Origin of the sequence: Paraburkholderia phymatum (assembly GCF_038900715.1) — a bacterium.
Classification (GTDB): Bacteria; Pseudomonadota; Gammaproteobacteria; order Burkholderiales; family Burkholderiaceae; genus Paraburkholderia; species Paraburkholderia phymatum_A.
The window spans coordinates 1-56,773 of record NZ_JAYMRZ010000029.1 but is presented as its reverse complement, the minus strand read 5'-3'; the positions used below and the strand labels follow the sequence as shown (position 1 = coordinate 56,773).

The following is a 56,773-nucleotide window of genomic DNA, read 5'->3' as shown; positions in this document are numbered from 1 at the left end:
GCTCAACGGCGTGATTGCGCAGCGGCTGTTGCGGCAGTGCTGCCCCGATTGCGTGACGGAAGATACCGTCGATGCCGACACGCTCGCGCGCTCGGGCATCGATCCCGATTCGGCGGGCGGCTATCTGTTCCGGCGCGGCACGGGATGCGCCGCGTGCCGTGGCAGCGGCTATCGCGGACGCCGCGCCGTCGCGGAGGCGCTGCGCATGGACGACGAACTTCGCCAGCTGCTGTCGGAGCGCGCGCCGCTCACGCAGATCAAGGCAGCCGCATTCCGTCAGGGCATGCAGACGCTGCGCGGCGCGGCTGTGAAGCTCGTGCAGAAAGGCGAGACGACGCTCGAGGAGATCAACCGTGTCACCATGGTCGAATGATTCGCACGGCGGCAGCGTCAACGTCGGCATCGGCACGCGCGAGATTGCCGTGAGTCCGCGCGCGTCGCGTTCGTTGCGCTGGACGCGTGTTCGCAAGACAGCGCCGGCGAGTTCACCGCGCAGCGTGCTGATGCCCGACGAACAGCGCTTCACCGAGAGCGGCGTATTCGACGCCTTGCGCGCAGCGCTCGCGCCGATATCCGATGACGGCGCGCCGCCCGCAAAGCAGGCGCCTTCGCGAAACCGTCGCGCGCACATCGTGCTCGACGATTTCTGGGGCAATCACGCGATATTGCGCGGCGACTTCCGCACGCTGCGCACGCGCGACATCGACGAGATCGCGCGCGCGCATTTCGTCGATACGTATGGCGTCGACGCGGAAGCGATCGTCGTGCGCGCCTGTGTGCAGCGCGGCGGCCGCGCGCTGTTCGCGAGCGCGTTGCCGCGCACGCTGGTCGACGGCATCCGCGAGACGGGTACGTCGGCGGGCGTCGATGTCGAGGCGCTGAAACTGTGCCTGCCGGAAATGCTCAATCGCACGCTGAACCGCATGCCTCGTGCGAACGCGATGCTCGTCTTCGCAGCCGATGCGCTGATGCAGGCCGTGCTGATCGAAGCGGGCCACTGGATCGGCTACGACGCGCAGCGTCTTTTCGATGGCGATGCAGACGATCCCGTGCGGATCGCCGCGCTCGCGGAGCAGGCGTTCGAGCATTGCGCGGAAGGGTCGAAGACGAAACGCCAGGACTGCGCGCTCGGCCTGTACGGCTTCGATGTCGATCACGCGCCGCTGCAAGCAGGCTTTGCGAGCGTGACCGCGCTTGCGTCATCCGTTGCAGACGCAGCCAATCAGACGGGCGACGAAGCAGGCAACGAAGCAGGCAACGAAGCAGGCAACGAAGCAGGCGATACGACACGCCCAAGCTTCGCGTGCCGTCTGCTGGAGTACGCGCAATGAGCGAGCCGCTTCACATCGACTTCGCTCGCAACCGGCCGCGCCTCGCGCCAGCGGGGCTCGTCGTGCTGGGCGTTGCCGTCGTGTTGCTGCTCGCGAGCGGCGTGCTGCTGTGGCGAGCGTATGACGACAACGATCGCGTCCAGGCGCGGCTCGAAGAGGCACGGCATCGGCTGTTCGCGAAGACGCATCCTGTCAGGGCGCAGCCCACGCCCGCCGCGATGCATGCGGAAAAGCAGAGCCTCGCCGTGTTGCGCGAGTTGACCGTGCCGTGGCAAGACCTTCTGTCGATCCTCGAAGACTATCCGGACCATGACGTCGCGTTGATCGGCATCGACCACAATCCCGTGCAGAGCCAGATACGCATCACGGCGGAAGCGAAAAACTTCGACGCGATGATCGCGTACCTGCGCTACCTGCAATCGAGCAAGCTGCTGCGCGAGGCCGTGCTCAACGATCACGAGATCGAAGCCAACGTTCCGGGCACGCCGGTACGGTTTCAGATCACCGCCGTATGGAGCCGGTCATGAACGAGCCGCTCATGAACGCCGATTCCGTGCGCGAGCGCCTTCTCACGTTGCGCTTCGAACTGGTGCGCCGTTTTGGCGTGCCGGGGCTCGCGGGCGTCGTGTTGATGTGCGCGGCGGCCGTCATGGCGAATGGCGCGATGCGCATGCAAGCGGGCACGCGCGATCTGTCGACTGAAGTGAGCCCCGCGCGCGCCGCGAAGAAAGCGGACGTTGCCGGCGAAGCGCGCGCATCCGCCGACGCAGCGATGCTGGAAATCTTGCCCGATCTCTTTCCGCGCTTCGCCCATAGCGCCGACGACATTGCCGCGATACTCGCGCGTGCCAGCGAAAACAAACTGACCGTCGGTTCCGCCGAATATCTCGTCGTCGCCGACTCAGGTGGACGGTATGTCCGCTATCAGATGCTGCTGCCCGTCAAGGATCAGTACGGCGCGATCCGGCGTTTTCTTGCGTCGGTGCTGAACAACCTGCCGAACGCGGCCTTGCGCGAGATACACGTCGAGCGGCCCGCCGTCGACGGCAGCGTGCTCGATGCGCGGGTCCGGTTCGAACTCGTCTACGGGGCGGCGCGGCCATGAATCCGAACCTCGTTCGCCGCAGCGTGCTCGGCCTCTGCCTGGTCGCAACGATTGCGCTCTCGGTGAAGGAGTGGCGGGCGTCGCAGGGTTCGGCGGCGATGGCGGCCGTGAATCCCGCGCGTCATGGAGCAGCGTTGCCGTCTTCGTCCGCGCGCGACGCGGCGAAAGAGCGCCGGACGAATGCGCCGGGAAAAACGGCGAACGCAGCAAGCGCGGCGACGTCGTCCGCATCGCATGCAGCGGATACGCCGAGCGAAAAGCTCACGGCATTGCGCAAGCCCACGTCGCTCGAATCGCGCAACAACCCGTTCGCCGCATCGTCGTGGCTGCCGCCGCCGCCTCCCGTGGTGCAGGCGCCGCCCGAGCCTCCGCCGCCGCCGACCGCACCGCCCATGCCGTATGTGTATCTCGGCAAGCTGGATGGATCGACGCTCAAGCCGCGCGTATTCCTGAGCAGCGGCGATCAGTTGCTGATCGTGTCGCAGGGCGAAATCGTCGATGGACAGTATCGCGTCGAGTCGATTTCCGACGGCGATGTCGTGCTGACGTATTTGCCGCTGAATCAGAAGCAGGTCATCGCCATACCAGGGGAAGGAAAACAATGACAGCCGCACGCAGCCGCGATCAGAGCCGCAACGGGGACAGCGGCTCGCCGACGCGCCATCCGCCAGACCCAGCGTCCCCTGCGCGCCGTTCGCGAGGCATGCCTCATATGAAGCGGCAGGCCGCGTGCATCGCGCTGGCCGTGCTGGCGCTCGGCGGCTGCGTGACGCAGCCCGCGACGCGCCAGAACGATCCCACCAACGCGCAATTGCAGATCGATTATCTGCATGACCGCGACGGACGTGTGAATGCACTGCTCGACGACGCGGAAGCGTACCGCGCGAGCTATCAGTACGACCTCGCCGCGCAGAAGCTCGGCCAGGCGTATCAGATCGATCCGGCGAGCGAGCGCGGCCGCAAGATCGGCGCGGCGGTCGACCGCGACCGGCGCGATCTCACCGCGTTGCAGGAAGCCGACCGCATGATGCAGCGCGGCTCGTATGCGCTCGCGGAACAGCGCGTGCATCGCGTGCTCGTGCAGAACCCGACCAATCCGATGGCGCAGCAGATGCTCAAGGAGATTCAGGACAAACGCAATCAGCAGCGCGCGCTGAAGGAGGAGAAGATCGCCGCGTCGTCGATCATGCGTACGCCCGTCACGCTGCAATTCCGCGATGCCAACGTGCGCATGGTGTTCGAAGCGCTGTCGAAAACGACGGGCCTCAACGTGATTTTCGACCGTGACGTGCGCGCCGATCTGAAGACGACGATCTTCGTGACGAACGCGACGCTGCAGGACACCGTCGACATGATCCTGATGCAGAGCCAGCTCGACAAGAAACAGCTGAACGCGAATACGCTCTTCATCTATCCGGCGACACCTGCAAAGGAACTCGAATATCAAGAGCTGAAGGTGCGCACGTTCCAGCTGTCGAACGTCGACGCCAAGCAGATTCAGGGCTTGCTCAAGAGTCTGCTCAAGCTCAAGGAAGTCGTCGTCGACGAACGCGCGAACACGGTCACGATACGCGGCACGCCCGATACGATCCGCGTGGCCGAGGAGATGATCGCCGCGCAGGATATTCCCGAGCCCGAGGTGATGATGGAAGTGCAGGTGCTCGAAGTCTCGCACGATCGCATGACTGACCTCGGCATCGAATGGCCGAATACGTTCACGATGGCGACGCCGGCAACGGCCAACACATGGGGCGAGCTGCATCACTTGCCCATCAACGCACTGAACGTGAGCGGGCTGTCCGCGACGGCCAACTTCAAGCTCAGCGATACCGACGCGAACCTGCTAGCCAGTCCGCGCATCCGCGCGCGCAACAAGGAAAAGGCGCGCATCCTGATCGGCGACAAGGTGCCCGTGATTTCGAGTTCGAGCACGCCGAGCACGAGCGGGCCGTCCTATACGCAGATGGTCCAGTACCTCGATGTCGGCATCAAGCTCGAAGTCGAGCCGCAGGTCTATCGTGACGGCGATGTCGGCATCAAGCTGAACCTCGAAGTAAGCAACATCACGAAGGTCATTCAGAGCGACAGCTCGCAGGCGGGGCTGACGACACTCGCGTATCAGATCGGCACGCGCAATGCGTCGACGAGCCTGCGTTTGCGCGACGGCGAAACGCAGATTCTCGGCGGCCTGATTTCCGATCAGGACCGCGAGACGGCCGACAAGGTGCCGGGCCTCGGCCAGTTGCCCGTGCTCGGACGGCTGTTTTCCAATCACAACGCCGATCGCGTGAAAACCGAAATCGTGCTGCAGATCACGCCGCATATCGTGCGTCCGCAGACAGCCGCCGACGCGGATACGCAGGAAGTGTGGTCGGGCACCGACGTCAACGTGCACGCGGACCAGTTGCGGCTCGATCCCGTCGTCGCGGAACTGGAGCCGCCTGCGCCGAGCCCCGTGATCCGCAAGCCGGGCAGCGTGGGTGGGGGCACGACGGGACGCGCGGCCGGCACGCCGCAAAGCAGCATTCAGAACCAGCAGCCAGCGGCGCCGTCGCCGCCCGCGAGCGCGTTTGGCCAGCCGCCCGTGCAGCCGCGGACGACGCCGCCACCGCAGCCTTACGGCGGGCGCTATTCGACTTTGCCACCGCCGCCCCCGCCGCCGCCCCCGGCGGGCGGAGCCGCGCCGCCTGCCAACGGAGCCGCACCGCCTGCCGAGCAGGGCGCGGGCGAGGCGCCGGCGGGCAGCGAGAACAACGGCGGTGCTCCATCCAACGCATACGCCGCGCCGTCGAGCGCATACACCGCGCCCGCTGTGCAAGGGGCGCCTCCGCCCCCGCCTGCCGCGCCTGCGCCGCCACCGATGCTCGTGATGCCGCCCGGCGACATGCCCAGCGACAACCCGTTGCGCTCTATTCAGAACGGCGGGTACTAGACGATGTTTCGCGCCACGCGTCCCGACCGTGTGCGCCGCGCGCATCGAGCGGGGCCGCGCGGCTTCACGCTGATCGAACTCGTGGTCACGCTCGCGCTCGTCGGCATTCTCGCGCTCGCCATCGTGCCGTTTTCTCAACTGATCGCGCAGCGCGAAAAGGAACAGCAGTTGAGCGCGGCATTGCGCGAGATCCGCACGGCGCTCGACGCCTACAAGGAAGCGAGCGACACGGGGCTGATCGAACGCGAAGCGGATGCGTCGGGCTATCCGCCTTCGCTGATCGTGCTGGTCGATGGCGTGAAGAACGTGAAAGACCCCAAAGGCGGGCTGCTGATGTTTCTGCGCCGCGTGCCGCGCGATCCTTTTTTTACGGGCGAACCGGATACGCCACCCGAAGACACCTGGAACGTGCGCGCGTTCGGCGAGCCGCCTGCGCATGCCGTTGACGCGGACCCGTCCGCGTCCAGCACGGCGGGCAAGGACGTGTTCGATGTCACGTCGAAGTCGGATCGCGTCGGCATCAACGGCATTCCCTATCGACAGTGGTGAGCGGACAGTGAGCTGACAGTGGTGAGCGCGATCATGAAAGGCAACGCCATGCGCCGGCTTTGCGCCGGTTTCACGCTGATAGAACTCGTCGTCGTGATGGCGATCATCGGCCTCTTGCTGACCATCGCGCTGCCGCGCTACATGCATAGCATCGATCGCGGCAAAGAGCAGGTGCGCGCGCAGAATCTCGCCGTGATGCGCGACGCGATCGACAAGTACTACGGCGACAACGGCGCGTATCCCGACACGCTCGACGAACTCGTGACGCGCCACTACTTGCGCGCGATTCCCGTCGACCCCGTGAACGGCGACGACAAATGGGCGGTCGTCGCTTCGCCGGACGACAACAAACCGGGCGTCTACGACATCCTGCCCGCAAGCAGCGCGCAGGGCGCGGCGTCGGATGCAGCGGGAGCGGGCCAATGAGCTTCGTCGCGACGCGCGGCCGTAACGAACGTTCGCCGGGCGCGCTCGTCGCGCGCGAACGCGGCCTCGTGATGCTGACGTTGCTGATCGCGTTGATGCTGCTTTCCGTCGCGCTGATGGGCGCGCTCGACGTATGGTCGTTTCAACGCAAACGGGAAACCGAACAGCAGTTGCTGTTCGTCGGCAACCAGTACCGTCTCGCGATACTGCGCTACTACCGCGCGGGACGCGCGCTGCCCGCATCCATCGACGATCTGCTCAACGACACGCGCTTTCCCGAGCCGCTGCATCATCTGCGCCGCGCTTACGCCGATCCCGTCAGCGGACAGAACGATTGGGTCTACCTGTACGAGGCCGGCCGGATAGCGGGCCTGCACAGCAGTTCGACGGATGCGCCGATCAAGCGCTCGCGTTTTCCCCGGCAGTTCGAAGACTTCGAAGGGCAGCAGACCTATGCGGGCTGGCAATTCTTCTATATGCCGCCGATGCCTCGCTCCAATTCCAATCTCGATACGCATCCAAGGAGGCCGAGACCCGGCTCGCTGGACGCACCATTCGATCCGATGAACGATGGCCTGACGCGTTTCACGCCGCGCAGCATGGGCACGTCGAACTGGTGATCGGTATCAAGCTCGTTGAAATACGGCTTTAAGCATTCGAATGTCCTAGAATGGACGTCCGCGTTTCATTCCTCACTCGCTTCGCGCGCTTTGTTATGTGCCCTACCGCACACTTCTCTGGCGATTTGGACGCGAAAACGCCTTCTTCCACGGAATAAGAAAAAGATCTTAAGGCGTTCTTCAGCTTCGTTAGCCGACACTTCCTTTACAGCACATTTTCTCTTTCTTATCGAGTCGATCAGTTTTCCTTTCTACTTCGGGCCGGCCGGAGAGACTTCATATGGACGCGGTGGCGAGAAAGCTCTATCACGTTTGCCGTGGCAACCGCGCGCTGCCGGACGCGGTGCTGCCGCACAGTGGATGGAATATCGACAGGATCGACGTCGGCGCGCGAACGAGGCATCGGACACGGCTTGCAGCAGGAGCGGGAGGGCTGATCGATCTCGCGTCGATGAAGTTTCCGCGTGACATGGAAGCGCTCACCGACGTGATCGCCGCGCGCGATGTCGGCTGGGTTGCGGCGTTGCGGCCCGAGCAGCTCGAAGACAAGGCGATCCGCTCGCTCGTGCGCGGCCGCTGCATGAGCTACATCACGCTACCCACGACAGCCGACGAACTCGGCCATGCGATAGGGCACGCGCGCGGCATGTGCTCGCTGGCGGAGCCGGTGGCCGCCCATCCGTGGACGGTGATGGACGGCGAGATGATCGGTGCGTCCGAGGCGATGCACCAGCTCCTTCGCACGATCCGCAAGGTCGCGATATGCAACGCGCCCGTGCTCATCCAGGGCGAGTCGGGGACGGGCAAGGAACTGACGGCACTTTCGATTCACCGCTATTCCGCGCGGCGGCGTGCGCCGTTTGTGGCGATCAATTGCGGCGCAATACCTGAGCATCTCGTCATGTCCGAACTGTTCGGCTACGAGCGTGGCGCGTTCACTGGCGCGAACGAGCGCAAGACGGGACGCATCGAGGCGGCGAGCGGCGGCACCGTTCTTCTCGACGAGATCGCCGATCTGCCGATGAAAAGCCAGGCGAGCCTGCTGCGCTTTTTGCAGGACCACAGCATCGAGCGGCTGGGCTGTACGGGCCCGATCGAGGTCGACGTGAGAGTCGTCTGCGCGACGCATGTGGACCTGAAGCAGGCGACGTTGGAAGGCCGGTTCCGCGAAGATCTCTATCATCGGCTGAGCGTGCTGCAAATCGACGAGCCGCCGCTGCGCGCGCGCGGTGCCGACGTCGAGCTATTGGCTCGGCATTTGCTCGATCAGTTGCGCGCGGATTCGTGCCGCCGGATTCGCGGCTTCTCCGACGACGCAATCCGCGCGATGCGCGCGCACGACTGGCCTGGCAATGTCCGCGAACTGCGCAATCGCGTATGGCGCGCGGTCGTACTGTTCGACAATCCGGTGATTACGGCAAGCGACCTGGGTCTTGCGCACTACGTCGGCACGCGTGCGGTATCGCTCGATCAGGTGCGTCGCCGCGCCGAACAGCACGCAGTCGAAAGGGCTCTGATGCGCCATCGCGGAAGAGTCGCGGACGCGGCGCGCGAACTCGATATTTCGCGCGTCACGCTATACCGGCTGCTCGAATCGTATGGGTTCGACATCGCGGCTTTTCTGAGCGTCATACGCGCCGATGTTTCGCTGACAACGGTGCGATAGTCGCAGTTGCGAATCACCCCGCGTGTTCCTTCCCGCTAGTTCCAGGTGTTGTTGACCTCACTCGAAATGCGCCACACGGTGCAATGCGTTCTGACGCAAACTTGCACCGCAAGACGTTCGCCGCCGCGCGCATTTTGCCGATTTCCTCAATATGTGCAATCTCGTCCCCATATAGGGGCGCTCACTTCAACGCTGCACCAAAACAGGCGCAAATGTTTGACAGGAAGTCGCAAAACGTTGAGGTTCTCGATAGCTTGCCGTAAGACCAGGTGCTAATCTTCATAGCTATGACTCACAGCTATGACTCACGCGTTTCCGATCGGCTTTGCGCGTCGTTGGCGGTCGTTCTGTGCCTGCGCGGAAGGGGGACATATGACATGTCCCGTACTACCTCGGTCCGGTAGACGCGCCGCATCGGAGGCAATCGAGCGGACGTATCTGGCTCTACATCGCCGTTTCGCTCGCTGAACGTTCCTTTTCACATGTGGCATTCGCGGCGGGCTTGCTCCCGCAAGGCGGCCGCCAGGGTTGCGCCGCTTTACGCTACCGCCACATCTTTGAACCCTGCTTCAGGACCGAGACCATGAGCTTAACGGGTGAACACACAACTTCAAGGAGCCCCCCAGGCGAAGTCGATCGCATCGAAGAACGCGGCACGGATCGCGCATCCATTCCAGCGCCGGTGCCCCTTCCTTCTGTCACGGTCGTCATGGCCAACTTCAATGGAGAGAACTGGATCGGGGAAGCCATCGAGTCGGTTCAGAGACAGAGTCTGGCGGACTGGGAACTGATCGTCGTGGACGATGCATCGACTGACGCAAGCGTGAAGGTCGTCCGCGCCGCCGCCGATCGCGATCCGCGTATCGTGCTGCTGACCTCGTCGTCCAACGCGGGGCCGTCGGCCGCGCGCAATCGCGCGCTGACGTGCGCACGAGGACGCTGGATCACCATCCTCGACAGTGATGACGTCTTCGCGGCAGGACGCCTCGAGTCGTTGCTTGCAAAGGTGGAGGCGGACGGCGAAAGGATCGCAGCGGACGACCTGCTCATCATGGATGAGAGCGGGTCGCTCACGGGACACTCGCTGCTAGGCCTCAATACCTCTACGGCTTTCGATGCGGTCGCGCTTGTCAACGCGCCGCACCTTGGCTATCTCCAGCCCATGATCAAGGCCGAGCTTTTAGGCGATCTTCGTTATGACGCGCGGGTTCGCTCTGCGGAAGACTTCGATCTTCTATTGCGCGTGCTGGTTAAGCACGATGCACATATGATTGTCTATCCAGCGATGGGGTATCACTATCGGCGACGCGATGGTTCGCTCTCCACGGACAAGTCCGCGGACCGACCCGCGCTCATGGGCATGCTCGAAGCGAATGAACGCTTTCGCGCATCGCACGCTCTGTCCGGACGGTTAGCCGCCGCGTGCGCGCAAAGGCATCGATCACTCGAAACCTCGCTTCGCTGGCTCGATGTCACCGAGGCGATTCGTCAAAGACGCTTCGCGGCAGCCCTTAGGCACACAATTGATCATCCCCGGGTTTTGGGTTGCGCGGTGCAATTCGTCAAGAAGCGCGTTTATCCTCTGATACTCAGAAGCAATCGCCGCGTTAAGACTTTAGGGCTGTGAGTACCGGGTCGAGAGTCGAACGGAACAGCATTTCTCCCGGATGATGTTCCTTTCTTGACAACACGAGAAATACTGGGCGCGCGACTTTCACGCCGGTCATAGGCATGCCATTACCGCGCAGGTCCGCGCCCTCGATGCTCGTCACGTGCTTTCGTTGAATGCGAAGACGCGCGCCGCAAACGGCCATTCCGCCTTGTGGGCAGCGATGCGATCGGCGTTGCGTAGCCGCGCGTCTGCGTCTCGCACCGACCACCTTTCAGCCGGTGTGCCGGCATTCGTGTTCTGATGAAGCCACGCGCCGCAATCGTCGCACCGGTATTGCAGGTAGCGTGTAACGGGTTGCGCCGGTGTTCCAAAAACGCCGGAGCCCGCAAGCCGCAAATTCGGATGGGGCGGTGTGCTAGATGGCCTTCCGTTCAGGAAGTGGCATGCGTAGCAGACTTCCATTTTCGTCCTCTCCCAGAAGGTGTGTCGAACTGCCTGCCGGCCCGGCGCTCGACGTTGAGCGCCGCGTCAACGGCATGGTGATGAAATCGCACGACGCCTGTCTCTCCCGCGAACCAGAAAAAGCATCCGTCCCCGAGCGCGCAGACAGGTTTGTCGTTTCCGGGCCAAAGTTTAGACAACGAGGACGTGGAAGTTAACCGCGTGACCGTGTGCGTAAGTTGTCCATTACGGACATGTTGGTTGCTACGGTTTGATAGAGAGCCGCTAGCCACAGCACGGCGCGGCTTTAGTGATTCCGGCTGAGCGTACACTGGTGCAACTGGAGCCTGTGGGTGCGCTCGTTGCTCCATTTTTCACGTACTGAATTCGAAAGGACATGTCATGGCAAAGGATGCGGTTGTCTGGGGAATCCTGGGTACGGCAAAGATCAACGACAAGGTCGTTGTGCCGATGCACAAGGCGCCACAGTGTCGTGTAAAGGGCATCGCGTCGCGAGATCCGGAGAAAGCTCGGGAAGCCGCGGCGAAATATGGCCTTGCTGTCGCATATGACAGTTACGAGGCACTGCTGGCAGACCCGGAAATCGACGCGGTGTATATTCCATTGCCCAATCACATTCACATGGAATGGACGATCAGGTCCGTCGAGGCGGGCAAGCACGTGCTGTGTGAGAAGCCGATCGGGCTGGATGTTCGACAGGCCGAGCGTCTCATCGCTGCGCGCGACAAGAGCGGCCAATACGTACAGGAAGCATTCATGGTCCGCACGCATCCGCAATGGCTGAAAGTGCGAACCCTGATCGAGGAGGGCGCCATAGGCGAATTGCGCGCAGTGACGGGAGGCTTTACCTATTACAACGCCGACCCGAAGAATATCCGCAACCGGAATGAACTCGGCGGCGGCGGTCTTCTGGATATCGGTTGCTACCCCATCACGACTTCGCGCTTCATCATCGGGCGTGAGCCAAAGCAGGTGGTCGCGCTGATGGAGCGAGATCCGATGTTCGAGGTGGACCGGCTAGGCTCTGTGTTGATGGATTTCGACGGCGTGCAGGCAAGCTTCTTTTACGCGACCCAGATCCACAATTACCAGCGCATGCAGTTTCACGGCACCACGGGCCGGATCGAGGTCGAGATTCCGTTCAACGCACCGAACGATAGACCGACGCGTCTGTTATTGAGTGAACGCTCGGACGCAGGAGTCAGTACGGAGCGCTGGCTGGAGCTGCCGGTGTGCGATCAATATGGCGTCGCAGCCGCGGTGTTCGCGGAAGCGATATTGAGCGGAGGTCCACAGGCTATTCCGCTTGAAGATGCACGCTCGAACATGCGAGTGATCGATGCCGTTTTCCGTTCGGCCCAGTCGGGCGCTTGGGTGAGCATCGAGGACAGTCAAAGCTCGCGTGAATGAGCGAAGCCTCTGGATAACCGTGCTCTCAGTTCTCCGCGTGCCACGGAGTGAGCTTGCGTTGCAGCGATCGCAATCCCAGTTCCAGTACCAAAGCAATGGCGCCGATCACCAGAATCCCGGCAATCACGACATCGGTGACGAGAAAGCGGGAAGCCGAATAGACCATGAAGCCCAGCCCGCGCGTTGCGGCGATCAGTTCGGCGGCGACGAGCGTCGACCAGCCGGCACCGAGCGCGATTCGCAAGCCCGTCAGTATCTCGGGCAACGCGCTCGGCAACACCACGTGGACGAGCAGCTTGAAGCGCGTTGCGCCGAGCGATGCGGCGGCGAGCAACCGGCTCTTTGCGACGCGGCTGGCGCCCGACGCGGTCGCGATCGTCAGCGGCGCGAAGATGGTCAGATAGATGAGCAGCACCTTCGACAGCTCGCCGATGCCAAACCAGATCACCATCAACGGCAGATACGCGAGCGGCGGAACCGGGCGATAGAACTCGATCACCGGATCGAGCGCGCCGCGCGCTATCTTGCTGGTCGCGATCGCAAGTCCGGCGGGGATGGCCGTGACCAGCGCGAGCACGAACGCCAGTGCGATACGCGACAGGCTGGCCGCCAGATGCTGCGTGAGCGTCGCGTCATCGAAGCCGTCGGTCCACAACTGGCCCAGCTTGCGGACGATTGCCTCGGGCGTCGGCAGCAGTACGGGCGGAAACCATTGGAGGTGACTCGCAAGCCACCACGCCGAGAAAAGCGCCAGCACGGTGATCAATGTTGCAGCATGTCCGCGATCGATTCGAACGATGCGGGTTCGCGCATGTGTGGACGTGAGCGCGGCCGGGTCGGCGATGTTCGACGGCGGGCCTGCGTGGGTGTTCTTGATCGATGACATGTCAGGCTTCCTGCGTCTCGCGCACGAGCTGATCGAGCAGTTGCATATGAATCGCCGTGAACTGCGGGTCCATGCGAATGGAACGGATCGACTCGCCGGCTGCATAACGCCGCGCGAAATCGAGGCGATGCCGCTGCACGACCCGCCCTGGACGAGGCGACAGGATCAGCAGTTCGGTGGCGAGCAACACGGCCTCCTCGATGCTGTGCGTGATCAGAAACACGCCCTTGCCGGTTGCTTGCCATATGTCGAGCAGCAGTGTCTGCATGTGTTCGCGCGTCAACGCATCGAGTGCGCCGAGCGGCTCGTCCATGAGCAGGAACGACGGATCGGCGGCGAGCGCGCGCGCCAGTCCCACGCGTTGACGCATGCCGCCCGAGATCTCGTTGATCCTGTGGTGCGCGAACCCGTCGAGCTTCACGAGCCGCAGCACTTCCGCAGCGCGCGCATCACGCGCTGTGCGACCGACGCCGCGCATGCGCAGCCCGAAGGCGACGTTGTCCAGCACATTCAGCCACGGCATCAATGCATCGTCCTGGAACACCACGCCGCGATTCGCGTCGGGTCCGTACACGGGCTTGCCATTGCTCGTGACGCGGCCGGACGTCGGCGCCTGGAAGCCGGCGAGCAACGACAGCAGCGTGCTCTTGCCGCATCCTGATGCGCCGAGCGCGACGACGATTTCTCCGCTGCGCACCGACACGGATGCATCCTGCAACGCGGTCAGCGGGCCGCGCGCCGTTTCATAGACAACGGTGGCGTGATGTGCGCTCAGTTCAGCCATGATTTGCGTGCTGTTTCGTTCGGTCAAAGAGTTCGGGTCTTGCGATGCCGTTACTTCGACGCAACAGCCGCTGTCACGAAGCGCGTCGTGACGGCTGCATTGTAGTCAGGCAGTATCTGGTCGATTTTCTTTTGCTCCTGGAGAAAGCGTGCTGTCGCCGCCACGGCTTTCGCGGTGCCTCCGCCAAGCAGCGTCGGCGCCGCCTGTTCGGATGCCGTCGGATAGACATTGCCCGCGAGCAGTTGCGGCACGTCCGATGCATTCGCGCCGCTGAGCTTTGAAATGGCTGTGACCTGCTTCGAGTCCGAAGTCCATGCCTTGCCGTTTGCCCGATAGTCCGAAATGGCGTTCAACGTCACGGACACAAACTTCGCGACGAAATCCGGATGTGCCTGCGCGAAGTCCCTGCGCACGGCCCAAAGATCGAACGTCGGCGCGCCCCACTTTCCGACTTCCGTCGAATCGACGAGGACGTGGCCCGATTCCTTGGCCTTGCCGAGCGCGGGGTCCCACGTGTAGGCGGCGTCGATGTCGCCACGCGTCCATGCCGCGATGATTTCAGTGGGGCCGAGATTGACGATGCGCACCTGATCGGGCTTGATGCCCCAGTGCTTCAACGCCGCGAGCAGGCTGTAATGGCTGGTCGACACAAAGGGCGTTGCAATCGTCTTGCCGATGAGATCCTGCGGCTTGTCGATATGCGCGCCATTGCGCACGACGAGTGCTTCCGAGCCTCCCGTCAACGCATTCAGCACGACCGCTTCGATTGGCACGCCACGGCTCACTGCGGCCGAGAAGGGACTCGAGCCGACATCGCCGATCTGGATATCGCCGGAAGCGAGTGCGGCTACGATGTCCGCGCCCGTATCGAAGCGCCGCCAGTTGATCGTCCAGCCCGTTGCCTTCTCATACGCTGCGCTGGCCTGGGCGAGCTTCGCAGGATCGGCGCCGTACTGGTAGGCGATATTGACGGTATCTGCGCGCGCCGCGGTGCTGTGGATGAGCAATGTTGCCAGCACTGCGTTTGCAGCGATGGCCTGGACGAAACGTTTAATGTTCATGGACGATGTCTGCTCAGTTGGAGATGGAAGCAGGTTAGCGCGTGGAGAGCCGCCTGCTAACCAATGAATCATCAGTTGCATATACGGCTTGAAGCATTGCTGTGCGTAGATGTCCAACGCGCGCAGTGGCTCTATTGCGCGTTTGCTTCTTTGCAAATGCCGCGCGGCGATTACATCCGATGTAATTGGCGCGCGGTTCAGCGTTCTCTACTCTTCGACTGTCGCGTCACCAATCCGGTGACGCTCACCGTCAAGGAGATACCATGTCTGCCTGCTATCCCGTTCATACGATCGAATCGGCGCCTGCGCAATCGAAGCCCGTGCTCCGGCAATTGCAAGAGGCTTTCGGTCTGATTCCGAACATCGCGGCCGCTATGGCCACATCGCCGGTATTGATCAACGGCTTCATCGGCGTGTTCGAGCGCGTGCATGCAAGCAGTTTGACCGAGCCGCAAATCCAGACATTGCTGCTGACGAACGCGGTCACGAACGCCAGCGAGTGGCCCGTCGCGTTTCACACCGCACTCGCATTGAAGCAAGGCATACGCTCCGCCGATGTCGATGCGATACGGCGTGGCGAATTGCCTGACGACGGCGGACTCGCCGCGCTGTCGATGCTGGCGCGCACGTTGATCGAAAAACGTGGCCGCCTTGCCGATGCGGACCAGCGGCGTTTCTTCGAAGCCGGGTTCAGCGCAGAGCAACTGCTCGAAGTGATTGCGGTGGTTGCGGCATCGACTATCACGAACTATGTCGCCAGCGTGACGAGGCCGGAACTCGAAGCACCGTTCACGGAGTTCGTCTGGCGTGCGCCCATCGCGTGAGTCCGCTATAGTCGTTCGCGTTGATCGGGGAAATCAAATGAACGTCACCAGTCGCGATCGGAAAGCGCCGCCGGGCGAACTCGGCAGCTTGTTGCGCTATTGGCGCGACGTGCGCGGCGTGAGTCAGCTCGATCTGTCGCTCGATGCAGGTATCTCGCAGCGGCAGATCAGCTTCATTGAAAGCGGGCGCAGCGTGCCGGGCCGGGAGACCTTGCTGACGCTCGCGCAAACGCTCGATGTGCCGCTGCGCGAGCGCAATGCACTGCTGCTCGCGGCGGGCTATGCACCCATGTATTCGGAGGCGCCGTGGAACGCGCAGGAGATGCACAGCGTCATCCGCGCGCTCGAACGGGTCGTTCGACAGCACGAGCCGTTTCCCGCGATCGTGATGGACCGGCACTGGAACGTCCTGATGACCAACGACGCTGCGCCACGCTTTTTCAACTCCTTCATTGACATGGCTGCGCGTGAAGGCCCGCGCAACATGCTGCATCTGATGTTCGATCCGCAGGGAATGCGCCCGTTCGTCGCCGACTGGGACACCGTTTCGCGCAGCCTGCTGCAGCGGGTGTACCGGGAATCGGTGGGTCGGGTGATCGACGACGATACCGCGCATCTGCTCGACGAACTGCTTGCGTATCCCGACGTGCCGCGCGACTGGAAGAGCTGGCACGCGCCTGCCGCCGCGCACGCGATGCCGATGATACCGCTCGGTTTCGTCAAGGACGGAGCCGTGCTTCGCTATTTTTCGATGGTCACGAGCGTCGGCGCACCGCAAAACGTTGCCGCGCAGGAATTGCGCCTCGAATGCATGTTCCCTGTCGACGATGCAACGGAAGCGCGCCATCATGCAATGCTCGCGGCGCATTCATAGAAACCGCTGAGCGGATTGCAGCGCTCCGCTCCGCTAGCTTTGCGCGCGATCGAGCCCGGTGAGATGCATCTCACGCCTGTCGACAAAGCCCAGCGTGCGATAGAGCGAAATCGCGGTCTGGTTCGATGTGAAGACGTGCAGAAAGGGCGTCTCGCCGCGCGCGGTGATGGTTGAGATCAGCAGTTTCATCAGGCCCGCAGCATGGCCACGCCCGCGAAACGCTGCGTCCACGCAGACGGCGCTGATCTCCGTGAATCCGTCGAGCCTCATGCGCTCGCCCGCCATCGCGACCAGATCGTCCTGACTGCGAACGCCAAAATAAGACCCGAGTTCGATGGTGCGCGGACCAAACGGGCCAGGCCGGGTCGCGGTGATGAGCGAGAGCATCGCGGGAACATCGGCAACGGACAGCCTCACGTGCCGCGATTCTTCGTGTCGATCGAGCGTGCCTTGCCAGATCATTTGCAGCAAGACGGCACGCCTTGTGACGGAAAAGCCGGGCGGAGGAACGATGTCGTCCGCCGTGACCAACGTAAGGGGGCCGTGCGCGTCAATGAGAGAACGCAAAGCCGCAAACGATTCCGGACTGGAGTCGGCCGTCGCAGCATAGGGCGCGACGTCGGCCTGATATCGGACCGCCCCGCTATCGCCGAGTGCAAAGCGTTTGTGCGTCGCGCCGAGCGCGTTCCATACCACATCGTCGAGAGGATGAATTCCGCTCGCGTTCCTTTTTGCTTCGGCTTCAGACATCGCTTTCTCCATCGAGGTATAGGGCAGCGCTTCCCGTCGCCTTTTCATGCGTTCGATCATCGCGACGCCGATCGCCTTGCGTTCGATGGCGTCGACGCTGCCCCCAGGTACTTACTTCTGAATCAGGCGGCCCAGCGGCGCGAGCGGACCGACAGGCGTCAATTCGAACGTCATGAAGCCGCCTTCCGTCAGCGGCAGTTCGTCCACTGTCGCCTTTGCTTCATCGATCGACTCGACGTCCATCAGAAAGAACACGCCGGGACGGTCCTGGCGAAACCAGAACTGCTCGATCTTTCCGTCGAGATAGAGCTGGAGCGTATGGGGAACTTCCTTCGCCATGAGCTGCGGCTGTTGTTCCGGAGTGGGCGGGGTCGTGATCGTTCCGACAGCAAAAACCTTCACAGTGATCTCCTTGATGTTCCGTTGCGATGTGCAACAGTGATCACTGTAGCTTCCGGGTGCGGAAAACAGTATCGTCGTAAATGACAACTTTGGGGGCATTTGCGCCACACGCGACGTGTGGCCGAAACCGAAAAAGACTCGTGCGGCAAACGCGGTCGACAGATCGTTTGCTAACCGCGATTCGCCGCAGCGAGGCTTCGCTCGTATGCGTCGGCTTCTTCCATCAGCCACGCTTCGAACGCCATCAGTTGTGGCGACCTCGACGTGACGAGCGCGCATGCCAGGTAGTAGGCGCCGGGCGTGGTCACTTGCAGGTCGAACGGCGCGATGAGCTTTCCGCTCGTCAGATCGTCTTCGATCAACGCGCGCACCGCGATCATCACGCCGAGATTGTCGATGGCCGCCTGATAGGCCAGCGCCGCATTGTCGAAGTCGACGTGGCCCGCGCCGTCCAGTTCGGTCAGTCCCGCTTCGACGAGCCAGCGCGACCAGTCCATCGGCCGGTTTCGCGACGACAGCAACGTGTGCCGCGCGAGATCCCTCGGTTCGGCGAGCGCGGGCCCGCGTTGCAACAGAGCGGGGCTGCAAACGGGCATCAGCACTTCGCGAAAGAGCCGCTGATGCCCTTGTCCCTCGGGCGGATACGGATGCGAATGCACGGACACGTCGATGTCTTCGAGCCGGAAATTCGCGGGCTCGTGCGACGTGACGATCTGGATCGCGATCTTCGGATGCCGCGCGTGAAAGCGCGTCAGACGCGGCACGAGCCAGCGCATCGCGAAGGTCGGCGGCAGCTTGAGGCGCAGCACGGAGCCGTCCGCTTCGTCACGCAATTCGCGCGTCGCGTAGTCGATCTGATCGAACGCGCTGCTCAACGCGCGGATGTAGCTCTCGCCCTTGCGCGTCAGTTCGATGCCGCGCGGCGTGCGCAGAAACAGCTTCACGCCGAGCCAGTCTTCCAGCAGCGATACGTGACGGCTCACGGCGCCTTGCGTGACGAGTAGTTCCTTCGCCGCGCCCGTGAAGCTCGAATAACGCCCCGATGCTTCGAACGCGCGCAACGCATTGAGGGGTGGCAGTTTTCGTCGCATGTTTCGCCATGAGTTTTCTTGATGGTGGCCATGATATATCTGTCGTTGTAAAGATTGGGGAAGCGCCTACCATCGTCTCACCGTGCGGCTCGTGCAAACCAGCGTCCAGCCACGCGGAGAACAAACGGAGACGAACACAGTGACACGCACCACTGGCGCACCCCGCACGCTGTTCGACAAGATCTGGCAGACGCATCGCATCTTCGAGCGCGAAGATGGCCAGAGCCTGCTCTACGTCGACAGCCATTTCATTCAGGACGGTTCCGCGCCCGCTTTCGAAATGCTGCGCCAGCGCGGCCTCAAGGTGCGCGCGCCGCAGCGCGGCTTCGCCACCGCCGATCACTACGTGCCGACGAACAGCCGCGATCTCGCCAGCATCGCGGACCCCGAAAAGCGCGCGATGGCGAATGCCCTTCGCAACGACAGCAACGAGCACGGCATCGCTTTCTACGGCCTCGACGATGCGCGTCAAGGCATCGTTCACGTCGTCGGGCCGGAACAGGGCATGAGCCGCCCAGGCATGCTGATTGTGTGCGGCGACAGTCACACGTCCACGCATGGCGCGCTGGGTGCTCTTGCGTTCGGCATCGGCGCCACGGAAGTCGCGCACGTGCTCGCAACGCAAACGCTGTGGCAGCGCAAGCCGCGCACGATGCGCATCGTGCTCGACGGCGCGCTTGCGTCCGGCGTCAGCGCAAAGGATGTGATTCTCGCGATCATCGCGCGCATCGGCGCGGGCGGCGCGACGGGGCACGTGATCGAATATGCGGGCTCGGCCATCTCCGCTCTGTCGCTGGAGGGGCGCCTGACCATCTGCAACATGTCGATCGAAGCGGGCGGGCGCGCGGGCATGGTCGCGCCCGACGACATCACCTTCGACTATCTCGCGAACAAGCCGCACGCGCCGCAAGGCGAGCAGTGGGAGCGGGACGTCGCGCGCTGGCGTGCGCTCGCGAGCGACGAAGGCGCATCGTTCGACAAAGAGGTGTCGATCGACGTGAGCACGCTGCGCCCGATGGTGACGTGGGGCAACAGCCCCGAGGACGCGCTGCCCATCGACGCGCGCGTGCCCGATCCCGCGAGCGCGCCGAACGCGGAGCGCCGCGCCGCGATGCAGCGCACGATGGATTACATGGGACTTACGCCAGGCATGCCGCTCGATGGTCTTACGATCGATCGCGCGTTCATCGGCTCGTGCACGAACGGGCGCATCGAGGATCTGAAGGCGGCGGCCGCCGTCGTGAAGGGGCGCAAGGTCGCGTCGTCGGTAGAGGCGTGGGTCGTGCCGGGCTCGGGGCTCGTCAAGCGCGAAGCCGAAGCGCTCGGCCTCGATCGCGTGTTCCGCGACGCGGGCTTTCAATGGCGCGAAGCGGGCTGCTCGATGTGCCTCGGCACGAACGGCGACATCGTTGCACCAGGGCAGCGCAGCGCTTCGACGACCAATCGCAATTTCGTCGGCAGGCAAGGGCCCGGATCGCGCACGCATCTGATGAGCCCCGCAATGGTCGCGGCCGCCGCGCTCACCGGACGACTCACGGACGTGCGCCCGTTGCTCGCGGAGGCCCGCTGATATGGAACCGTTCGTTCGTCTCGATGCCGTCGCGCTGCCCATCGCGCGCCCGAACTGCGATACCGATCAGATCCTGCCCGCGCGCTATCTGCAAAAGCCGCGCGCCGACGACTTCGGCGCTTATCTGTTCCGCGATCTGCGTTACCGCGCGGATGGCGCGGAGAACGCATCGTTCGCGTTGAATCAGCCCGCTTACCGGCCCGCGCGCATCGTGGTGGCGAAGGAGAACTTCGCGTGCGGATCGTCGCGCGAGCATGCGGTGTGGGCGCTTTACGACTACGGCGTGCGAGCCGTCATCGCGCCGAGCGTCGGCGACATCTTCGCTTCGAACGCGGCAAAAAACGGCTTGCTGATCGTGTTGCTTCCGGCAGATGTGGTCGACGGCCTGATCGACAGGATCGAAGCGGAACCGGGTCTTCACGTCACGGTCGATCTCGAAGCGCAGACCGTTTCGATGGCCAATGGCGACACGCACGCGTTCTCGATCGAGGCGTATCTGAAGCGTTGCCTGCTCGAAGGGCTCGACGAACTCGGCTTCACGCTCACGCAGATGGAACGCATCGAAGCGTTCGAGCGCGGCTACGCGTCGTGACGCGACACCATTCACTCAACCGGAAAGCAAGGGAGCGCACATGAAAGTCGCGGTACTCGCGGGAGACGGCATCGGCAAGGAAGTGACGGCACAGGCGCTCAGGATATTGCAGGCGGTCGTGCCGAAGAGCGCGGGACTCGAAGTCGAGCATGCGCCCATCGGCGGCGCGGGCGTGGAAGCGGCGGGCGATCCGTTGCCTGCGCAGACGCTGGAGGTTGCGCGCCGCTCGGACGCGATTCTCTTCGGCGCGGCGGGCGAGCCCGGCGATGAAAAGATTCCGTTCGACGTGCGTCCGGGCGCGAGCCTGCTGCGTCTGCGCAAGGCACTTGATCTCTTCGCGAACTTTCGCCCCGCGTTCCTGTTTCCCGAACTCGCGGATGCATCCAGCCTGAAGCGCGAAGTCGTCGACGGACTCGACATCGTGATCCTGCGCGAACTCACGGGCGATCTCTACTTCGGCGAACCGCGCGGCGTGACGAATGAAGGCGGCGAGCGCATCGGCATCAATACGATGCGCTACAGCGAATCCGAAGTGCGGCGCATCGCGCACGCGGCGTTTCGCGCGGCGCGGCAGCGGCAGCGCAAGGTGTGTTCGGTCGACAAGGCCAATGTGCTCGAAACGATGCGACTGTGGCGCGACGTGATGACGGAAGTCGGCCGCGACTATCCCGACGTCGAACTTACGCACATGTTCGTCGATGCCGCCGCGATGATGCTGATGCGCAATCCGCGCCAGTTCGACGTGATCGTCACGGGCAACGTGTTCGGCGACATTCTCTCGGACGCCGCCGCGATGCTCACGGGCTCCATCGGCATGCTGCCTTCGGCGTCGCTGGGCGTTGGCGCCTTCGGTCTGTACGAACCGGTGCACGGCACGGCGCCGGACATCGCGGGCAAGGACATCGCCAATCCGCTCGCGGCGATTCTCTCCGTCGAGATGATGCTGCGCCTGTCATTCGATCTCGACGACGCGGCCGATCGCGTGCGCCGCGCGGTGAGCACGGTACTGTCGCAAGGCTATCGCACGGCGGACATCTATCGACCCGGCACGCGCAAGGTGGGCACGCGCGAGATGGGCGATGCGGTTGTGGCCGCGCTCGAACGGCATTGAACACGGCATTGGGAACGGCACTGAAAATCACGATGCGCCCGGCCCGCCGCGAGCGGGCTTCATAAGAAAGAGATATCGCGGCGGCCAACGAGCTGCTGCGCGGAGACGACGATGACAGACATCTACGCGGACACAACGACCGTCAGGGTCGCGGACTCGTATGCCGGGCAAGTCGCGTCCCGGCTCGATCGCTTGCCGTTCACGCGCACGCTCTGGTGGTTCGTGTTCCTGATCTCGCTGGGCGGCGTGTTCGAGCTTTACGATCTCTTCATGACGGCGTACATCGCGCCAGGGCTCGTGAAAAGCGGGCTGTTCAGCACGAACCCGGCCGGCTTCTTCAGCGTCAACGGCGTGGGCTTCTTCGTGTTCTGCACGTTCGCGGGCATGTGGCTCGGCTGCATGGTATTCGGCTCGATCGCGGACCGGCTCGGCCGACGCTCGATGTTCACGTTCTCGCTCGTCTGGTATTCGATCGCAACCGCGTTGATGGCGTGTCAGACGAGCGCGGAGGGCGTCGATATCTGCCGCTTCATCGCGGCTATCGGCGTGGGGCTGGAGCAGGTCACCATCGACACCTTCCTCACCGAACTCGTGCCGCCGCAAGGGCGCGGCAAGGCGTTCGCGTTCTATCAGTTCATCGAGTTTCTGATCGTGCCCGTGGTCGCGCTGCTCGGCTGGCTGCTCGTGCCCGTCAGTCCGTTCGGCATCGATGGCTGGCGCTGGGTTGCGGGCATCGCGTCGGTGGGCGCGATTGCCGCGTGGTGGCTGCGTCTCGGCTTGCCGGAAAGCCCGCGCTGGCTCGCGCTGCACGGTCGCGACGAAGAAGCGGAGCGCATCATGCGCGACCTCGAAACGAAGATCGCGCGCGACGCGGGCATGACCGCGCTGCCGAAAGCGCCGCCCGCCGAAGCCGTCGTCGGCGACGGCAAGTTTTCCGAACTGTTCAAGGGACCGTATGGCAAGCGCACGCTGGTGCTTTCAGTGTTCAATCTGATGCAGACCATCGCGTTCTACGGCTTCGGCGCGTGGGTGCCGACGTTGCTCATTTCAAAGGGCATCCACGTGACGACGAGCCTGCAATACTCGTTCATCATCGCGCTCGCGAATCCCGTCGGGCCGCTGCTCGGCATCTGGATCGCGGATCGCATGGAGCGCAAGTGGCAGATCGTCAGCGCGGGCGTGGGCATCGGCATCTTCATGCTCATCTTCGCGCGGCAGACGGAGCCGGCGTGGATCATCACATTCGGCGTGCTCGTCACGCTGTTCAACAACTGGATCTCGTTCGTCTTTCACGGCTTTCAGGCCGAGCAATATCCGACGCGTATCCGTGCGCGTGCGATCGGCTTCGTGTACTCGTGGAGCCGCGTGAGCGCGGCCGTCGCCGGTTTGCTGATCGGCTTCTTCCTGCACGAGGGCGGAACGCTCGGCGTCGCGATGTTCATCGGCGCGGCGATGCTCGTGATGATCGTCGCGGTGGGCGCATTCGGGCCGCGCACGCGCAATCGACGTTTAGAGGATCTGTCGCGCTGAGCTGGCAAGACGGGCAGATTCACGACACATTCGCGATCAGCGCAACGCGCAATCGCCGATAGTCGACAGGCGCGGTGACGCATGACCGGACGATGCGTCCGCTGGCGATCCGGCCACGCGCGATCACGAGCCGTGGTGCCGCATCCGGCGCGCGCATGTCGCGCGCGTTGCCCTGCGAGCAATAGAAGCCAACGACGTCTACTGCCACGAGCCGACGTCGGCATCGTTGCCTTCGCCGCCCGGCTTGCCATCCGCGCCGTAGCTGAACACGTCGATCTCGCCGTGCACGCCCGGATTCAGGTACTGATACGTATTGCCCCACGGATCATTCGGCAGACGCTCGAGATAGCCGCCGTCCTTCCAGTTGCTCGGGATCGGGTCCGTGGTCGGCTTTTCGATCATCGCGCGCAGGCCCTGCTCCTGGGTCGGATAGCGGCCGTTGTCGAGCCGGTACAGCTTGAGCGACTGCATGACGGTGCCGATATCCTGCTTCGCAGCCACGCGGCGCGCTTCGTCCGGACGGCTCATGATCTTCGGCACGATCAGCGCGGCCAGAATGCCGAGGATCGCAATCACGACCATGATCTCGATCAGGGTGAACCCGCGTTGACGACGCGCACGCAGGTTCGCATGCATGTTCGCGATCTCGTTGCGGCGACTGGTCCACATTTGCATAGCTTGCTACCTCATTGGAAAAATTATCGGTCGACCGGACGTCATGAAATACATCGAGAATGCAGTACCTTGCACGTCCGGCCGGTCATTTTAATGTCACGCCGCTGAACGCTTTCGACACGCCGCAAAATTCACGAGAGTCCGTACAATGACACGCATGAACGCACTCCAGATCCGCCTCATTTCGCTCGCACTGTTCGCGGTGTTCTGCGCGACGCTCACTTACTGGATCGTCACGCTCACGTCGCATGCGCCGCCCGTGCCCGCGGCTGCCGTGCGCGCGCCTGTTTCGACGGAGCAGGCGGCAACGCTGTTCGGCGGCCAGCTCACGCGCACCGCGAATCAGGACATCCACCTGTCCGGCATTCTCGCGCTGGGCGAGGGCGCCGCCGCGATCGTCAGCACGGGCGGCGAGCCGCCGCATGCCGTGTCGCTCGGCGCCACGATCATGCAGGGCGCGAAGCTCGCCGAAGTGCGCGCGCGCTCGATCATCATCGATCGCAACGGCGCGCGCACCGAAGTGTTCCTGCCAGCGAATGCGCCGGGCCCGACCATTTACGTGCGCTGATTTCTTCCGTTTCAGTGACGGCGCGACGCTCCGATACAGCGCGCCGTGCGGTCGTCAACGCGACGGCGCAGCCTTCGAGGCTATGGCCGCATGACACCCGCTGTCACTGCACCAGGTTGTTCAACTCGATGATCGGCGGCGTCACGGCCGGCACGATCACCCGTATCACGCCACGCATCGACAGAACCGGCAATGGTTCGACCAGACTCATCGCCAGCGCTGCCGCCACGCGACGCACTGCCATACGATTTCTTCTCATGGACAGGCTTTCGAAACCGACTGTGTGATCCGAATGACGATCACGCACGGAGAACAACCGCTGTAGTGCTATTGATCGATGGACTGGAAACGCGCTATCCCTTGCCGTCGAGCGTGAAGTCGACCCATAGCTTTTCGGGCAGGCTCTTGCCTTCGAGTCCATGTGGCGGAGGCGGGCACGCTGCGTCGCGCACGGCTGCGAGCGCGGCATGGTCGAGCAGCCCCATGCCGCTCGATGTGACGACGCGTATGTCGGACACTGCGCCGTCGCGATAGACGAACGCGACGAGCATGCGCCCCGTTGTCCCTTCCATGCGCGCCGATTCCGGATAGCGCAGCGCCGCCTGGATCGCGGCGCGCAGCGCGGCCTCGAAACTCGCGTCGGGGCGGGCCGGAGTGGGCGCTGGCGCGGGGGCGGGTTCCGTCGGCGCGGCGCTTTGCGCGGGCTCGGTGTTCGGTGCGGGCGCAGGAGCGGGAGCAGGCGTCGGCGTGGGCGGTGGCACAGCCGGCTTTGGCTGCGGCTTCGGCTGCGTTTGCGGCGTCGCATGCGCGACGCGCGCCTGATGCGTCGCTGGGACGCGCGGCGGCTGCGCGGCCGGTTTCGGCACCGGCTTCGACGCTTCGCGGGAGGCGACGGGCGCGGAAATGGCCGCTGGCTTCGGCGCGGCTACAGCAGGCGGCGCCAACGTGATTGTCATCGGCTCGGGCCGTTTCAGTTCAGCGACGTGCGGGCGAATCAGCCACGCGCCGACGCCCGCGAGCAGCAGCGCCTCGACGGTCAGTGCGAGCGCCGCCGACGTATAAAGCGGCTTGCGCGTGTCTGAATGAGAGGCATGCAGCGCGGCGGTCGGCATCGACGACATGTCAGTCCGCCTTTGCCGGTTGCGCGGCGAGCGACACTTGCGTAACGCCGGCCGCGCGACACGCGTCCATCACGCTCATGAGCTTCTGCAACTGCACGTCCTTCGCGCCCGCGATGGTCACGACCGTATGCGCCGGATCGGGACGCTTCGCGAGCAACGCGGTCAACTCCGCCGCGCTGAGCGTGCGGCCGTCGACCGACACGCTGCCGTCAGCCGCGAGCGTCACCGTCACCTTCGGCGGCGGCAGGCTTTGCGCGCTCGCGCTCGATGGCAATTGCGTGCGCAGGCCCGCGTTCGGAATCATGTGCAGCGTGATCATGATGAAAAACACCAGCATGAAGAACATGATGTCGATCATCGGAATGATCTCGATGCGCGCCTTGCGCGCCTCAAAGTACTTCACGTCATGCTCCCTGCCGCGCAAGCGCGCTGACCACTCCGCGCCGGATTTCGGTTTCTGTTTCCCGCGCGACCTGCGCATCGGCGATGTCGCTCGTCAGTCGATTGACGAGCGCCGTCTTCAGCGTATCGAGTTGATGGACGACGATTCGCACGCGGTTATGCAGCCCGTTGAAGAACACGAGCCCGATCATCGCGACGAAGAGGCCCGACGCCGTCGCGATCAGCGCCTCGGCGACGCCGCCCGTCACCTGAGTCGGCGCATTGCCCGGATTCGAGAGCACCTGAAACGCGTCGAACATGCCGACGATCGTCCCGAACAGCCCGAGCAGCGGCGCCAGTGTGACGGCGGTATCGAGCACCCATAGAAAGCGGTCGATACGCGGAGCCTCGCGCATCACCGCTTCTTCGAGGCTCGCGGCGAGCGTGTCGCGATCGGCGCGTCCTGCGAGCCGGCTTGCCGTTGCGATTACGCTGCCCGTCGGCAGGCCGTCGTGCCGTTGGGCCCAGGCCGCGAGGGCGCTCGCGTTCAGCGCCTTGTGACGGTCGAGTTCGGCGAGCGCCGCGTGCGCGTCGCGCGCGACGCGATGCAGGAACCACAGCCGCTCGATGACGACCGTCAGCGAGACGAACAGCAGCACGGCGATCATATACAGCACGCCGCCCGAATGATGGGCGACGCGTAACAGGATGTCCGTCGACATGATCGATCCTCCTCAAAAATCCGCACGCAGCGTGACATAGGCGGCCACGGGCGCGCCGAGATACGCGCCGACCACGTTGCTGGCGATGTAGTAGCGCTGGTTGGTGACGTTGTCGATGTTCAGATCGACTCCCCAGTGACGCTCCGCGTAACCGAACTGCAGGTTCTCGATCAGCGAGGCAGGCGCCCAGTCGTAGCCGTTGGCGAAGCCGTTCGACATCCGGCTCACGTAATTGATGCCCGCACCCGCATGAAAGCCCGCCTTGCCGAAGAGACTGAAGCGGTATGTCGTCCACAGGTTCGCCATATAGGCGGGCACGCCCTGCGGGACCGTGCCGACTGCGCCGGGCGTGTCCGGACTATTGGTGACGCGCGCGTGCTGCGCGGTGAAATTCGCGTACACGTGCCAGTTCGGCGTGAGATCGGCGTCGAGCGAGGCCTCGGCGCCGCGCGTGCGTTGCGAGTCGAACGCGATCTGGTCGTCGCCGAACGGAGTCGCCACATGTTCCCGCTTCACGTCGAACAGCGCGGTGTTGAGCACGTAGCGCCCGTCGTCGAGCGACCACTTCACGCCTACCTCGTATTGCAGCGCCGATTCCGGCGGGCCGATGGAAAACGCGTCGTTCTCGGAGTTGAAATTCGCGAGGTAGCTGCGCGATACGCCGAAATACGGCGTCATCCAGGGCGTGACCTTGTACAGCACGCCGGCGTTCCAGCTGGTCGGCGCATCGTTGCGCGTGTACGTATTGCCCTGAACCAGCGTGATGCCGTCGTTGGCGGTGCGGTTCGGCTCGCCCGGGCGCGGGTTCAGGGTCAGCGACGTACCGAACCAGTCCTTGCGCACGCCCGCGCGAATCTTGAACCTGTCCGTCACGTCCACCTGATCGGTTGCGTAAAGGCTGTAGAAGTTCGCGGTCACATGATCGTTCTGGCACGAGTGAGACGGCGCGCACTGGAAGTGCAGGCTCGCGATGGAAGTTTCCAGCGGCACGGGCGCGAAGATGTCGGCGATGTCCGGAAGGTCTGCCGTCGTCTTGTCGGTGTTGAGATCCTGATGCAGGTATTCGAAGCCCGTCAGCAGCGTATGGCGGATGCTGCCCGTCGAGAATTTCCAGACCGGCTCCAGCTGATAGTCGAGCGTGTTGAGCGAGTCGTTCTCGTCGCGCAACTGGCGGCCCGTAAACGTGTTGCCCTTGATCTTCGCGTGCGTGCTGTCGCCGTTGCTGTAGAAGTCCAGCGTGTGATGCATGTACGAAAGACGATTGTTGATCGTCAGGTAGTCGCTGATGCGCCACTCGTCCGTGAGCGTGGCGCGTACATAGTTGCCGTGCGCGCTCGCGAACGGCGTCGAATACTTGGCGTCGAACGGGACGTTATGGATCGGCGCACCGTTGTGATAGATGATCCCGTATGAGTCGGGCGTCGCCATGTAGTCTTGCGCGTCGATCGAGAATTCGATCTTGTGGTCGCCGATCTTCCACTGCAGATCGGGACGGATTTCCTTGTTCCATGATGCCAGGTCGCGATAGCCGTCGGAGCGGCCGGCGGCGGCGTCCACGCGATAGTTCAGTCCGTCGATGCCGGTTGGGCCGGTGACGTAGCCACTCGCGTCGACGGTGCCGAACGAGCCCGCCTGGATGTCGCCGCCCCAGTGGAACTGCGCCGACGGCGTGTAGTGGATCAGGTTTATCGAGCCGCCCGGCGGGCCGCTGCCGAGCAGCGCCGACCCCGGTCCCTTGAGCACTTCGATGCGCTCGACGCCCAGCAGCGAATGCGTCGGGCCGTTGACCTGATCGCCGTCCGAGAAGCCGTCGTCATAGGTCTGCGCCTGAAGGCCGCGGATCATGAAGTGGTCGGTGAAGCCTTTCGAATCAGTGCCTCCATAGTTCACGCCGGACACGTTGCCTTTGCGGATCGCTTCCTGCAACGACGTGACACCTTGTTCGTCGAGAATGCCGCGCGGAATCACCTCCACGCTCATCGGCAGGTCGCCGAGCGGGGTGCCCGTCTTGCTGATGCCGGGAACCTGATACGGGTCGTTGACGTTGTGATCGGGCGCGCTCGCGGTCGTCGCCGCGTTGACGGAGACCTCGCCCAGGGTGCCTGCGGGTTGCGTCTGTTGGGCTTGCGTCTGTGGGGCTTGCGTCTGCTGAAGCTGCCCTTGTTCAGCTTGTTGAGCCTTCGCCAGATGAGCGAACGACAAGGCGGCAAATAGCGCCGATACGGCAATTGCGGTTCTGGATCGGGGGACGTTTATTGGCATCACGCTGTGCTGGTTATTGTCGTGTGCGGATAGCGAGAAGCTCGGCGGGCAGCCGTCCTTGAGGACAGCCACCCGCCGTGACTGGCTACTGCGGATCGCGCGCATCGGGCAATGGCCTACCCGATGCGCTCGAACGGAACGACGCGACTACTTGTTCAATCGTCGTCGTCGTCGGCAGCGGCGACCGTCTTCGTGCCGTCGGCTGCGGCCTTCGAGTAGATCGAGTGCGGCACGGGATACGGCTTGTCACCCATCACACCCTTCCACTGCACGTGGTTGAACAGCATCGGATCAATACGATCTTCCTTGGAGAAGTCGAAGTCCTTCGTCGCGTTCGCCCAGTACGTCACGTCATGCAGCGGATGAATGTCCTCGCCCTGCGCAAACTGGCTGCCGTTGCTGCTCGCCACGTTGCCCACGTTCGTGCCTTTCAGGATCGTCGAGGCAACGGCCGTGTACGTCCACGAGCCGTCCGACTTCGTGTCGAACAGATCGGTCATCGGCTTGGCGTACGCCGTGTTCAGGTCCATGTGCTGGGTACCGAGCAGATCTTCCATGGTACGAAGCGCGTTGACCTGGCTGTAGGCGGTGCTGACGACGGCGTGCTTCTTCACGTACGCGCCGACGACGTAAGCCGTCGAGCGGTGCGAGTCGACGTGATCGGAACCGGCTTGCGAGTCGTCCTCGACCACCACGATCACCGTGTCGTTCGCGTACGGGCTGTGCGCGACCGTCTCGACCAGCTTGCCGACTGCGAAGTCGTTATCCGCTTCCTCCTGTTCCGCCGATCCCATCTGGCCGACGTTCTGCGCAAAGCTGCCCGTGTGGTCCGAGCCCATGCGCACGAACTCGAACGACGGGAGCTGGCCGTTCGCGACGTACTGCTGAAACTCGCGGTTCCATTCGAGTTCGCGGAACGTGTCCGGATAGGCCTGATCGAAGCCGCGATAGAACTGGTCGGTCAGGTTCACGAGCGACGGCTTGAGCGGGTGAGCCTGGACGTTGTTCGCACCGGCCGGGTTGAGCAGCGGGTTGGCAATCGTGCCGATCGTGCCGACGTTGTTGACCATGCCGCCGTAGTTGCGGACCGAGCCGCCTGCCTGCAGAACCGCGTCATAGATGCTCGCCTTCTGATAACCGAACGGCGCATCCGGCACGGTCACATCGGCGATGCCCGGCAGCGCGTTGGCCGTGCCGCCCGGCAGCGACGACGTCGCGCTGGTGAAGCCACCGTTCACGGCCGCATCGCGCATCGCGGTCGTCGCGAGGCCGACGGGCACGCCGCGGTTGCTGCCTTCGGATTCATACGACATGCCACGGGTGACGCCTGCGTAGTTCTCCTGCTGCGAGACTTCCTCGGTCGGCGTGACGTGCGCGTGCTGCACCCACGACCAGCCGTCCATCGAACCGTCGCCCGGATCGGTGAAGTTGTCGATCGTGACGAAGTTGTTCGAGATGTTGTGGAAGTTCGGCGTGGTGGCCTTGCCGTACATCGTCAGCGACGGATCGCCATTGGAGCCGTTGCCGAGATCGCCGAGGATCTGGTCGAACGTGCGGTTTTCCTTCACGACGTAAATCACGTGCCTGATGTGTGAGCGCAGGAAGTTCATCGTCTCGCGATCGCTATCCGACACCTTCACCGAATAGTGATTGTTTTCGTTCACCTGGCTGGTCAGGCGATCGAGCGCATCGCCCGACGGAACGGGCGCGCTGACGAGGCTGCTCTGCTCGAGGCCGAACTGGTACTGCGCCGTCGTACCGGACGTGTAGAGCGGGTTCGGGCCGGTGTTCGACTTGCCGTTGATGATGTACATCTGCGAGCCATCGGCGCTCAGCGTGATGTCCTTCGGCGCATAGGCCGTCGGGATCAGGCCATTGACGTGATAGCCGTTGTTGCCATCGAGCGAGATCACGGCGATCGAGTTGTCGCCGTTGTTGACGGCATACAGCGTCTTGCCGTCCTTCGATACCGTCACGTTGACGGTATCGCGGCCGCTGTACTTCTTGTTGTTGCCGCTGCCCTGGTCGTTCCCGTCGCCGTTCTGGCTGGCGATGTCGATCGTCTTTTCGACCCTGTGGCTGGCGGTATCGATGACGGCGATCTGATCGGCGTTCGACACGGCGACGTAGAGCTTCGACTGATCCGGCGAGAGGGTCATGCCGTAGGCGTTGCCCTTGACCGGGATGCGCGTGACGAATTGCGGCGAAGCCGGGTTTGACAGGTTCAGCACCACGACTTCACGGTCACGCACCGACGAGATGAACGCAGTGCCGTCGGCCTTCAGCGAAACCGCCCACGGATATTCGCCGCCGGCGGCACCTTGCTGGCCCGACGTGTTGAACGGACGCAGGTCGTATTCCGACGTGAGCGTGTTCGAGGCCGTGTCGATGATGGAGATCGAATCGTTGTAGTTGTTGGCTACGACGAGCGTGCGGCCGTCGGCGGAGACTGCGAGGCCGCCGGCGTTCGGCTTCACGCCCGAACCGATACCCTTCGAGTGGTTCAGCGCGATGGCCGCGGACTGGGCCCATTGGGCCGAAGGTGCAGCCGAGGCGCGGCTGTACACGTAGACCTTATCGTCAGCGCCGCCTGTGCCGTACAGGGTCTGATTGCCGTTCCACGCGAGACCATCGAACGCGTTGGTCTGGTGAATTGCCTGCACCAGCTTCGGGGTCGCCTTGTTCGCGCCCGACACGTCGTAGATGAAGATGTACTGCGTGGAGTCAGCCCTGTCCAACGTGCCGTTGTTAGCGCCCGTGTAGACCGTGTTGTAGCCAGCGGTGATCACTGCCAGCGTGTTGCCGTCCGGGCTGAGCTGCGACTTGATGGCGCCGCTGACCACCTGACTCGGCTTGGCCGAAAGTTGCGGGTTCAGCAACTGTTGTACTGCGCCCGGAATTGCTTTCGGGGAGATGAACTGCCCGGTCGGCAGCAGTTCCATGTTGCTTTGAGGTGCTGCTACTGCATGAAGGGTGGGGACGAGTAATGATCCAGTCAGTAATCCTAATGTGATGCCAGACTGAATCAGGCTACGTTTTTTCATTTCCTATCTCCAGAAGACAATCAGAATTGAAATATTTGCTCCTGAACCGAACCTGCGAGATCTGTTCTGTTACCCCTGATCTGAAATTGGAACTGTTCATGCTGAAGTGTTTTTTCCCTCAGCCAGCGGAATTTATCGTTTGCGCGTGTCAGAGACATGAATCAAAACGCGTTGCGAAAAAGAATGCGCAATAAGTCGTTGTGTAAGCAATTTGTTATTCGAGGCTTTGGAAATTCGATTGGTAAAGGAACGCTGCACAATCGTTAGATAGCTACTAATGTGCGTGTGCTTCAGGAGAACAATGCACGTCACGCACGTGTGGCGTTGCGTACTTTTTTCTCGCGATGCGGGGCAGCTTGATGTCGTGCGGCGATTTTTTTGCCGATCGCGTTGTGCCGCCAAATGCGCGGCGATGCGCGGCATCACTGGCGAATGACTGCTGCATCGAACGGGCGAGAGGCATGCACTCGTCGATAGCTGCGAGAGGGCGAGGTCGAGCAGTGCGTGCGACGCCTTCGTCGTGAATCGAGTGCACGCGGGCGACAGCAGGCGACCGGACATGTGACGCTGTCATAAAAGGCGCAGGCCTTCTTTTATGGCCGCCGATGACATCGGCATTGCACATTAATTAGCCGCGGCATTTAATGTCGATGCGAAGCATCTTCAAATTGATTAGATTTTGAGCAAAAACGCGGGGATAAAGAAATCGAAATGGCTTTTTGTTTATTACGGTCATTGTTTTCTGTCTGTAGTCGTCGGTTGCGCCGTTCGGTGATGCGGGTCTTTCCGCTTAAGCTAGCGCAATAGCGACTGCCGAAGGCGAGATGCTCGTCCATGCGAACTCCATTGCAGCCTTCTTGCGTTCGGCGGGCCAGCTCGTTGCGTTAGTGACTCATCGCATGCGGGCCGCGAGAAGTACTCTCGTAGACCCTACCTAGGACATTCCCTATGCCGCGGCCTCGATTGCGTGAGAGCCGAAGGGCGAAAGACCGCGCGCTGATGCGTGCTTTTGCCCGCAAACCCACAGCCAGCCGGGCTGTGCGCGAACTTCATTTTCAGCCTCTCTTTTCTACAAGCACTACAGAAGCGCCTTGCATTACCAAAGGTATGGAAAAGTGCGCAGAAAATGTAGCTGGATGAGTCAATTTGGCTTGGTACGCTGCAATCCATGCATTAACCGCCGACTAGCGCGACGTCTGACGCACAAATGTTCTGCATTTTGTGCGCGGAATAGTGACTTGTTTGACTCAAGTGCCTCGCGACGTTTGCCTCCTGCCGAAACACCCACAGCTTCGAGATGAAACTGGTCAGGTGCATCCGGTGAGAGCAAGCGATGCCTTCAGGTGCAGGGTTGATGAAGGCTACAGGTCGCGCGCTTCGATTTCTTGAACTTGCCAGTTGGGATGACACAATGGCCCCAAACCTGACATTCGCGCCGGAAGGCGTACTCCATCCGGGCGCAATCCACGCGGAAGATGTTTCCCCGGTAGCGAAATCCATCGCAGTCTCCGGGACCGATATCCTCACGGTCCGGAACCTGTCGAAGATCTTCGGACCGAAGCCCGAGCGCGCCGCTGAGCTCGTCAAGCAAGGTCTCGGACGGAATGAAATTTTCGAGCAGACGGGCAACATGGTGGCCGTCAATGACGTCAGCCTGAGCGTCAAGGCCGGCGAGATCTTCGTCGTCATGGGCCTCTCGGGTTCCGGCAAGTCGACGCTGGTCCGACTGCTCAATCGCCTGATCGAACCCACTTCCGGCCAGGTCGTTCTCGAGGGCCGCGACATCGCCCCCATGTCCACGACGGAACTGCGCGAAGTCCGCCGCAAGAAGATGGCGATGGTATTCCAGTCGTTCGCGCTTCTGCCGAACCGCACGGTGCTCGACAACATCGCGTATGGACTGGAGGTCGCAGGACTGAAGAAAGCAGAGCGATACGACATTGCGCGTTCCGCCCTCACGCGAGTCGGTCTGGGCTCGTATGAAAAGCTGCTCCCCAGCGAATTGTCCGGCGGCATGCAGCAGCGTGTCGGCCTTGCACGCGCACTTGCGGTGAACCCCTCGGTGCTTTTGATGGACGAGGCGTTCTCGGCACTGGACCCGCTGATCCGCTTTGAAATGCAGAACGAACTTCTGCGGCTTCAGAAAGAAGAGCAGCGGACCATCGTCTTCATTTCACACGATATCGAAGAGGCCATCAAGATCGGCGGCCGTATCGGCATCATGAAAGATGGCTGCCTGATTCAGGTCGGTACGCCTGCCGAGCTTATTCAGTCGCCTGCCGATTCATACGTGCGGGACTTCTTCCGCAATGTCGACGTTTCGCGCTTCCTCAAGGCTTCGAGTCTCATGACGCAGGTCGACCGTGGGCTGATTTCTTGTGACATCGGCACGTCAGCGGAACGCTACCTCAATCAGCTTATCGATAGCGGCGTCGAATGCGGTTATGTGTGCGATGACGCAGGTCGGTATCAGGGCTGTGTCACGCCCGCGTCGCTGCACAAGGCGGGCACGCACCCCGTCAGGGACGCGCTGCTTCACGACGTGAATGCCGTTTCGCTGGACGCGGATTTGCACGAGCTGGCGGCGATCGCATTGAGCCAGGAACACGATGTCCCCGTCACCGATACGGCCGGACAACTCGCCGGCGTAGTGTCTTGCCGGACGATACTCAAGCAGGTTATGGAACGGAGAGCAGCATGAATTCGTCAGTCATCGGAAAGTTTGCAGAAAATGCAGTCAATTTTCTCTTTCAACATTTTCGCGGCGGCTTTGACGCTTTCTCTGCCGCACTGGGTGCGGTAGTCAAGCTGCTTGAAGATGGGCTGGCTTCCATTCCATTCATCGCCATGCTCGTCATCCTCATGGCGTTTGCGTTGTGGCGACGCGGTGTCGTGTTCTCGGCCTTCGTCGGCGTTGCTCTGCTGGCCATTCATTACATGGGCCTGTGGGCTCAAACGGTTTCCACGCTGGCGCTCGTGATCGCGGCGACTTTCTTCAGCCTGGTTATCGGCGTGCCGCTTGGCATCTGGGGCGCGCGGAACAAACGGGTAGAGGTGGTGTTGCGCTCGCTGCTCGATTTCATGCAGACGATGCCGGCATTCGTCTATCTGATTCCTGCCGTCATCCTGTTCGGGCTGGGCCGTGTTCCCGCAGTGATTGCGACCATCGTATTCGCGATGCCACCCGTCGTGCGCCTGACGACGCTGGGCATCAAGCAAGTGCGCGAGGAGTTGCTTGAAGCAGGCCGCTCGTTCGGCAGCACCGATTCGCAGCTTCTCTGGAAAATCCAGCTGCCGAACGCGCTGCCGTCGATCATGGCAGGCGTGAATCAGACGATCATGATGGCGCTTTCGATGGTCGTGGTGGCATCGATGATTGGTGCCGGTGGTCTCGGCGAATATGTGTTGAGCGGCATTCAACGCCTCGACATCGGGATTGGTTTCGAGGGCGGCCTCGGCGTTGTGTTGCTCGCCATCGTGCTTGACCGGCTGACGGAAAGCTTCGGTGTGAAGGCAAAGAAAGCCAAACCCGGCGCACGCACGGCAAAGACTGGCCCACGTGCCGCAGCACGAACCTGAATGACGAATTTGTAGAACATCGAAACGGCCGTCCATTTTTAACGAATCCGATAATCAAGTAGGAGTGCTATATGAAACGCAATTTATTCAAATCGCTCATTGCGAACCTTGCGATGTCGACGGTCGTTGCCATGAGTGTCGGCGTTGGCTCCGCTGTCGCCGCCGAACCGATCAAGATGGCCGTCACGAACTGGGCGGACGTTCTGGCCGTAGCAAATGTTGCCAAGTACGTTCTCGAGAACAATCTCAAGCAGCCGGTTCAGTTCGTGCAGGCCGATATCGGCATCCAATACCAAGGTGTGGCTCGCGGCGATCTGGACATCATGGTGGGCGGATGGCTGCCTGTGACTCACGCAGCGTATTACGCGCGATACAAGAACGATATGGATGACGTCAGCGTGATCTACACGGGCGGCAAGAACGGTTGGGCCGTGCCGGCGTACATACCCGAGTCGCAGGTTGCGTCGATTTCCGATCTGGAGAAGCCGGATGTCAAGAGCAAGCTGAACGGCACCATTCAAGGTATCGAGCCCGGCGGCGGTCTGATGCAGGCGTCCGAAAAGACAATCAAGGCATACGACCTGAACGGCTACAACCTGCAATCGTCGAGCGAAGCCGGCATGCTCGCAGGCGTTTCGCGCGCCTATCAGTCGAAGCAATGGATCGTCGCCACGGTCTGGAGCCCTCACTGGCTCTTCCAGAAGTGGCAGATGCGCTATCTGAAGGACCCGAAAGGCACGCTCGGTGGCGAGGAGCAGGTCCACGCGTTTGCATCGAAACAGTTCGCGACCAAGTTTCCTCGCGCCGACGTCTTCTTCAAGCATTTCAAGCTGACGCTCGCCGACGTCGAATCGATCGAGTACGAGGGCAATTCCACGAACGACTATGCGACAGCAGCGAAGAAATTCGTCGAGGCACACCCGGACAAGGTGAAGGCCTGGTTGCAGCAGTAAGTCGAGGATGGACTCGCCGTGAACGGATGCAGCGCATATCGTTCACGGCAGATGGTCTTGCAAGACATGCTTCAAACGATTTAATCCGGAGTGAACACGTGAACGAGAACTCACGCTTTTTTGCCGAAACCCTCCAGAGCCGTGACCCCGTTATCGCATCAGAGATTGCATTGGAGTTGCGCCGCCAGCAAACGCAAATCGAATTGATTGCGTCCGAAAACATTGTCTCGGCAGCAGTGATGGAAGCGCAGGGTACTGTGCTGACCAACAAGTACGCCGAGGGCTATCCGTCGAAGCGCTATTACGGCGGATGCGAGCACGTGGACAGAGTCGAAGCGCTCGCCATCGATCGCGTCAAAGCCCTGTTCGAAGCCGAATACGCCAACGTACAGCCTCATTCGGGCGCGCAGGCTAACGGCGCGGTGATGCTCGCGCTCGTGAAGCCGGGCGAGACGGTGATGGGCATGTCCCTCGATGCGGGCGGCCACCTGACGCATGGCGCCCGTCCCGCGCTTTCGGGCAAGTGGTTCAACGCCGTTCAATACGGCGTGCGTCCCGATACTTACCGCATCGACTACGAGCAAGTGCGTCGGCTTGCGGAAGAGCATCGTCCGAAGCTCATTATTGCGGGTTATTCAGCCTATCCGCGTGCTTTGGATTTTGCGGCGTTCCGCGATATCGCGGATAGCGTCGGCGCGATGTTGATGGTCGACATGGCGCACATCGCGGGAATTATCGCGGCGGGCAGACACGAGAACCCTGTCAGATTCGCCGATGTGGTGACGTCCACCACGCATAAGACGCTTCGCGGACCGCGCGGCGGATTCATCCTCACCAATAACGGCGACATTGCCAAGAAGATCAACTCGGCGGTATTCCCGGGGTTGCAGGGCGGTCCGCTGATGCACGTCATCGCGGGCAAAGCAGTGGCATTCGGTGAGGCACTTCGTCCGGAGTTCACCGCGTATATCGATCGCGTGCTGCGTAACGCGCAGGCACTCGGCAACGTGCTGCAATTGGGCGGCCTCAGCCTTGTGACGGGCGGGACGGATAACCACTTGCTGCTGGTCGATTTGCGCTCGAAGCGGCTTACGGGTACGCAGGCTGAAAAGGCACTGGAGCGCGCGGGTATCACCTGCAACAAGAACGGTATTCCATTCGACACGGAAAACCCGACCGTCACTTCGGGAATCCGTCTCGGCACACCTGCGGGCACGACGCGCGGCTTCGGAACCGAGCAGTTCGAGCAGGTTGGACAGATGATTCTCGAGGTCCTGTCGGCACTCGAACGAGAGCCCGGTGGCGACGAACGCGTCGAGCGCGCAGTGCGCAGCCGTGTGCGTGACCTCTGCAACCAGTTTCCGATTTATTCACATGCGGATGCCCTCGTCTAATCGATGAGGACGTGCAGCGACCTTTATTGAAGAGAGAACGACGATGAGCTTCGAGGGAGTACATACGCCTCTGGTTACGCCATTCAACGCAGATGGCGAGATTAACCATGATCTGCTCGGCAAGCACGCAGCCAATCTCGCGAGTCGAGTCGCGGGCCTGGGCATCGGCGGCACCACGGGCGAATACTATGCGTTGAGTTTCGACGAGCGTGTCCGCACGTTCAACACCGTTGCGCAAGCGGCAGGCGGCAAGACGTATATCACTGCGGGCATCAATGCGACCACGACGAGCGAAGTCATTCGCCTAGGGCAAGAGGCAAAGCGCGCCGGACTCCCTGCACTATTGCTTGCTGCTCCGTACTACGCGCAGCCGACGCAGGACGAACTGCTGAGCCACATGCTGAAAGTGGACGACAGTCTCGACATGCCGATCATGCTTTACAACTTTCCGGCCCGCACGGGGACCGAAATCGGCGATACGGTGCTGGAAAAACTACTCGAGCGGCCGAACTTCGTCGCAATGAAAGAGAGTACTGGCGACATCTCGCATCTGCATCATCTTGCGACGCACTTCCGCGACAGGCTGGTGCTGAGCTGCGGAATGGACGACCAGGCGCTCGAGTTCTTCGTGTGGGGCGCGAAGAGCTGGGTCGGCGGTGCGTCCAACTTCTTGCCGGAAGCGCACACCGCGCTTTTCGACGCATGCGTGAAGCGCAATGACTTCGAAACCGGCCGCAAGCTGATGGCGCAACTGCTGCCTGTACTCGAACTGCTGGAGCGCAGTGGCAAATTCATTCAATACGTTCGATACGGATGTGAGCTGGCGGGTATGCCCGTCGGTGTTGCACGGGCGCCGCTCGGCACGCTCACTGAAGAAGAGCGCAGCGTGTTTGCCAGGCTGGTTCAACCTATGTTGCGCAACGCGCAGTAACTTTCATGACCTCGAATCTGGAATTCGTGCGCTTTCCCGCGCCGGATGGCGTGAACGGATGGTGGGAAAGTCTGCCCCCGCCGCGCCCCGCCGATACTGTGTCGTCGGAACGGCGATTTGACTGGGTCGTTGTCGGCGGTGGCATTACGGGGCTATGCGCGGCACGACGCCTGGCCGAACTTGCGCCTGATGCATCGATTGCGCTAGTCGAGGCGGACCGTATAGGGCGCACGACAGCCGGGCGGAATTCCGGATTCTTTATCGACTTGCCGCACGACATCAGCAGTGAAAGCTACTCGCGAAGCGTGGAGGCGGACAAGGCCGATATCCGGCTGCAACGTCACGGCATCGACTATGTGCGTTCGCTGGTGAAGCAACACGGCATCGACTGCGACTGGCGGGACGACGGCAAGTTTCATGCATCGGTGAACAAGAAGGGCCACGCGGCACTGACGCATTTCGCCGAAGGACTCGCTCGTATCGACGAAGACTTTGAATGGCTCGACGAAGCCGCAATCGCGAAAGTCACTGGCACGCGTTTCTATGAGGGTGCGCTCTTCACGCCTGGGTGCAGCACGGTCCAGCCGGCGGCCCTCATGCGCGGTCTTGCTGCGGCGCTGCCTGAAAACGTGAAGGTCTTCGAGATGAGCGCAGTGAAGGGAATCGAGGACCAGGGAGCAAACAAGGTCTTGACCTTTGCCGCCGGAAAGATCGTGGCGAAGCGCGTGATTCGCTGCACGAATGCCTATGCGGCGACGTTCGGCGGACATCCGAACGGCCTGTTGCCCGTGTACACCTTTGCCTCGATGACCCGTGTGATGACGCCGGATGAAGTGCGCCGGCTGGGCGGCACGCGATCATGGGCATTGATTCCCGCCGACCCGATGGGCTCGACGATACGGCGTCTGAGTACTGACCGCATCTGCGTTCGCAATCACTTCGCGTTTCGCCCCAGTCTCGAAGTGTCGCAAGCCGATCTCGCGAAGGCCAGGAGCCTGCATCAACGCTCGTTTGACCGGCGCTTTCCGATGCTGAAAGACGTCGAGCTCGAGTACACATGGGGTGGACCTTTGTGTCTTTCAGTCAACAATGGGGCGCTTTTCGGGCGTCGAAGCGATGGTGTCTTCGAATCCGTCGGATGCAATGGTCTCGGTCTGAGCAGAGGGTCCGCATCGGGGAAGCTCATTGCCGAGTACGCGCTTGGCCATGACAGCGACCTCGTTCGTCAGCTATTGAATCAGCCGCATCCGCGCTCGCTGCCGGTTCGTCCCATTGCCGACGTCGCTGTCACTGCGGCTATCTGGATGAAGGAATTTTCGGCGGGAGCCGAGCTTTAAATCTTTGAGGACAGGACATGACGACCTATCAGGAATGGAAACAGAAAGCAGAAGCCTTGTCGCTCGACGGACGGGCGTTTATCGCCGGGCAACGATGTTCAGCCGCGTCGAACGAGACGTTCCAGACCCTGAATCCGTCGACGGGAAAGGTACTGGCCGATATCGCAAAGTGCGATACGAAAGATGTCGACCGCGCAGTCGCGGCAGCGAGAGATGCATTCGAGTCCGGCGTGTGGTCAAAGGCTGCGCCGGCTCAGCGAAAAGCAGTGCTATTGCGTCTTGCTCAATTGATCGAAGAGAACGCCGAAGAACTGGCGCTTCTCGAAGCACTCGAGGCGGGCAAGCCCATTAGCGAGTGCATGGGACTGGACATTCCCGAATCGGCAGCATGTATTCGCTGGCACGCGGAAGTCACCGACAAGCGCTACGACGCGTTGTCGCCATCGGGAGCGAGCGTCGTGAGCATGATTACCCGCGAACCGATTGGGGTCGTGGGCGCAGTGCTTCCCTGGAACTTTCCGGCGCTCATGCTTGCATGGAAAATCGGTCCGGCGCTTTCCGTCGGCAATAGTGTCATCGTGAAGCCCGCCGAGCAGACGTCGCTTTCCACACTGCGTATCGCCGATCTCGCGGCGCAAGCTGGCGTGCCCGCAGGCGTCTTGAGCGTCGTGACGGGCTTTGGCGAAAGCGCAGGCCAGGCGTTGGGCCGCCATGCCGACGTCGACCTTGTTGCATTTACGGGCTCCACGGAAACGGGAAAGCGATTCCTTCGCTATTCCGCCGACACGAACCTGAAGCGGGTCGTGCTGGAATGCGGCGGAAAGAACCCGCAAGTCGTGCTGCCGGACGTCGCGAATCTCGACGCTGTCGCCGAGCAGGCGGTCGCCGCGGCGTTCTGGAATATGGGCGAGAACTGTAGCGCGGGCTCCCGCATCCTGGTTCATTCGACCGCGAAGGCACAGTTGCTCGAAAAGATGCTGGCAGTTCTCGAAGGATGGAAAACGGGCGACCCGCTCGATCCCGACGTCAAGCTCGGCTCTCTGATCGAAGAGAAGCACTATGAAAAGGTGCTCGCTCACATCGAGAAAGCGAAGTCGGAAGGCGCACGCGTCGTGTGCGGCGGCAACGCAACGCACACTGAGACAGGTGGGTGGTTTGTGGAGCCGACCATCTTCGATAACGTCACGCCGGAAATGAGCATCGCTCGCGAAGAAGTCTTTGGCCCGGTCGTGTGCTTTATCGAATACGCGGATATCGACGAAGCGGTCCGCATTGCCAACGATACGTGCTACGGGTTGGCCGCATCGCTTTGGACCGACAACGTCAACAACGCGCACAAGATCGCTGCCCGTATCCGCGCGGGTACTGTGACGGTGAACTGCTTCGGCGAAGGCGACCTGTCGACGCCGTTCGGCGGCTTCGGGCAATCGGGCTTCGGTGGCCGGGACAAGTCCGTCTATGCGCACGACCAGTATTGCGAACTGAAGACGACCTGGCTGAAACTCGACTAGGTTTTATCCAACGGACGAAAGCAACCGACAGCCAGGCTTGCCAGGCCTGGCTGTTGTGGTTTCGGTCGACACTGCTGCACTTCGAATTCAAGTGAGGTTTCATGCGACTCGGTTTCATCGGAACGGGGACCATTACAAAAGCGGTCGTGACGGGCATGTGCAGATTCGGCGTTCCATTCGACAGGATTTCGCTGTCGCCCCGGAATCCGAATACCGCTGCGGAACTCGCGACACTGGACGAACGGATTCGCGTCTGCGCGAGTAACCAGGAGGTACTGGAGAATTCGGATGTCGTTTGCCTCGCGGTCGTTCCGCAAATTGCCGCAGAAGTTCTGGGCGAACTGGAATTCGAATCGCGTCATCACATCGTCAGCTTCATAGCAGGCGTTTCTCTCGTCGAGCTTCACCGCCTGGTCCCGCAGGTGAACAGAATCGCGCGCGCAGTCCCGCTGCCAGCGGTCGCTGAGGGCAAGGGAAGTACGGCAATCTGCCCCGTCGATGAGGTCGCGAAAGCCATCTTTTCGACGCTGGGCGAAGCCGTGGAAGTGGACGACGAGCGCAAGTTTGACGCGCTCTCTGCGGTGACGGCGACGATGGCGAGCTTCTATGCGGTTCTCGAAACCCAGGCGGCCTGGCTCGTGCAGCAAGGTCTCGACTACTCCGCGGCGCGCGCTTTTTTGTCTGGCTACTGTGGCGGACTTGCGTATGACGCAGCACGCACAGAACAACCGTTTTCAGTCATGGTTACGCAATGCATGACACCGGGCGGGATCAACGAGCAGATGCACACCGAGCTTTCTCGTCGAGGTGCATACGGACTGTACAAAGACGCACTTGATGGCGTGCTGAAGCGAGTTCGAGGGGCCGCATAACAGCCGGCCACGAAGAGTAATATAAAAGGGCGGAAGGTGATCTGCCCTTGTCAGTTAACTCGAAGACTCGCACACTATTTTTGCGCGCGAGCTATCCGGCTCGGGCGCGCGGTCTACGCATTGTCACGGGGCTGTGCGCAGCGTTGACCGGGTCGTCTTCGGGCCACCCGGGCGCTTCCGCTTCACAGGTGAAAGCCATGCAAAAGAAACAGGTGTTTGCCGACCGATTACTCGCTCAAATGCCGTCGCTACGGGCGCTGAAATGCTTCGTCACGGCTGCGCGGTACGAGAGTTTTACGCAAGCCGCAGAAGTGCTGTGTGTCACGCAGGCGGCAATCAGCCGACAAATCAAGGAGCTTGAGGATTCGCTGGAAGTCGCGCTGTTTGAGCGGACAGGGCGGCACATCGCGCTCACCGACGCGGGGCGCATTCTGTACAACGCGTCCTATCTGTCGATCATGAACATCGCCGAGGCGGCTCAAGCGGTGCGTCGGACCGACAGGCATGCGCTGACGATTTGTGTCTCGCATACTTTCTCGGCGCTATGGCTATCGTTCAGGCTGCCCGCGTTCCGCAAGCGTTTCCCCGATATTCGATTGCATGTGATGGTGACGGAGCATTTCATGGAGCTCGACGATCTCATGGAACCCGACATCATCATCACGAAGAATCCACCGCGCGAGCCGGAGTACGAAGTTGAGCCTCTCTTTCACGATGTCGTGTATCCCGTGTGCAGCCAGTCTTTTTATGAGCGCCACTTTCACGGCAGGTCGGTGAAGCCCTTGGACCTTCTATCGCACGCGACGTTGAACCTCTCGTTGTTGGGGCGCGCGCAGATTTGCGAGCATGTCGACTGGTCCGTGTGGCGAAACTGGTTTCAGCAAGGCGATGGCAGCGAAAGGATGGTCGAAAACGAGCATCTGGAGAGCAACGACTATCGACTCCTCGTATCGCAGGCGGAAGCGGGAGAGGGAACGTTGCTTGGCTGGCATCATCTTGTCCATCGTCAGGTCGAACATGGGATATTGATTCGACCCGTGCAAGATGTGCTCGAATTTCACGACCGTCACCACTATTTGATAACGAATAAGAACGCAAAGCTTCGTCCGGAATATCTTCAGTTTCGTGAATGGCTCGGAGAGGAAGTAGGCGCGATGATGCGCGAATGGCGGAGCGCCGAAACGGAAACCGCTAAATAAACTTTATAGACGTCAGTTAGGAGAGCGCGAGCAGTTTCGTCGTTGGAATCCTGGTCGACTTTTTCAGGCGTGACTTTTCAGGCGTTAGTGCAGGCAGTCCCATGTTTAGCGACCTCATCAACCCCAAAGCCGGCACGACGCGGCCACTCCGCTTTGGAATCGTGCTGTTGCCCAATTTCACATTGACAGCATTTTCCGGCTTCGTGGATGTACTGAGGCTCGCGAGCGACGAAGGTGACATGAGCAGACCGGTTCGCTGTTCATGGACCATCGTCGGCGAATCGCTTGTTCCTGTGCGGGCAAGCTGTGGAATTCAGGTCACGCCGTGGACAACGTTCGAAGAAGCCGGGTCTTTCGATTACGTCGTGGTCGTCGGCGGATTGCTGCACTCGGGCCCGTCCGCAAGCAAAGCGACGCTTCAGTTCATTCATGACGCAGCGGCAACGTCTGCAACATTGGTCGGAATATGCACCGGCGTATTTGCGTTGATGCGAGCCGAAGTGATGGATGGGTATCGCATGTGCGTGAGCTGGTTCCACTACTGGGACTTTGTCGAGCGCTTTCCGGGCGTCGATGAACGCAATCTCGTCGCGGACCGGCTGTTCGTGATCGACCGGCGCCGCATCACGTGTTCAGGTGGGCGGGCTTCGATCGATGTGGCTGCGGCCATCCTGTTGCGCCACTTCGAAGCGACAGTCGTACAGAAGGCGCTGCGTATCATGCTTGTCGACGACGCACAGAAAGGGAATGCTCCGCAGCCACACCCGCCGGGACTCGAACCCGCGACACATCCAAAGGTGAGACGAGCGATCCTGTTGATGGAGCAGCACATTGGCCAGCCATTGAGCCTCGCGGAATTGGCGCGACGTCTCGAGATGTCCGTTCGGCAGCTCGAGCGTCTCTTTACATCGGAGACGGGCAAATCACCTCAGGCATATGCACGCCAGATCCGGATACGGATGGCGTCGTGGCTGCTCACGAGTTCGGACCGTACTGTCGCTGACATTGCGACCTCGTGCGGCTTCTCCGATGCATCGCATCTTGGCCGCGAGTTCAGAAAGGAATTCGGCGAGTCACCGAACGCCTATCGCGTCGCGCGACCACAAGGCCAATCGCAAGTGTTGGCGGATGTATAGCGCGACGCGGTTCGCGCTTCGGCGCGCCAGCGAGCGACCGAGCAGCAAGGTTTCCCCTTTTTGTTCATACATTGGACGTTGAAGAAAATGACAACCGGGCACATGCGCGATGAAATGGTTTTCTTTGGCTTGCACGTCAAAGATGGTCGTCGTTGGTATTCAATCGATGAACGCGATTGGCGGCCGATGAAAATCGGAGAAACGGTGCTTCCCGGATTTTTCTGGATTCCGGTCGCCGACGACGAGAACGGGGCGTGGAGTAGCTACTGGATGCGTTTGCAACCCGGCGCGCGTTCGTTGGAGCATCGGCACGACTCGACCGAACTGATCCTGATCCTCGATGGCGTGTTCACCGACGACGACGGAACGGATTTCCTGCCCGGACACACCGTATCGTACCCGGCCGGTTCGCGGCATAGTACGTCGTCGAAAGAGGGCTGTACCGTGCTCGTTGTGGCTCACACAGCGTCGACATTGGTTTCCCATTCATAACCGATGCGCGCCTGAGCCAAATGAAACCGGTCACTGCGCGGACCAAGGGATACCGGCGGCTCATCCCTTCGGTGACTGCGCTCGTCGAATTCGAGGCGGTCGCACGTCACCGCAGTTTCACGTTGGCCGCCGATGAACTCGGCGTGACTCAAGCGGCAGTCAGCCGGCAGATCAAGGTTCTCGAGGAAACGCTCGGAACCCGGCTTTTCAATCGCCTGCATCGTTCAATCGAACTCACGGATGAAGGCGAGGCTTTGTATCTCGTCGTCGCAGAGTCGATGCAAAGAATTGCCGGCGTGTTCGACCGGTTATCGAGCGGGCCGGTTCAGCAGGAACTGGTGCTTGCGGCAACGTCTGCGTTCTCGCATTTTCGCCTTTTGCCCCGGCTGGCATCGCTAAAGCAGGCCCAACCGGATCTTCAACTTCGCATCTCCACGCAGATGTTCACCGCTGATCTCAGGCCGAAGGAGATCGATGTCGCCGTTCGATTCGGAAACGGACGATGGAGTGATGGTTCCGCAACCCTGCTTTTCGACGAGGAAGTTTTCCCCGTCTGTTCGACGGAGTGGGTGAAATCGCGAGGCACGCCAGAATCGTTGCAGGAGATCGCAAACGCCGCGCTCATCGAATCCGATGCGACTTCGGAAGGCTGGATGAGGTGGGAAGAATGGTTTCAGGCCGTGGGCTTCAGGCCGGTGCGATTGAACTTTGCGCTACGCTGCAGCCTTTATACGGACGCGATCGAGGCCGCGCGCTACGGCCAGGGCATTGCCCTCGGTTGGGGAAGACTGGTCCACGATCTGCTCGAAACGGGCGAACTCGTGCGGCTGCCCGTCGCCTCGTTCAAGACGAGCGATTCATATTACGTCGTCGTGCCGCACGGACGCACGATCACGCCTGCAATCGACGGTCTCATCGACTGGCTTCGGCAGGATTCGATCGAGACCTGAATCGCTTGCAACGCCCGACGGCGCCCGACGGCAACGGTCCGGCTCTCGCATAATCCAAAGTAATGCCAGACCGAAAATAAAGCGCATTGACGCTCTTTTTCGTCAATCCAATACTCGGGTCATAGCGGGAACAATCGAAGTCCCGAACCCCTGAACATTGGAGAACGACGATGTCCGAAGTGCAACTCAAGACTCATGGCGAACTGATTCGAAGCCGTCAGCCTGGCCACGGCATGTCCGGCGAGCTGTTTGGCCGCCAGGACGTTTTCGAAACGGACGTCGACGTGTTCTTCCACAAGCACTGGATTCTGGTCGGGGTCACGGCGGATGTGCCAGAACCGGGTGACGTTTCGACCGTCGACATCGGCAAGGCTTCCATCATCATCGTTCGCGATGACGACGAGAACATCCGGACCTATCGCAACGTCTGTCGCCATCGCGGCGCGCGGCTCAAGGAAGCTGGGAAGTCGACTGTGGGGATGCTCGTTTGCCCGTACCACCAATGGACCTACGACCTCGACGGAAGCTTGCGTCACACGACGCACATGGGAAAGGATTTCGACCCGGCGTGCCGCAGTCTGATTCCCGTGCACACGAAAATCATCGGCACGCACATCTTCGTGTGTCTCGACGAGAACGCGCCCGCGGACATTTCCAGACTCGAAGAGACAATGACGCCGCGTTTCGCGCCGTATGACCTGCAAAACACGAAGATTGCCTTCGAGCAGGAAATCATCGAGAACGGCAACTGGAAGCTCGTCATTGAGAACAACCGCGAGTGCTACCACTGCCAGGGCACACATCCGGAACTGACGGCGTCATTCTTGCCGGAAGACTTCGGCTTCTGTCCGGAGAACCTCAGCGACGAATCGCTTCGCGCGCTCGAAGACTACAAGGTGCGCAACGCGACGTGCCAGGCTAGTTGGGAGCGCGATGGGTTCATTGGCGAAACCGTCGAGTGGCTCGACGAAGATGCGGTCACACAGTTCCGCACGCAGCAACTGGTGATCGCCGGCGAGGGCGAGTCGCAGACCATCAGCACCAAGGTCGCGAGCACGAAGCTGTTCGGCAATATCACGCGACGTGATCTCGGCGATCAGCACCTGTGGACGCACAATTCATGGACGCACGTCATGAGCGACCACGCGGTCATCAGCTACATCGTTCCGCTCGGGCCCGACAAGACACTGGTGCGCTCCAAGTGGCTCGTTCATGCGGATGCAGTCGAAGGCGTCGATTACGACGTCAAGGATCTGACTGAAGTCTGGATTGCGACCAACACGCAGGACAAACATCTCGTCGAAATCACGCACGAAGGTACGCAAGATCCCGCCTATGCGCCGGGCGTGTTCTCGCCGTTCACTGAAGCGTACGTCGATCAGTTTTCGCGCTGGTACGCCGCGCGATTGAATGCACATGGAATCTGAGCAGAGCGACCGCCATGAATTGCGTAGAAAGAATGTTCGACCGCGCGCCAGACGCTGCGGACCGACTCACCGACGCCGCGACCTGGGAGAATGGCGCGCGGCAATGGCCGAGTAGTGAGCAGCAGACGCTGACGTGTTGCCGTGTCATCGACGAAACTCACGACGTCAAGAGCTTCGAGTTCCGCACGGACGATGGCTTGCCTGTGCGCTTCGAGCCGGGACAGTTCATGACGGTGTCGGCGAATGTGCAGGGCCAAGCGGTCGAACGCTGCTACACGATTTCTTCGCCGCCGACGCGTCCGTACCTGGTGTCCATTACCGTCAAGCGGGTTCCTGGCGGCGTCATGTCGAACTGGCTTCACGACAACATGAAGCCGGGAAGCCGGTTGCGAGCATACGGTCCGTCTGGAACCTTCACGTCCACAGCTTCTGCTGCACCGAAGTCGCTCTATCTGTCGGCGGGTTCGGGCGTGACACCGTTGATGTCGATGACCCGCGCAAGCGTCGACCTCGGTCTCGATCGGGACATCGCATTCGTGCACAGCGCGAGGACGCCCGCCGATATCGTCTTTCGCGACGAACTGCAAAGGCTGGCGAAACTGTCGCCGCGACTGAAGCTGTTCTTCGTATGCGAAGGCGTCGGCGATGAAAGCGATTGGGCCGGCGCGACGGGCAGGCTGAGTCTCGCGCTTCTGTCGAAGTGGCTGCCCGATTACGCAGACCGCGAGGTATTCACGTGTGGTCCCGGCGGCTACATGTCGGCGGTCAGGGATTTGCTTCGCGAAGGCGGACATGACCCCGCTCGTTATCACCAGGAAAGCTTCGATATTTCAGCGGGCGCAGCGGCAGAACCCGTATCGCGGAAGAGCGATGCGGCTCAGGAAATCTTCACGGTCAAGCTTTCCCGCTCGTCGAAGACGTTCACGATCGATCCATCCGAAACAGTGCTTTCCGCCGCGAAAAAAGCGGGCGTTGCAATTGCTTCATCGTGCAGCCAGGGCGTATGCGGCACGTGCAAGACCAAAGTACTCGAAGGAACGGTGGATATGAAACACAACGGCGGGATTCGCGACAGAGAGGTACAGAAGGGTTTCCGTCTGTTGTGCTGCAGCCGTCCTACCTCCGATCTGGTGCTGGAGCTTTGATTGCTCCTGTTCCCGCCGCGCCCGTTCGCCAGGAGGCGACGCGTTTCAGCCGCTCGCGCAGTTCAACGCGCGCATGTTGCCTGAGGACACCGTGAGCGATCTGTTGCGCGTGGGGCGCGAGGCGAATGTCGATGCTCGATGGCTTTCGCAGACGACATAGCATCGTCGGGAAGCGGGACACATAATCAAACCGCGCTCACAACTCGCCGAACTTGATCGCGCCGCCCTTCATCACGAGCGGAATACGTTCGCCTTGCCCGAGCAGACACGAGATGTCGCGAAGCGGGTCGCCATCCACGACGATCAGGTCCGCCCAGGCATCAGGCGCGATGCGTCCTAGCTTCTCCGGCAAGCCGAGCACTTCGGCGGCCGTGGTCGTCGCGCAGGCGAGCGTCGCCGCATTGCCGAGCACCTCGGCGCGAATGCGGAACTCATCGCTTTGCAGGCGTTGCGACGGCCCCAGCAGATCCGAGCCGAAGCCCATTTTCACGCCCGCATCGCGATAGATTTCGAGCGAACGCAATCCCGCTTCGCGCACGTCGGCGATCTTCGCGACGCTCTCCGCTTCGAGACCGTATTGCGCGCCCTCGGAGGCCAGCGCTTCGTAGGTGACGAGCGTCGGCACGACATAGGCATCCATCTCGGCCATCAGTCTCGCCGTGGGCGCGTCGATCAGATTGCCGTGCTCGATCGTGCGCACGCCCCAGCGCACGACGCGCGCAATCGCCTCCGCCGTGTACGCGTGCGCCATCACGTAGGTATGACGAGCGCGCGCTTCTTCGACGATCGCGCGCACTTCGTCTTCCGCATAGCCGAATGCGCCGACGGGGTCTGTCGGCGATGCGACGCCGCCCGAGGCCATGATCTTCAGATGGTCCGCGCCCATCTGCAATTCTTCGCGCGCGGCGCGGCGCACGGCGTCGACGCCATCCGCGACGCGAGCGAGCGCGCCCACCCGCACGCAGCAGCCGCACGGCGCGCTGTCGCCGAGATAATCGGAACGCGCGCGCATGTCGCCGTGGCCGCCCGTCTGGCTGAGCGCGCGCCCCGCAACGAAGAGACGCGGACCGACGGCCAGCCCGCTTTCCACGGCCTGCTTGTGCGGATACCCTGCGCCGCCCGCGTCGCGCACGGTCGTGAATCCGCGCCGCAGCATCGAACGCATGATGGGCACCGAGCGCAGCGTGACGAGCACATTCGGCATGTGCACCTGCTGCGCGAGATTCAGCTGTACGGCCACCACATGCACATGCAGATCGATCAGTCCCGGCATCAGCGTCTTGCCGCGCAAATCGATCTCGCGTGCGGCCGCGCTTTTCAAAGGCCTGTCGGACACTTCCTTGATGAGGCCGTTTTCGACCAGCACGTGATGCGCTTCGCGCAGTTCGCCGCGCTCGACATCGAGCACGTTTGCGTTCGTGAACAGGATGCTTTCCATTCGTTTCCCCTTTGGGTTGCTTCAATGGGTTGCTTCAATGGGTTGCGTCGACGCGTTGCTTCAATGCGTTGCGTCGATGATTCGATCCGCTGCCGGCCGCACGCGTCGTTGTCAAACGTCGTCGAGCAGCGCGGGCAGCGCGAACTGCGCGAGCGACTGCGCGACCGGTACATGATCGTCCCGATACCAGGCTCGCGTATGCAACAGGTTCAGCGACGCGAGCGTGCGCCCCTTCCATCGCACGGGCACGTTCAGCACGCTTTCGCAACCGAGCGACGCGATCAGCTCGTGATCGGGAAACACCGCTCGCAGATCTTCTGCCGTGCTGCCGATGAACGCGTCGCCGCGCGTCAGCACCGTATCGGCCCAGCGGCCGCCCGCGAGCGGCTTTTTTGCTGCCGTCGGATATTCGTTCGGCAGGTTGCTGTAGACGCGCGCCGATTCGTTCGTCGTCGCGTCGTAGCGCAAGATCGTGAAGAGCGTGTGCCCGATCGTTTCGCCGAGGACAGTGTCGAGCGCGCGATAGAGCGTGGCCGGTTGATCAGCGTGCATCTGCGCATGAGCCAGCGCGAAGAAAGGTTGCAATCCGCGTTCGCGTGCGGCGTCGTTCATACCGCTTCCCCTGCGGCGATGTCTTCGAGCGAGCGTCCGCGTGTCGGCACGCCCATCATCACCACGGAAATCGCGCCGAGCAGCAGGACGACGGTCGTCACGCCGAACACGCCCGCGAATCCGAACTTCGGATACAGATAGCCGACGAGAATCGGCGACACGATCGCGCCGATCCGCCCGATTGCCGACGCCGTTCCCGCGCCCGTCGTGCGCACGGCTGTCGGAAACACTTCGGCCGTGTACGCATAGACGCCCGCATACGTGCCGTTCATGAAGAACGACAGGCCGATGCCCGCTGCCATGATCTCGCCGTTGGTGCCGGCGAACGCCATGCCCAATGCGCACGCGCAGCCGAACAGCATGTACGACGCGATCGTCGCCTGCCGTCCGATGCGTTCGTTGAACCACGACGCGCTGAAGTAGCCGGGCACCTGCGCGACATACATCGCGACCGAATAGCCGAAGCTGCGCGTGATGCTCATCCCATGCTGGACGAGCAGGCCGGGAATCCACGTGAAGAACGCGTAGTAGCTGAACGTGATCGACAGCCACATCAGCCATGTCATCGTCGTGATGCGCGCCTGGCGTCCCGTCCACAACACGCGGAAATTCGCGGACAGCGTGCCCGTCGACATCGAAGGCTCGCCGCGCGGACCCTCCGGCTCGGGCTCCGGCAAGTCGATGCCGCGCGCGGCGAAACCGGCTTCGATGTGATCGAGCACACGCACCGCTTCATCCGTATGCCCGCGGCTTTCGAGCCAGCGAGGCGACTCGGGCAATGCGCGGCGCCACCAGAGCAACATCAGGATCGGCACGGCGGTGATGAGAAGCACGACGCGCCAGCCCGCGTCGAACGCCGGCACGATGAAGTATCCGAGCAGCGCGGCGGCCACGAAGCCGAATGAAAAGAATCCGGCCAGCGCGCCCGTGAAGATGCCCCGATACCGCTTCGCCACGAACTCGGCGAGATAGGGTGCGATGATCGCGCTCTCGGCGCCCGTTCCCATGCCGGCCACGATCCGCGCGGCGAGAAACGTCGGCCACGAATCGGTCATCGCGCTGACGACGGACGCAACGCAATAGATCAGCAGCGCCGACATCATCACCTTGCGTCGGCCGATCAGATCGCCGAGCGTGCCCGCAAGCAGCGCGCCGAAAAAGAAGCCGATGAAGTTGCCGCTGCCGAGCACGCCCGTCTGCACGCTGGACAGGCTCCAGTCGTGGCGCAGCACGGGCAGCACGAAGGCGACGGCGGCGGCATCCATCGCGTCGAACGCATAGCCGAGGCCGCCCATAAGCAGCAGGTGTCCGTGAAAGCGTCCAAACGGAAGGCGCTCGATGCGTGCGGAAACATTTGACACGGTGACGTTCGACACGGGTGTGCTCCTGTAGTCGCGATAGTCGCTCGATAGTCGCTCGGCCTGACGGAGTGGGCACGTGCGAGGTTTGCGTGCGCACGGCCCCTTCTGGTTGAGGCCGATTTGAGGCCGATTCTATGGCTTGTCGAACGTCACAAATATTTATATTCTTGATCTCGTACATTGACCTCGTGAATGGACGGGAATGAGCTTCCGCTCGCTCGATCTGAACCTGCTGAAAGTATTCGAAGCCTTGATGACGGAAGGCGCGGTGACGCGGGCCGCCACCAAGCTGTCGCTCACGCAGCCCGCCGTCAGCAATGCGTTGAGCCGCCTGCGCGAGGCGTTCGACGATCCGCTCTTCGTGCGCAACGGCGCGGGCGTCACGCCGACACAACGCGCGATGGCGCTGTGGGGGCCTGTCGGCGACTCGCTGAGCCGCATTCGCGCCGCGCTCGACGAGGAGACGTTCTCGCCGCGTAACGCGCAGGTCAGCTTCAGCCTGTCGATGTCGGATTACGTCGCGGGCATCGTGATGCCGCGCCTGATCGAGCGGTTCAGCGAAAGCGCGCCGAGCCTGCAATGGCACACCGTGCCGAACATCCTGCTCGATGCGCCGGCGCTGCTCGAAGGCAATCGTGTCGACTGCGTGATCGGCGTCTACGTGAACGAGACGCTGCCGCCCGCGCACATCCGCTCGCGCTCGCTCTGGACGGTGGACTACGCGTGCCTGATGCGGCGCGGCCATCCGCTTGCGGCGCCCGGCCGGCTGACCACGCGGCGCTTTCTGAATGCAAGCCATGTCGACATCAGTCTCGCGGGACAGACGCAACCGTCATTCGACAGCTTTCTTGCGTCGCGCGGACTGAAGCGCAACCTCGTCGCGACGGTCAACCATTACACGGTTGCGTGCGAGATCATCCGCGCAAGCGATCTGATCGCCGTGTTGCCGCGCGATCTGTGCGAACGCAGCGGCGACGGCGAACTCGTGAGCGTGCGCGCGCCGCTCGAGGCACCCGATCGCGTGATCAGCCTGTTCTGGCATCAGCGCAACGAGACGGTGCCCGCGCATCGCTGGTTGCGCGATCAACTGGTCGATATGTTCGCTTCGCCCGGGCTCGCCGCGCAACGCGCGCTTCCCGGCTCGGGAGAAAGACGGGCAAGCTCTGCGTAGATTGCGTGTGACGCGGTCGGTGTGTGCGCTATGCGAGATTCGGCGGCGCCGCTTTCAGCACGTCGACGTGCTTCGGAATCAGGCCGAGATCGAGGAACGTATCCGCGATCTGTTGCTGCTCGCCGAGGATCGCGCGGGTAATCGGCTGCGTGCCGAACTGCTGGCGGCCCACGGCTTCATCGACTACGGGCTTGGGCAAGCCCCATAGCTGCGCCAGTTCGCTCGCCAGTCGATCCTTGTTCTGCTTGCCCCACTGATCGACCTTGTCGAGTTCGTCGATCAGAATCCGGATCACGTCGGGATTTTTCGCTGCATACGTCTGCGACGAAAAGTAGTACGCGCGATTGCCCACCACGCCGCTCGCATCCGCGATCACGCGCGCGCCCAGCGATTTCTCCGCTGCCGCGAAGAACGGGTCCCAGATGACCCACGCGTCGATGGACGCCCGCTCGAATGCGGCCCGTGCATCGGCGGGCGCGAGAAAGACCAGCTTGACGTCGCTGTATTGCAGGCCATGCTGACGCAACAGCTTCACCAGAAAGTAGTGGACGTTGCTGCCCTTGTTGAGCGCAATTCTTTTTCCCTTCAGGTCCGCTACCGAGCGAATCGTCGATTGCGGCGGCACGAGCACGGCTTCGGATTGCGGCCGCGTGACCGTCGCCGCGACATACGCCAGGGGCGCACCCGCTGCCTGCGCGAAGATCGGCGGCGCTTCGCCGACGTCGCCGAAATCGATCGAGCCGACATTCAGCGCTTCCAGTTGCACGGGGCCCGCCGCGAACTCCGTCCAGCTCACCGATACGTTGAGCGGAGCGAGCCGCTTTTCGAGCGTGCCGCGACCCTTGAGCAGATTCAGATAACCCTTCTGATTGCCGATGCGCAGCGTGCGCGGCGTCGCTGCCTGGAGCGACGAAACGGGGACGACGGCAGTCGAGGCCGCTGCCGCAACGGCACCGAGCGAAAGTTTCAGGAACGCGCGTCGATCGCGCGACGTGTTGATCGTGGACATGGCAAAAGGACGGAACGAAAGGAGAGGGCGAGTCGTCGGGAACAGGCACGGTCTTCTGTCGCGGGGCACGCGACTCGAAGTGCGCCCCGCGACCTTCATTCGAGTGTTTAGTGAGTGCGCGGCGCCGCATGTGCCGCTTGTGCCGCTTGTGCCGCATGTGCCGCTCGCGCCGCGCGCAGCGTCAGTGCTGCGGCGCGCCCTCCCATGCCGGCAGCGTCGCGCCGTGATAGACGGCGAGGATCGTCGAAGCGACGTTGGCCTGCTGATAGCTGTCGACGAGCGTCTTCACCCAGGGCGCGTTCGCATCTTTCGAGTTGACCGCGATGAAGTTGCGATACGGATTGCCCGGCACTTTCTCTTGCGCGATGCGTTCCTGCGGAATCCGGATGCCGGCCTTGATCGCCCAGTCGGTGTTGACGACAGCCGCGTCCAGATCGCCGATCGCGCGGCCGACGATGCCCGCGTCGAGCTCCTTGATCTGGATGTGCTTCGGGTTGTCCGCGATGTCGCGAGCCGTCGGCAGCAGGCCGACGTCGGCGCGCAGCTTGATAAGCCCGTTCGCCTGCAACAGCAGAAGCGCGCGGCCTTCGTTGCTCGGATCGTTCGGCACGCCGATCGTCGCATTCTGCGGCAGCGCGGCGACCGATTTCACCTTGCGCGAGTAGAGGCCGATCGGCTGCACGTAGGTAAAGCCTACGGGCACGATGTCATAGTGGCGCGCTGCGATCTGCGCATCGAGATAGGGCTTGTGCTGAAACGAATTGGCATCGAGATCGTGCTGCGCGAGCGCTTCGTTCGGCTGCGTGTAATCGGAGAACGTCGTGACCTTGACGGTGATGCCATGCTTCGCCGCGTTGGCTGCGGCCGCGCGCCAGACGTCCTCGTCCTCGCCGGACATGATGCCGATACGCACAGTCTGACCGGCCGCGAGCGCCAGTTGCGCGCTCACGATGCCGCAAGTCAGAAGAAGGGAAAGGAGCGCGGCCTTGAGCGTCTTCGTTGTTCTCATAGGATCAGAGATAATCGAAATTAAGATCACCCGATCGTAGAGAGGCGCTTGCGGCCGCGCAAATAATATCGAGCGCTATCGTTATCGCGGATAAGCGCAAGTGAATTCGTTCAGCGATGCAAAGCCTTTTGCGCGGTACACGCCATGCCGCGGCTCGTGCACACAGGCATCGATTGGATCAAGGCGCTCAATCGAGCCGGGTCCGCGTGGTGAACCCGCTCGCCTTGTCCCAATCTTCAGGCGTCATCTTTTGCACGGTGACGCCGAAGGTCCAGATGTGGCCCTCCGGGTCCTGTGCACGATAGGTCCGGTCGCCATAGAACTGCGTTTGCGGTTCCGCCAGGATCGTCGCGCCCGCCGCGCGCGCATGGGCGCAATGAGCGTCGATGTCTTCGCCTTCGGCGAGTTGCACATGCACGGACTGCGTGTTCTTGCCGCCGACCGAGCGCGGGCTCTTATGGTCGTCGCTCCACTCGCTGCCGACCATCACGACGGAATCGCCATATGACATTTCGGAGTGGGCAAGATTGCCGTCACTGTCGAGGATCACGAACAGCGGCTCGAATCCGAATGCGGCTTCGAGCCAGCGAAAAGCGGCCTTCGGGTCCTGATACGAAACTGCACTGGACAGCCCTTTGCTACGGTAGGCATCGGTCATTTCGATTCTCCTGTTGCCGTTGCAGGGAAAGCCTTGCCAGTTTCGCAATCTTTATCGAAGTCTGCCAGTCAATTCATAAGTACGGCGATCGGCGCGATACACGGACTGATATGACTTCACGTGTCAATGGGATCGGTTTTCAGGTTGTCGTGTAGACGTCATGTGAATTTCCTGAGAGCGACGTAGCAGTAAATCTCGACGGTGGATCACACTGATATTCGCGGGTTG

At 62.0% G+C, this 56,773-nt stretch carries 56 protein-coding genes (1 of these 56 cut by a window edge); 34 read left to right on the top strand and 22 right to left on the bottom strand.

Going from position 1 to position 56,773, the window contains the following annotated elements:
* The 12 genes from VSR68_RS36320 to VSR68_RS36265 form a co-directional block, all read left to right on the top strand.
* A protein-coding gene (locus VSR68_RS36320; RefSeq protein WP_342944354.1) for a GspE/PulE family protein crosses the window boundary here: on the top strand, positions 1-373 show its end. Its footprint begins 1,379 nt before the window's first position; only the last 373 of its 1,752 coding nucleotides appear in the window; its start codon lies beyond the left edge, outside the window; the stop codon is at positions 371-373.
* Positions 354-1,331 carry a hypothetical protein gene (locus VSR68_RS36315; protein ID WP_342944353.1) on the top strand — a complete coding sequence of 326 codons (978 nt, stop codon included), beginning with the start codon at positions 354-356 and terminating at the stop codon, positions 1,329-1,331. Before VSR68_RS36320 ends, VSR68_RS36315 begins: the two co-directional genes overlap by 20 nt.
* A complete protein-coding gene (locus tag VSR68_RS36310; RefSeq protein WP_342944352.1) occupies positions 1,328-1,858 on the top strand; it encodes a hypothetical protein in 531 nt (176 codons plus the stop codon). The genes VSR68_RS36315 and VSR68_RS36310 overlap by 4 nt, the downstream gene beginning before the upstream one ends.
* 11 nt (positions 1,859-1,869) lie before the next feature.
* Positions 1,870-2,436 (top strand): hypothetical protein, encoded by a 567-nt coding sequence (locus VSR68_RS36305; protein WP_342944397.1) that lies wholly within the window; start codon positions 1,870-1,872, stop codon positions 2,434-2,436.
* Positions 2,433-3,041, top strand: coding sequence for a hypothetical protein (locus VSR68_RS36300; protein WP_342944351.1), 609 nt, complete (start codon positions 2,433-2,435; stop codon positions 3,039-3,041). Before VSR68_RS36305 ends, VSR68_RS36300 begins: the two co-directional genes overlap by 4 nt.
* A 98-nt stretch (positions 3,042-3,139) precedes the next feature.
* Entirely contained in the window at positions 3,140-5,368 is a 2,229-nt protein-coding gene (locus VSR68_RS36295; RefSeq protein ID WP_342944350.1) for a secretin N-terminal domain-containing protein, read from the top strand.
* 3 nt (positions 5,369-5,371) lie between these two features.
* The gene (locus VSR68_RS36290) at positions 5,372-5,917 is read left to right on the top strand and encodes a type II secretion system protein (protein WP_342944349.1); all 546 of its coding nucleotides are present in this window, start codon (positions 5,372-5,374) and stop codon (positions 5,915-5,917) included.
* A gap of 33 nt (positions 5,918-5,950) precedes the next feature.
* Positions 5,951-6,343: a type II secretion system protein gene (locus tag VSR68_RS36285; RefSeq protein ID WP_342944348.1), complete on the top strand. Its 393-nt coding sequence runs from the start codon at positions 5,951-5,953 to the stop codon at positions 6,341-6,343.
* Positions 6,340-6,963 (top strand): type II secretion system protein, encoded by a 624-nt coding sequence (locus VSR68_RS36280; RefSeq protein ID WP_342944347.1) that lies wholly within the window; start codon positions 6,340-6,342, stop codon positions 6,961-6,963. Before VSR68_RS36285 ends, VSR68_RS36280 begins: the two co-directional genes overlap by 4 nt.
* A gap of 280 nt (positions 6,964-7,243) precedes the next feature.
* Positions 7,244-8,629: a sigma-54 dependent transcriptional regulator gene (locus VSR68_RS36275; RefSeq protein ID WP_342944346.1), complete on the top strand. Its 1,386-nt coding sequence runs from the start codon at positions 7,244-7,246 to the stop codon at positions 8,627-8,629.
* Between the two features lie 583 nt (positions 8,630-9,212).
* Complete coding sequence (locus VSR68_RS36270; protein ID WP_342944345.1) at positions 9,213-10,256, top strand: glycosyltransferase family 2 protein; 1,044 nt, start codon at positions 9,213-9,215, stop codon at positions 10,254-10,256.
* An 828-nt stretch (positions 10,257-11,084) separates the two neighbouring features.
* Positions 11,085-12,113 carry a Gfo/Idh/MocA family oxidoreductase gene (locus tag VSR68_RS36265; RefSeq protein ID WP_342944344.1) on the top strand — a complete coding sequence of 343 codons (1,029 nt, stop codon included), beginning with the start codon at positions 11,085-11,087 and terminating at the stop codon, positions 12,111-12,113.
* 25 nt (positions 12,114-12,138) lie between these two features.
* On the opposite strand, the gene VSR68_RS36260 is transcribed toward VSR68_RS36265, so the two are convergent.
* The 3 genes from VSR68_RS36260 to tauA are packed head-to-tail and all read right to left on the bottom strand — an operon-like array spanning position 12,139 to position 14,844.
* Positions 12,139-12,999: an ABC transporter permease subunit gene (locus VSR68_RS36260; protein WP_342944343.1), complete on the bottom strand. Its 861-nt coding sequence runs from the start codon at positions 12,997-12,999 to the stop codon at positions 12,139-12,141.
* A 1-nt stretch (position 13,000) separates the two neighbouring features.
* Complete coding sequence (locus VSR68_RS36255) at positions 13,001-13,783, bottom strand: taurine ABC transporter ATP-binding protein (protein WP_342944342.1); 783 nt, start codon at positions 13,781-13,783, stop codon at positions 13,001-13,003.
* A 50-nt stretch (positions 13,784-13,833) separates the two neighbouring features.
* Positions 13,834-14,844 (bottom strand): taurine ABC transporter substrate-binding protein, encoded by a 1,011-nt coding sequence (gene tauA / locus VSR68_RS36250; RefSeq protein WP_342944341.1) that lies wholly within the window; start codon positions 14,842-14,844, stop codon positions 13,834-13,836.
* 263 nt (positions 14,845-15,107) lie between these two features.
* Here tauA and VSR68_RS36245 point away from each other — a divergent pair, with 263 nt between their 5' ends.
* Positions 15,108-15,668, top strand: coding sequence for a carboxymuconolactone decarboxylase family protein (locus VSR68_RS36245; protein ID WP_342944340.1), 561 nt, complete (start codon positions 15,108-15,110; stop codon positions 15,666-15,668).
* Between the two features lie 37 nt (positions 15,669-15,705).
* On the top strand, positions 15,706-16,542 hold the full coding sequence (locus VSR68_RS36240) for a helix-turn-helix transcriptional regulator (protein ID WP_342944339.1): 837 nt from the start codon (positions 15,706-15,708) through the stop codon (positions 16,540-16,542).
* 33 nt (positions 16,543-16,575) lie between these two features.
* Here the strand turns inward: VSR68_RS36240 and VSR68_RS36235 are convergent, their stop codons facing one another.
* The 3 genes from VSR68_RS36235 to gcvA form a co-directional block, all read right to left on the bottom strand.
* On the bottom strand, positions 16,576-17,292 hold the full coding sequence (locus VSR68_RS36235; protein WP_342944338.1) for a GNAT family N-acetyltransferase: 717 nt from the start codon (positions 17,290-17,292) through the stop codon (positions 16,576-16,578).
* Between the two features lie 111 nt (positions 17,293-17,403).
* Positions 17,404-17,694 carry a muconolactone Delta-isomerase family protein gene (locus tag VSR68_RS36230; RefSeq protein WP_342944337.1) on the bottom strand — a complete coding sequence of 97 codons (291 nt, stop codon included), beginning with the start codon at positions 17,692-17,694 and terminating at the stop codon, positions 17,404-17,406.
* 170 nt (positions 17,695-17,864) lie between these two features.
* On the bottom strand, positions 17,865-18,785 hold the full coding sequence (gene gcvA / locus VSR68_RS36225; protein WP_342944336.1) for a transcriptional regulator GcvA: 921 nt from the start codon (positions 18,783-18,785) through the stop codon (positions 17,865-17,867).
* Positions 18,786-18,924: 139 nt separating this feature from the next.
* Between gcvA and leuC the strand changes: the two genes are divergently transcribed.
* From leuC to VSR68_RS36205, 4 genes are all read left to right on the top strand, one after another.
* Positions 18,925-20,355: a 3-isopropylmalate dehydratase large subunit gene (leuC, locus tag VSR68_RS36220; protein ID WP_342944335.1), complete on the top strand. Its 1,431-nt coding sequence runs from the start codon at positions 18,925-18,927 to the stop codon at positions 20,353-20,355.
* A 1-nt stretch (position 20,356) separates the two neighbouring features.
* On the top strand, positions 20,357-20,947 hold the full coding sequence (gene leuD, locus VSR68_RS36215) for a 3-isopropylmalate dehydratase small subunit (RefSeq protein WP_342944334.1): 591 nt from the start codon (positions 20,357-20,359) through the stop codon (positions 20,945-20,947).
* Positions 20,948-20,987: 40 nt separating this feature from the next.
* Complete coding sequence (leuB, locus tag VSR68_RS36210; RefSeq protein WP_342944333.1) at positions 20,988-22,058, top strand: 3-isopropylmalate dehydrogenase; 1,071 nt, start codon at positions 20,988-20,990, stop codon at positions 22,056-22,058.
* A gap of 111 nt (positions 22,059-22,169) precedes the next feature.
* The gene (locus VSR68_RS36205) at positions 22,170-23,588 is read left to right on the top strand and encodes an MFS transporter (RefSeq protein ID WP_342944332.1); all 1,419 of its coding nucleotides are present in this window, start codon (positions 22,170-22,172) and stop codon (positions 23,586-23,588) included.
* Positions 23,589-23,607: 19 nt separating this feature from the next.
* Here VSR68_RS36205 and VSR68_RS36200 read toward each other — a convergent pair whose 3' ends face one another.
* Together VSR68_RS36200 and gspG are read right to left on the bottom strand one after the other, a co-directional pair.
* Positions 23,608-23,796 carry a hypothetical protein gene (locus VSR68_RS36200; RefSeq protein WP_342944331.1) on the bottom strand — a complete coding sequence of 63 codons (189 nt, stop codon included), beginning with the start codon at positions 23,794-23,796 and terminating at the stop codon, positions 23,608-23,610.
* Positions 23,787-24,263, bottom strand: coding sequence for a type II secretion system major pseudopilin GspG (gene gspG / locus VSR68_RS36195; protein ID WP_342944330.1), 477 nt, complete (start codon positions 24,261-24,263; stop codon positions 23,787-23,789). The genes VSR68_RS36200 and gspG overlap by 10 nt, the downstream gene beginning before the upstream one ends.
* A gap of 157 nt (positions 24,264-24,420) precedes the next feature.
* On the opposite strand from gspG, the gene VSR68_RS36190 reads away from it, so the two are divergent.
* Positions 24,421-24,831, top strand: a complete 411-nt coding sequence (locus VSR68_RS36190; RefSeq protein WP_342940524.1) for a type II secretion system protein N — start codon at positions 24,421-24,423, stop codon at positions 24,829-24,831.
* A gap of 103 nt (positions 24,832-24,934) precedes the next feature.
* Here VSR68_RS36190 and VSR68_RS36185 read toward each other — a convergent pair whose 3' ends face one another.
* From VSR68_RS36185 to VSR68_RS36155, 7 genes are all read right to left on the bottom strand, one after another.
* Positions 24,935-25,075, bottom strand: coding sequence for a hypothetical protein (locus VSR68_RS36185; protein ID WP_342944402.1), 141 nt, complete (start codon positions 25,073-25,075; stop codon positions 24,935-24,937).
* Positions 25,076-25,184: 109 nt separating this feature from the next.
* On the bottom strand, positions 25,185-25,952 hold the full coding sequence (locus VSR68_RS36180) for a TonB family protein (protein WP_342944329.1): 768 nt from the start codon (positions 25,950-25,952) through the stop codon (positions 25,185-25,187).
* 1 nt (position 25,953) lies between these two features.
* The gene (locus VSR68_RS36175) at positions 25,954-26,355 is read right to left on the bottom strand and encodes a biopolymer transporter ExbD (protein WP_342944328.1); all 402 of its coding nucleotides are present in this window, start codon (positions 26,353-26,355) and stop codon (positions 25,954-25,956) included.
* 1 nt (position 26,356) lies between these two features.
* Positions 26,357-27,055, bottom strand: coding sequence for a MotA/TolQ/ExbB proton channel family protein (locus tag VSR68_RS36170; RefSeq protein WP_342944327.1), 699 nt, complete (start codon positions 27,053-27,055; stop codon positions 26,357-26,359).
* 12 nt (positions 27,056-27,067) lie between these two features.
* Positions 27,068-29,257: a TonB-dependent receptor gene (locus VSR68_RS36165; protein ID WP_342944326.1), complete on the bottom strand. Its 2,190-nt coding sequence runs from the start codon at positions 29,255-29,257 to the stop codon at positions 27,068-27,070.
* Positions 29,258-29,472: 215 nt separating this feature from the next.
* Positions 29,473-32,259 carry a bifunctional YncE family protein/alkaline phosphatase family protein gene (locus VSR68_RS36160; RefSeq protein ID WP_342944325.1) on the bottom strand — a complete coding sequence of 929 codons (2,787 nt, stop codon included), beginning with the start codon at positions 32,257-32,259 and terminating at the stop codon, positions 29,473-29,475.
* 743 nt (positions 32,260-33,002) lie between these two features.
* Entirely contained in the window at positions 33,003-33,197 is a 195-nt protein-coding gene (locus VSR68_RS36155) for a hypothetical protein (protein WP_342944324.1), read from the bottom strand.
* A gap of 575 nt (positions 33,198-33,772) precedes the next feature.
* On the opposite strand from VSR68_RS36155, the gene VSR68_RS36150 reads away from it, so the two are divergent.
* The 11 genes from VSR68_RS36150 (at position 33,773) to VSR68_RS36100 (ending at position 45,765) form a co-directional block, all read left to right on the top strand.
* Positions 33,773-35,062 carry a glycine betaine/L-proline ABC transporter ATP-binding protein gene (locus VSR68_RS36150; protein WP_342944396.1) on the top strand — a complete coding sequence of 430 codons (1,290 nt, stop codon included), beginning with the start codon at positions 33,773-33,775 and terminating at the stop codon, positions 35,060-35,062.
* A complete protein-coding gene (locus tag VSR68_RS36145) occupies positions 35,059-35,940 on the top strand; it encodes a proline/glycine betaine ABC transporter permease (RefSeq protein WP_342944323.1) in 882 nt (293 codons plus the stop codon). Before VSR68_RS36150 ends, VSR68_RS36145 begins: the two co-directional genes overlap by 4 nt.
* A 71-nt stretch (positions 35,941-36,011) precedes the next feature.
* A complete protein-coding gene (locus VSR68_RS36140; protein WP_342944322.1) occupies positions 36,012-36,893 on the top strand; it encodes a glycine betaine ABC transporter substrate-binding protein in 882 nt (293 codons plus the stop codon).
* 98 nt (positions 36,894-36,991) lie between these two features.
* Complete coding sequence (glyA, locus tag VSR68_RS36135; protein WP_342944321.1) at positions 36,992-38,287, top strand: serine hydroxymethyltransferase; 1,296 nt, start codon at positions 36,992-36,994, stop codon at positions 38,285-38,287.
* Positions 38,288-38,330: 43 nt separating this feature from the next.
* Positions 38,331-39,218 carry a dihydrodipicolinate synthase family protein gene (locus tag VSR68_RS36130; RefSeq protein ID WP_342944320.1) on the top strand — a complete coding sequence of 296 codons (888 nt, stop codon included), beginning with the start codon at positions 38,331-38,333 and terminating at the stop codon, positions 39,216-39,218.
* Between the two features lie 5 nt (positions 39,219-39,223).
* Positions 39,224-40,555, top strand: a complete 1,332-nt coding sequence (locus VSR68_RS36125; protein ID WP_342944319.1) for an FAD-binding oxidoreductase — start codon at positions 39,224-39,226, stop codon at positions 40,553-40,555.
* Between the two features lie 17 nt (positions 40,556-40,572).
* The gene (locus VSR68_RS36120; protein WP_342944318.1) at positions 40,573-42,066 is read left to right on the top strand and encodes an aldehyde dehydrogenase; all 1,494 of its coding nucleotides are present in this window, start codon (positions 40,573-40,575) and stop codon (positions 42,064-42,066) included.
* 101 nt (positions 42,067-42,167) lie between these two features.
* Positions 42,168-42,938 carry a pyrroline-5-carboxylate reductase gene (locus tag VSR68_RS36115; RefSeq protein ID WP_342944317.1) on the top strand — a complete coding sequence of 257 codons (771 nt, stop codon included), beginning with the start codon at positions 42,168-42,170 and terminating at the stop codon, positions 42,936-42,938.
* 197 nt (positions 42,939-43,135) lie between these two features.
* Complete coding sequence (locus tag VSR68_RS36110) at positions 43,136-44,137, top strand: LysR substrate-binding domain-containing protein (RefSeq protein WP_342944316.1); 1,002 nt, start codon at positions 43,136-43,138, stop codon at positions 44,135-44,137.
* 101 nt (positions 44,138-44,238) lie between these two features.
* The gene (locus tag VSR68_RS36105) at positions 44,239-45,273 is read left to right on the top strand and encodes a GlxA family transcriptional regulator (protein WP_342944315.1); all 1,035 of its coding nucleotides are present in this window, start codon (positions 44,239-44,241) and stop codon (positions 45,271-45,273) included.
* A 102-nt stretch (positions 45,274-45,375) separates the two neighbouring features.
* A complete protein-coding gene (locus tag VSR68_RS36100) occupies positions 45,376-45,765 on the top strand; it encodes a cupin domain-containing protein (protein ID WP_342944314.1) in 390 nt (129 codons plus the stop codon).
* Here VSR68_RS36100 and VSR68_RS36095 read toward each other — a convergent pair.
* The gene (locus VSR68_RS36095; RefSeq protein ID WP_342944401.1) at positions 45,732-45,986 is read right to left on the bottom strand and encodes a hypothetical protein; all 255 of its coding nucleotides are present in this window, start codon (positions 45,984-45,986) and stop codon (positions 45,732-45,734) included. The two genes, VSR68_RS36100 and VSR68_RS36095, sit on opposite strands and share 34 nt — an antisense overlap.
* On the opposite strand from VSR68_RS36095, the gene VSR68_RS36090 reads away from it, so the two are divergent.
* The 3 genes from VSR68_RS36090 (at position 45,888) to VSR68_RS36080 (ending at position 49,287) form a co-directional block, all read left to right on the top strand.
* On the top strand, positions 45,888-46,715 hold the full coding sequence (locus tag VSR68_RS36090; RefSeq protein ID WP_342944395.1) for a LysR substrate-binding domain-containing protein: 828 nt from the start codon (positions 45,888-45,890) through the stop codon (positions 46,713-46,715). The genes VSR68_RS36095 and VSR68_RS36090 overlap by 99 nt on opposite strands.
* Before the next feature lie 170 nt (positions 46,716-46,885).
* Positions 46,886-48,142: an aromatic ring-hydroxylating dioxygenase subunit alpha gene (locus tag VSR68_RS36085; RefSeq protein ID WP_342944313.1), complete on the top strand. Its 1,257-nt coding sequence runs from the start codon at positions 46,886-46,888 to the stop codon at positions 48,140-48,142.
* Positions 48,143-48,156: 14 nt separating this feature from the next.
* Positions 48,157-49,287, top strand: a complete 1,131-nt coding sequence (locus VSR68_RS36080) for a hybrid-cluster NAD(P)-dependent oxidoreductase (protein ID WP_342944312.1) — start codon at positions 48,157-48,159, stop codon at positions 49,285-49,287.
* A 196-nt stretch (positions 49,288-49,483) separates the two neighbouring features.
* Here the strand turns inward: VSR68_RS36080 and VSR68_RS36075 are convergent, their stop codons facing one another.
* From VSR68_RS36075 to VSR68_RS36065, 3 genes are all read right to left on the bottom strand, one after another.
* Positions 49,484-50,725 carry an amidohydrolase family protein gene (locus VSR68_RS36075; protein ID WP_342944311.1) on the bottom strand — a complete coding sequence of 414 codons (1,242 nt, stop codon included), beginning with the start codon at positions 50,723-50,725 and terminating at the stop codon, positions 49,484-49,486.
* Between the two features lie 111 nt (positions 50,726-50,836).
* Complete coding sequence (locus tag VSR68_RS36070) at positions 50,837-51,337, bottom strand: GAF domain-containing protein (RefSeq protein ID WP_342944310.1); 501 nt, start codon at positions 51,335-51,337, stop codon at positions 50,837-50,839.
* Positions 51,334-52,698 (bottom strand): MFS transporter, encoded by a 1,365-nt coding sequence (locus VSR68_RS36065; RefSeq protein ID WP_342944394.1) that lies wholly within the window; start codon positions 52,696-52,698, stop codon positions 51,334-51,336. The genes VSR68_RS36070 and VSR68_RS36065 overlap by 4 nt, the downstream gene beginning before the upstream one ends.
* Positions 52,699-52,900: 202 nt before the next feature.
* On the opposite strand from VSR68_RS36065, the gene VSR68_RS36060 reads away from it, so the two are divergent.
* Positions 52,901-53,869 (top strand): LysR family transcriptional regulator, encoded by a 969-nt coding sequence (locus VSR68_RS36060; RefSeq protein WP_342944309.1) that lies wholly within the window; start codon positions 52,901-52,903, stop codon positions 53,867-53,869.
* Positions 53,870-53,897: 28 nt separating this feature from the next.
* Here the strand turns inward: VSR68_RS36060 and VSR68_RS36055 are convergent, their stop codons facing one another.
* The 3 genes from VSR68_RS36055 to VSR68_RS36045 form a co-directional block, all read right to left on the bottom strand.
* Positions 53,898-54,878, bottom strand: a complete 981-nt coding sequence (locus VSR68_RS36055) for a sulfonate ABC transporter substrate-binding protein (protein ID WP_342944308.1) — start codon at positions 54,876-54,878, stop codon at positions 53,898-53,900.
* Between the two features lie 181 nt (positions 54,879-55,059).
* Complete coding sequence (locus VSR68_RS36050; RefSeq protein WP_342944307.1) at positions 55,060-55,887, bottom strand: MetQ/NlpA family lipoprotein; 828 nt, start codon at positions 55,885-55,887, stop codon at positions 55,060-55,062.
* Positions 55,888-56,074: 187 nt separating this feature from the next.
* Positions 56,075-56,545, bottom strand: a complete 471-nt coding sequence (locus VSR68_RS36045) for a VOC family protein (protein WP_342944306.1) — start codon at positions 56,543-56,545, stop codon at positions 56,075-56,077.
* Positions 56,546-56,773 lie beyond the last annotated feature (228 nt).

Excerpts from the sequence above, each read along its gene's own strand:
- VSR68_RS36310 (WP_342944352.1), top strand. The coding sequence starts at position 1,328 with ATGAGCGAGCCGCTTCACATCGACTTCGCTCGCAACCGGCCGCGCCTC.
- tauA (WP_342944341.1), bottom strand. The coding sequence starts at position 14,844 with ATGAACATTAAACGTTTCGTCCAGGCCATCGCTGCAAACGCAGTGCTG.
- VSR68_RS36105 (WP_342944315.1), top strand. The coding sequence starts at position 44,239 with ATGTTTAGCGACCTCATCAACCCCAAAGCCGGCACGACGCGGCCACTC.
- VSR68_RS36050 (WP_342944307.1), bottom strand. The coding sequence starts at position 55,887 with ATGAGAACAACGAAGACGCTCAAGGCCGCGCTCCTTTCCCTTCTTCTG.
- gspG (WP_342944330.1), bottom strand. The coding sequence starts at position 24,263 with ATGCAAATGTGGACCAGTCGCCGCAACGAGATCGCGAACATGCATGCG.
- gcvA (WP_342944336.1), bottom strand. The coding sequence starts at position 18,785 with ATGCGACGAAAACTGCCACCCCTCAATGCGTTGCGCGCGTTCGAAGCA.
- VSR68_RS36280 (WP_342944347.1), top strand. The coding sequence starts at position 6,340 with ATGAGCTTCGTCGCGACGCGCGGCCGTAACGAACGTTCGCCGGGCGCG.
- VSR68_RS36070 (WP_342944310.1), bottom strand. The coding sequence starts at position 51,337 with ATGAACGACGCCGCACGCGAACGCGGATTGCAACCTTTCTTCGCGCTG.
- VSR68_RS36235 (WP_342944338.1), bottom strand. The coding sequence starts at position 17,292 with ATGTCTGAAGCCGAAGCAAAAAGGAACGCGAGCGGAATTCATCCTCTC.
- VSR68_RS36075 (WP_342944311.1), bottom strand. The coding sequence starts at position 50,725 with ATGGAAAGCATCCTGTTCACGAACGCAAACGTGCTCGATGTCGAGCGC.
- VSR68_RS36245 (WP_342944340.1), top strand. The coding sequence starts at position 15,108 with ATGTCTGCCTGCTATCCCGTTCATACGATCGAATCGGCGCCTGCGCAA.
- VSR68_RS36115 (WP_342944317.1), top strand. The coding sequence starts at position 42,168 with ATGCGACTCGGTTTCATCGGAACGGGGACCATTACAAAAGCGGTCGTG.
- VSR68_RS36205 (WP_342944332.1), top strand. The coding sequence starts at position 22,170 with ATGACAGACATCTACGCGGACACAACGACCGTCAGGGTCGCGGACTCG.
- VSR68_RS36185 (WP_342944402.1), bottom strand. The coding sequence starts at position 25,075 with ATGGCAGTGCGTCGCGTGGCGGCAGCGCTGGCGATGAGTCTGGTCGAA.
- VSR68_RS36060 (WP_342944309.1), top strand. The coding sequence starts at position 52,901 with ATGAGCTTCCGCTCGCTCGATCTGAACCTGCTGAAAGTATTCGAAGCC.
- VSR68_RS36140 (WP_342944322.1), top strand. The coding sequence starts at position 36,012 with ATGAAACGCAATTTATTCAAATCGCTCATTGCGAACCTTGCGATGTCG.
- VSR68_RS36285 (WP_342944348.1), top strand. The coding sequence starts at position 5,951 with ATGAAAGGCAACGCCATGCGCCGGCTTTGCGCCGGTTTCACGCTGATA.
- VSR68_RS36055 (WP_342944308.1), bottom strand. The coding sequence starts at position 54,878 with ATGTCCACGATCAACACGTCGCGCGATCGACGCGCGTTCCTGAAACTT.
- VSR68_RS36295 (WP_342944350.1), top strand. The coding sequence starts at position 3,140 with ATGCCTCATATGAAGCGGCAGGCCGCGTGCATCGCGCTGGCCGTGCTG.
- VSR68_RS36120 (WP_342944318.1), top strand. The coding sequence starts at position 40,573 with ATGACGACCTATCAGGAATGGAAACAGAAAGCAGAAGCCTTGTCGCTC.
- VSR68_RS36110 (WP_342944316.1), top strand. The coding sequence starts at position 43,136 with ATGCAAAAGAAACAGGTGTTTGCCGACCGATTACTCGCTCAAATGCCG.
- VSR68_RS36150 (WP_342944396.1), top strand. The coding sequence starts at position 33,773 with ATGGCCCCAAACCTGACATTCGCGCCGGAAGGCGTACTCCATCCGGGC.
- VSR68_RS36125 (WP_342944319.1), top strand. The coding sequence starts at position 39,224 with ATGACCTCGAATCTGGAATTCGTGCGCTTTCCCGCGCCGGATGGCGTG.
- VSR68_RS36290 (WP_342944349.1), top strand. The coding sequence starts at position 5,372 with ATGTTTCGCGCCACGCGTCCCGACCGTGTGCGCCGCGCGCATCGAGCG.
- VSR68_RS36265 (WP_342944344.1), top strand. The coding sequence starts at position 11,085 with ATGGCAAAGGATGCGGTTGTCTGGGGAATCCTGGGTACGGCAAAGATC.
- VSR68_RS36305 (WP_342944397.1), top strand. The coding sequence starts at position 1,870 with ATGAACGCCGATTCCGTGCGCGAGCGCCTTCTCACGTTGCGCTTCGAA.
- VSR68_RS36300 (WP_342944351.1), top strand. The coding sequence starts at position 2,433 with ATGAATCCGAACCTCGTTCGCCGCAGCGTGCTCGGCCTCTGCCTGGTC.
- VSR68_RS36145 (WP_342944323.1), top strand. The coding sequence starts at position 35,059 with ATGAATTCGTCAGTCATCGGAAAGTTTGCAGAAAATGCAGTCAATTTT.
- VSR68_RS36260 (WP_342944343.1), bottom strand. The coding sequence starts at position 12,999 with ATGTCATCGATCAAGAACACCCACGCAGGCCCGCCGTCGAACATCGCC.
- VSR68_RS36095 (WP_342944401.1), bottom strand. The coding sequence starts at position 45,986 with ATGCAGGCGATTGAAAAGCCGGGTTCCGAGCGTTTCCTCGAGAACCTT.
- VSR68_RS36255 (WP_342944342.1), bottom strand. The coding sequence starts at position 13,783 with ATGGCTGAACTGAGCGCACATCACGCCACCGTTGTCTATGAAACGGCG.
- VSR68_RS36160 (WP_342944325.1), bottom strand. The coding sequence starts at position 32,259 with ATGGAACTGCTGCCGACCGGGCAGTTCATCTCCCCGAAAGCAATTCCG.
- VSR68_RS36190 (WP_342940524.1), top strand. The coding sequence starts at position 24,421 with ATGAACGCACTCCAGATCCGCCTCATTTCGCTCGCACTGTTCGCGGTG.
- leuB (WP_342944333.1), top strand. The coding sequence starts at position 20,988 with ATGAAAGTCGCGGTACTCGCGGGAGACGGCATCGGCAAGGAAGTGACG.
- VSR68_RS36100 (WP_342944314.1), top strand. The coding sequence starts at position 45,376 with ATGCGCGATGAAATGGTTTTCTTTGGCTTGCACGTCAAAGATGGTCGT.
- VSR68_RS36080 (WP_342944312.1), top strand. The coding sequence starts at position 48,157 with ATGAATTGCGTAGAAAGAATGTTCGACCGCGCGCCAGACGCTGCGGAC.
- VSR68_RS36170 (WP_342944327.1), bottom strand. The coding sequence starts at position 27,055 with ATGTCGACGGACATCCTGTTACGCGTCGCCCATCATTCGGGCGGCGTG.
- VSR68_RS36085 (WP_342944313.1), top strand. The coding sequence starts at position 46,886 with ATGTCCGAAGTGCAACTCAAGACTCATGGCGAACTGATTCGAAGCCGT.
- VSR68_RS36270 (WP_342944345.1), top strand. The coding sequence starts at position 9,213 with ATGAGCTTAACGGGTGAACACACAACTTCAAGGAGCCCCCCAGGCGAA.
- VSR68_RS36130 (WP_342944320.1), top strand. The coding sequence starts at position 38,331 with ATGAGCTTCGAGGGAGTACATACGCCTCTGGTTACGCCATTCAACGCA.
- VSR68_RS36045 (WP_342944306.1), bottom strand. The coding sequence starts at position 56,545 with ATGACCGATGCCTACCGTAGCAAAGGGCTGTCCAGTGCAGTTTCGTAT.
- VSR68_RS36155 (WP_342944324.1), bottom strand. The coding sequence starts at position 33,197 with ATGGACGAGCATCTCGCCTTCGGCAGTCGCTATTGCGCTAGCTTAAGC.
- VSR68_RS36275 (WP_342944346.1), top strand. The coding sequence starts at position 7,244 with ATGGACGCGGTGGCGAGAAAGCTCTATCACGTTTGCCGTGGCAACCGC.
- VSR68_RS36180 (WP_342944329.1), bottom strand. The coding sequence starts at position 25,952 with ATGTCGTCGATGCCGACCGCCGCGCTGCATGCCTCTCATTCAGACACG.
- leuD (WP_342944334.1), top strand. The coding sequence starts at position 20,357 with ATGGAACCGTTCGTTCGTCTCGATGCCGTCGCGCTGCCCATCGCGCGC.
- VSR68_RS36240 (WP_342944339.1), top strand. The coding sequence starts at position 15,706 with ATGAACGTCACCAGTCGCGATCGGAAAGCGCCGCCGGGCGAACTCGGC.